This is a genomic window from Massilia sp. CT11-137 (assembly GCF_047302885.1).
GTDB classification, from domain to species: domain Bacteria; phylum Pseudomonadota; class Gammaproteobacteria; order Burkholderiales; family Burkholderiaceae_D; genus Telluria; species Telluria orientalis.
Map to the genome: position 1 here is coordinate 229,845 of NZ_JBKYMP010000001.1, position 54,886 is coordinate 284,730.

The window sequence follows — 54,886 nt, forward strand, 5'->3', positions numbered from 1 at the left end:
GTGCAATTGCGCGAGCAGCAGAGCAAAGAAGCGGCAACCCGTAAAAGCCTGATCGGCTCGGGCGACCGCAGCGAGCGTATCCGCACCTACAACTTCCCGCAGGGCCGCCTGACCGACCACCGCATCAACCTGACGCTCTATAAACTGGACATGATCATGGACGGCGACCTGGCCGAACTGACGAACGCCCTGTCGGCCGAGCACCAGGCCGAACAACTGGCGGCGCTGGGGGATTGATTAACAACAAACCGGGGTCAACAAACCGGGGTCAGAGCCCGTTTTTGGGAAATTTCCAAAAATCGGGCTCTGACCCCGGTGTTAAGACCGGTATAAGTTGCTAGACTGAAAATATCCTTTTCGACTTCAACCAGGAAGCCCATGTCCTCGTCCCGCAATCTCCTGCTCGCCATCGCCGCCGTCAGCATCGCCCTGATCGGCGCGGCCCTGTATCTCCAGCACGTGAAGGGCCTGCTGCCCTGCCCGCTGTGCGTGATCCAGCGCTACCTGTACCTCGGCATCGCGGTCTTCAGCCTGATCGGGGCCTTCGCCAACAAGATCAAGGCCGGCGCCGGGCTTGCACTGCTGTGCGCGCTGGGCGGCCTCGGCTATGTCGGCAAGCATCTGTACGTGCTGGCCCACCCGGGCTTTTCGTGCGGCATCGATCCGATGCAGACGACGCTCAACAAGATCCCGACCGCGACCCTGCTGCCCGGCCTGTTCCGGGCGGACGGCCTGTGCGAAGCGGCGCAGGAGACCGTGTTCGGCCTGAACGTGCCGCAGTGGTCGGCCGTGTGGTTCACGATCCTCACGCTGGCCCTCGTCTGGGTGCTGGTGCGGCGCGCGCGCTGATGACGATCCAGCCCGGCGCCACCATCGCGGCCGTGCAGGCAGGCCTGCCGCTCGACCCGCTGGAAAACCGCATCCTCCTGTGCGAGGCGACGGGTCTGTCGCGCGTCCAGTTGATCACGCAGGGCGACCGCGCCCTCACGCCGGACGAAGCGTCCCGCCTGGACGATCTCGTGGCGCGCCGGCTGCGCGGCGAACCGATCGCCTACATCGTCGGCCGGCGCGAATTCTTCGGCCTGGCGTTTCGGGTCGGCCCCGCCGTGCTGATTCCCCGCCCGGACACGGAACTGCTCGTCGACCTGTCACTCGAGCGCCTGCCGGACAACGCACCGCGCCTGCTCGACATGGGGACCGGAAGCGGCGCGATCGCCGTCGCCGTCGCGCACACGCGGCCGGATGCCGACGTCACCGCGCTGGACGTCAGCCCGGACGCATTGGCCGTCGCCCAGGCGAATGCGGCCGCCAACGGCGCGCGCGTGCGCTTCCTCGAGAGCAGCTGGTTCGACGCGCTCGCCGCCGGGGACACCTTCGACGTCATCGCCTCCAACCCGCCCTATATCGCGGCCGGCGACGAGCACCTGGTCCAGGGCGATCTGCGCTTCGAACCGGTCGGCGCGCTGACGGACCATGCCGACGGCTTGGCCGCGCTGCGCATCATCATCCAGGGCAGCCCGCGCCACCTCGCGCCGGGCGGCTGGCTGCTGCTCGAGCACGGCTATGACCAGGCGGCCGCCGTGCGCGCGCTGCTGGCGGACACCGGTTTCACGGATGTGCAGAGCTGGCGGGACCTGGCCGGGATCGAGCGCGTGAGCGGCGGCCGGTTCGGCTGAACGTCTCCCCGGCGCGCTCCGGACGCCCCGTTTGTTACAATTTCGGGTCCACCATCCGGAAGCCAACTCGATGCGTCGACTGTTCGCGACCCTCATCCTGCTGGGCCCCCTCGTTGCGTTCGCGGCGGATGCCGCCGATCCGGCGCAAGCGCTGTTCGAGCGCGACTGGCAATGGCGCCTCAAGCACCGGCCCGAATTCGCCACGAGCGTCGGCGACCACCGCTACGACGCGCTGCTGGCCGACACCTCGCTCGCGGAGCAGACGGCCACCATCGAGCACGCGCGCCGCATGCTCGACCTCGCGCGCGAGATCGACCGCGCGCAGCTGGCCGGCCAGGACCGCCTCTCATGGGACCTGTTCACGGGCGACCAGGAACGCATCCTCGCGCGCGCCGCATTCGTCGGGTTCGACCCGCAGCCGGTCAGCGCGCAGGACGGCCTGCAGATCCGCTTCCCGCAACTGGTCGCGCAGATGCCGTTCGTGACGGAAGACGACTACCGCAACTACATCGCGCGCCTGAATGCCCTGCCGCGCCACGTCGACGGCATCATCGAGCAGATGCGCGAGGGGATGCGCACCGGCTGGACGGCACCGAAGTCCATCATGGCCGGCCTGCCCGCGCAGTTGCGGGCCATGCGCGAGCACGTGCAGGATGGCGCCCTCGGCGCGCCGTTCCAGCGCCTGCCCGCGACCATCGCCGAGGAGACGCGCGTGCAACTCGCGGCGGACGGCGCGGCCGCCCTGCGCACGGCGGCGAGCGCGCTGCAAAAGCTGGAAGACTTCGTGCGCACCGACTACCTGCCGGCCGCGCGCACGACCATCGGCGCATCCGGCCTGCCCGGCGGCGCGGCGTGGTACGCGTATCTCGTGAAGACGGCGACCACCACCACGCTGGCGCCGGCCGAGATCCACGCGCTGGGTATCAAGGAAGTGGCACGCCTGCGCGCCGAGATGGAAGCGACGGCCGCGCGCACGGGCTTCAAGGGGAGTTATCCGCAATTCGTCGCGTTCGTGCGCAGCGATCCGCGCCTGTTCCCGACCAGTGCCGACGCGCTGCTGGACCGCTACCGCCGCACCATCGCGCGCGTTCAGGCCCAGTTATCCACGCAGTTCGGCACGATCCCGCAGGAAGAACTGGCCGTCAAACCGGTGCAGCAGGCGGGGGCCGACACGCAGGGCGGCGCGTATTACGAAGCGGGCACGCTGGACCGGGTCGCGGCCCTCGCCGTCAACACGAGCCGCCTGGACACGCGGCCGCTATGGGAAGTCGAGACGCTCGCCCTGCACGAGGGCATCCCCGGCCACCACCTGCAGGTCGCGCGCGCCCACGCCATCGACGGCCTGCCGGCATTCCGCCGCCACGCCTGGTATCCCGCGTTCGGCGAGGGCTGGGCGCTGTATGCCGAGGGCTTGGGGCCGGTACTGGGCCTGATGCGCGATCCGTTCTCGCAATTCGGCCGCCTGGCCGACGAGCAACTGCGCGCCGCGCGGCTCGTCGTCGACACGGGCATCCACGCGCTGGGCTGGCCGCGCCAGCAGGCCGTCGACTGGCTGAACGCGAACACGGCCAATCCGCCGTCCGACAACGAGGTCGAAGTCGACCGCATGATCGCCCAGCCGGGCCAGGCGCTGGCGTATAAAATCGGCCAGTTGCGCATCGCCGCGCTGCGCGCGCGGGCGCAGGCGGCGCTGGGCCCGCGCTTCGACGTCCGCGCCTTCCACGACGCCGTGCTGGACGACGGCGCCGTGCCGCTGGACGTGCTGGAGAAGCGCATCGACCGCTGGATCGCGGCGCAGAATGTCCCGGAACCTGACCTGGTGAATTAACTAAAATGTCATATTGAGGGCTGACCGGCGCGGTTGGCCGATTTCGGTTACTCTCTGCGTCTCATGGCAGTATAAGAAAGGAATCCTCGTGTCGAACCAACTGACCCGCCGCCTGGCCCTGCTGGACGACGATGCCCACCGCGGCCTGCTCCTGCAAGGCCTGCGCGGCATCGAACGCGAGACGCTGCGCGTCGACGGCCAGGGCCACCTGGCAAGGACTGCGCATCCGGTAAAACTCGGCTCGGCCCTGACCCATCCGCAGATCACGACGGATTACGCGGAAGCGCTGCTCGAATTCATCACACCGGCCGAACACGACATCGGCCTGGCCCTGCACCGCCTGGACGCGATCCACCGCTACGCCTATTCCAAGCTGGACGGCGAACTGCTGTGGAGCCAGTCGATGCCGTGCGAGCTGCCGGCCGAGGAAGACATCGAGATCGCCTGGTACGGCAAGTCGAACATCGGCATGCTCAAGCACGTGTACCGCCGCGGCCTGGCCCTGCGCTACGGCAAGGCCATGCAATGCATCGCGGGCATCCACTACAACTATTCGCTGCCGGAAGAACTGTGGCAGCTGCTGGCGGAACACGAGGGCATCACGGAAGAACGCCGCAACGCGCTGCGCGACTTCCAGTCCGAAAGCTATATCTCGACCATCCGCAACTTCCGCCGCTACAGCTGGCTGCTGATGTACCTGTTCGGCGCCTCGCCGACCCTGTCGAAGGGCTTCCTGCGCGGCCGCGAACACAATCTCGAGACGCTGTCGGACGACACCTTGTTCCTGCCGTACGCGACGAGCCTGCGCATGAGCGACCTGGGTTACCAGAACGACGCGCAATCCGGCCTGCGCCCGCACGAGAACAGCCTGGAAAGCTACGTCACCTCGCTGATGGACGCCGTCAAGCGTCCGTATCCGCCCTACGCGGAGATCGGCACGAAGAAGGATGGCGAATGGGTCCAGCTGTCGACCAACATCCTGCAGATCGAGAACGAATACTATTCGACGATCCGCCCGAAGCGCGTGATCCGCACGGGCGAGCGCCCGGTGCAGGCGCTGTGCGCGCGCGGCGTGCAATACATCGAGGTGCGCTGCCTGGACGTCGACCCGTTCGAACCGGTCGGCATCGCACTCGAGACCGGGCGCTTCCTCGACGCCTTCCTGCTGTTCTGCGCCCTCGAAGAAAGCCCGATGATCAACGCGATGGAAGGCCAGGTCCACGCGCGCAACTTCGCGCGCACCGTGAAGGAAGGCCGCCGTCCGGGCCTCACGCTCACACGCAACGACCACGAAGTGCTGCTGAAGGATTGGGCGGAAGAGCTGCTGGAACGCATCCGCCCCATCGCGGAACTGCTGGACCACGAGCACAATTACAAGGGCGCGCACATGGACGCGCTGAACGCGCAGAAGGCCAAGGTCGCGGATCCGGAAAAGACCCCGTCCGCGCGCGTGCTGCAGGAAGTGCGCGCGCTCGGCTCGTTCGCGCAGTTCGGCCTGCGCCAGAGCGAACTACACGCCGAGGCGTTCCGCACCGAACCGCTGATGCCGGCCGAGACGGGCCTGTTCGACGAGATGGCGCGGGCATCGCTGGCCGAGCAGGCGCAGATCGAGGCGACGGATACCGGCTCCTTCGACGACTTCGTGGCGGCGTATAACAGTAGTACACTGTGCCGTAACAGCTAACACGCGAGCTTGGACATTTACGCATGCACGTCGCCCCCGCGCAGGCGGGGGCCCAATTTGCACGCGTTACGGTAACGCAAGCAGAACTTGGGTTCCCGCCTGCGCGGGAACGACGTCTCACGCTGAATCGGGGCTCTTCTTGCTCACCTTTTTCAACGAACACCACGCCCAGCACGCCCCCGCATCGGAACCGCCCCAGCGCATCGACGTCGTGGCGAACGAGTTCACGCGGCGCGGCCTGGGCCGCATCGTCACCCCGCATGGCGTGCCCCTGACGTCGCTGGAACGCATCCACACGCCCCGCTACCTGCACTTCCTGCGCAGCGCGTGGAACGAATGGCTTTCACTCGACCCGCGCAACGCCGAGCGCGATCTCGTCCCCTCCGTGTGGCCAGGGCAAGGCATGCGCCGCGACGTCGAACCGGACAGTTTCACGGGCCGTCTCGGCCTGTACGCGTTCGACAGTACGACGCCGCTGGCGGCCGGCACATGGACCGCCGCGAAGACGGGCGCCGACTGCGCGATCAATGCGGCGCACGCGCTGCGCCTGGGCGAGCGGAGCACGTTCGCGCTCACGCGGCCGCCCGGCCATCACGCCGGCGCCGACTACTGCGGCGGCTTCTGCTTCCTGAACAATGCCGCGCTGGCGGCCCAGCACCTGCTCGACGACGGCCTGCAGCGCGTGGCCATCCTCGACCTCGACTACCACCATGGCAACGGCACGCAGGACATCTTTTATCGCCGCAAGGACGTGCTGGTCGCGTCGATCCACGCCGACCCGCGCACGGACTACCCGTACTATGCGGGCCACCCCGACGAGACGGGCGCCGGCGCAGGCCTCGGCTTCAACCTGAACGTGCCGCTGCCGCGCGGAACGGCGGCAGCGCAGTGGTTCCTCGCGCTGGAAACGGCCTGCGTCAGGATGGCGGGCTTTTCTCCGCAGGCGCTCGTCGTCTCGCTGGGCGTCGACGGTTTCAGCGGCGACCCGCGCTCGCACTTCGGCCTCGCCAGCGGCGACTTCCTGCGCATCGGCGAGCGCATCGGCTTTCTTGGCCTGCCGACCGTCTTCGTGTTCGAAGGCGGCTCGGTCGTGCCCGAACTCGGCATCAACGTGGTCAACGTGCTCGAAGGTTTCGAGACAGCGGCCTGACAAGGAAACGACAATGATCGAATGGCAGTGGAGCGGTTTCGCCCACCTGACGGCGGCCGAACTGTACGAGATGCTGGCACTGCGCCAGCAGGTGTTCGTGCTCGAGCAGGCGTGCCTGTACCCGGACATCGACGGCCTCGATCCGGGCGCGCATCACCTGCTCGGCTGGCGCACCCTCGACGGCAGGCGCGAACTGGCCGCCACCCTGCGCTGCCTGGCGCCGGGCGCGAAATACGAGGAGATGTCGCTGGGCCGCGTCGTCACCAGCCCGTCCACGCGCGGCACGGGCCTGGGCCGCGAACTGGTCGCGCAAGGCATCGCGTGCGCGGAACGGCTGCATCCCGGCCACGCGATCCGCATCGGCGCGCAGGCCCACCTGGAAGCGTTCTATGGGAGCTTCGGCTTCGTCACGGTGTCCGCGCCGTACGACGAGGACGGCATCATGCACATCGACATGGTGCGCCCCGCTTCCATCATTTGAGCAGGCCGGATTTCGTCGGATCCGGCATGCGGATCGCGACGAGGCAGGCCAGCGCGCACATGACGCTCACGTACCAGTAGAAATACGGCTCGTGGCCAGCCTGCTTGAACCACAGGGCCACGTATTCCGCCGAGCCGCCGAAGATCGCGTTGGCGACCGCATACGACAGGCCCACGCCCAGCGCGCGCACTTCGACGGGGAACATCTCGGCCTTGATCAGGCCACCGATCGACGTGTACAGGCTGATGATCGCCAGCGCGCACACGATCAGCGCGCCGGCAGTCAGCGGGCTCGAGACGTTACGCAATGCCATCATGATCGGCGTCGTGAACACGGCGGCGAGCGCGCCGAAGGCGATCATCGAGGTGCGCCGGCCGATGCGGTCGGACAGCGCGCCGAACGCCGGCTGCAGCAGCATGTAGACCAGCAGGCAGACGGTCATGATGCGGCTGGCCGTCTCCGTGCTCATGCCGGCCGTGTTGACGAGGTATTTCTGCATGTACGTCGTGAACGCGTAGAAGATCAGCGAGCCGCCCGCCGTAAAGCCCAGCACCGTGACGAACGCGCGCCGGTGGTGCTTCAGCAGCGATGCGACGCTGCCCGCGGCCTCGCTCTTGCGCTCGCTGGCGGTGGTGGTCTCGTGCAGCGAACGGCGCAGGTACAGCGACACGAGGGCGGCGCAGGCACCGACGACGAACGGGATGCGCCAGCCCCAGGCCTTCAGTTCGTCATGCGTGAGCAGCAATTGCAGGATGCCCAGCACGAGCAGCGCCGCGAGCTGGCCGCCGATCAGGGTCACGTACTGGAACGACGCGAAGAATCCCTTGCGCCCCGGCTCCGCCACCTCGCTCATGTAGGTGGCGCTGGTGCCATACTCTCCACCCACGGACAGGCCCTGGAACAGGCGCGCCACCAGCAGCAGCATGGGCGCCGCCGTGCCGATGCTGGCATAGGTCGGCAGCGCGGCGATCATCAGCGAGCCGCCGCACATCATGAGCACGGAAATCATCATCGCGTTGCGCCGGCCGTAGCGGTCGGCGATGCGGCCGAACAGCCAGCCGCCGATCGGGCGCATCAGGAAGCCCGCCGCGAAGATGCCGGCCGTGTTCAGCAGCTGGGTCGTCGGATTTCCTTTCGGGAAGAAGGCGGACGAGAAATACAGGGCGCAGAACGAATAGATGTAGAAGTCGAACCACTCCACCAGGTTGCCGGACGACGCGCCGACGATGGCGAACACGCGCTGGCGCGATGTGAGATGTTCGATGGCATGCGGGTCTGCTGTATCCGTCGTGGTCATTGCTATCCTCCGGGTCCGGACCCAGCATAGCAGTTCCTCAATTTTTACGGCGCCACAACAGCACCGGGATGCCTGCAAGCAGCAAAAACGCCGCTGCCGGCTCCGGCACGGGCGAGAGCAGGACCGGCGCGCAATACCCGAAGTCGTTGCAGCTGTTGGCCACGATCTGGCCGGCGTCGTTGATGCCGACGGCGTCCGTCAGCACCTGGATGCCGAGGCCGTCCGTCACGTTGTTCAGGTCGACCAGGCTGCCGTCGGCATACACGAACGCGTGCGAGAAACCATCCCCGACGAAGCTGGAATAACCGACCACCATGCCGGCCGCGTTGATGGCGTGGGCTTCGCCGAAGTCGCCGCCGAAGGAACCGAGGTCGTGCATCACGCCGTCGCTGTACAGGAACGGATGCCAGACGGCCGCGGCGCCGATGAGGCTGTAGCCCGCCACCTGGCCGGCATCGTTCACCGCCTCGGCCCAGCTGAAGCCGCCGCCCAGCGTGCCGAGGTCCTGCATGGTGCCGTCGTGGTACAGGAATGCGTGGGCGCCGTCGTCCGGGAATCCCGGGCCCGGCTGGGAGCCGCCGACGATCATGCCCGCGCCGTTGATACCCCGCGCCCGCGCATCCGCCCCGCCCAGCGTGCCGATGTCGGTCAGCGTGCCGCCGCTGTACAGGAACGCGCGGCTGTTGCCGGACGCATCCGTGGAATCGCCGACGACCTGGCCCGCGGCGTTGATGCCGTACGCGATGCTCTCGCCGCCGTACAGCGTGCCGGTGCTCCGAATGTCGCCGTTGCGGTAGATGAAGCCGCGCGTAAAGTCGCCGGACAGCGAGGCGCCGACCACGGCGCCGCCGTTGGTGGCGGTCGCCCAGGCGAACTGGCCGCCCAGCGTCGGCAGGAACGTCGTCGTGCCGTCCTGCCACACGAAGGCGCGTTGCTGGTTGTCGGGATTGATGCCGCTGCCGACGACGCTGCCGTCGTTGCCGATGCCGTAGGCCGTGAAGTTTTCGGGCAGGAAGGTCGCGGTATAGAGCGGGTCGGCCAGCACGGCCGGTGCCGCCACTGCCAGGGATACGCCGAGCATCAGCGCCGGCTTCACGCGGCGCCGGCGCGCGCGCCAGGCCAGCAGGCCGAGCCCGGCGACCAGCATTGCCCAGGTGGCCGGCTCGGGCACGGCCGACACGAGGTCCAGGCGCACGTCCGCGCACGTGCCGAGGCGGCAGGCACGGCCCAGGATCTGGCCCGCGTCGTTGATGTCGGTGGCGTCGATGATCTCCCAGCCGTTCGCGCCCGTCACGAGCGTGTTCAGGTCGACCATGTGCCCGTCGAGATAGATGAAGGCGTGGTAGCCCCAGCCGGCGTCCGTGATGAGGTCCGACGCGCCGACGATGACGCCCGCATTGTTCAGCGCCCGCGCATAGCCCCAGTCGCCGCCCAGCGAACCGAGGTCGACCATGTGTCCGTCACGGTACGCGAAGGGCCGCGTCAGCGCGCCGTTGTCCAGGACGACGTCCGTTTCCGACCAGCCCACCGCGAGCCCGGCGTCGTTGACGTCGTAGGCTTCGCTGCGCATGCCGCCCAGCGTGCCGAGGTCGAGCATCATGCCGCCCTGGTAGAGATAGGCGTGGCGGTCCGGGTCGAACGTGCTGGAGGGAAGCGTGGCCGTACCGGCCACCGTGCCGGACGCGTTGATGGCCGCGGCATAGCTCCAGTCGCCACCGAACGTGCCGATCAGGTGGACGCCCCCGCTGTCATACAGGAAACCGCGCTGTGCCTCGCCGATGTAGGGCTGGGCATTGCCCGCGACCATGCCGGCGTCGTTGATGCCTCTCGCGTTCGAATACGCGTACATGTCGGGCAGGCTCGCGGCCACCGGCACCACGCTGCCGCCCACATACGCGAACGCGCTGCCGTTGTACGGGCTATTGCGTGACCCGGCGATGTCGCCATGGTTATTGATCGCAAGACCGTAGCTGTCTGGCAGCACGCTGCCCAGGCTCGTGACGGTCCCGCCGGACAGGATGGCGGCCGCACCGCCGGACGTACCGACGATCTGGCCGGCGTTGTTGAGCGCGGACGGCGCGAAACCCGCCGGCAGGAAATCAAATGTATAGAGCGGATCGGCCCACGCGTGCGCGCTGGCGAAGAACGGCAACAACAGGGCGAACAGGCAACGGCGTATCGACATGGCAGGCTCCGGATGACATTCAGGCGTGCCAACGATACGGCCCGACGCGCCGCGCGGAACTGAGCCAGATCAGTCGTGCGCGGAACGCGTTCAGAACGTGATGACGAAGCGCGCGCCGCGGCTCACCGGGCGCGCGTAACGTACCGTGCCGCCATTGCCATGTACCAATTGACGCACCATCGCGAGACCAATGCCGCCGCCCTGTTTGCGCGTCGTGAAGAAGGGCGTGAAGATGTGCGCGGCCAGCGCGTCCGGCACGCCGGGACCGTCGTCGTCGACCTCGATGCGCAGGCGCGCGCCGCGCACCAGGCGGGCGGCAACGCGCGCGCGGCCGCCCGCACCCGTCGCCTCGAACGCGTTCTTGAGCAGGTTGATCAGCGCCTGCTCGAGCTGGCCCGGGTCGGCCATCAGTTCCAGCGACGCCGGCTCCACCGAGAACGCGACGTCGCCGCCGCGCTCCCGCCAGGCCGGCCCCACCAGCGCATCGAGCCGCGCGAACAGGGCGGCCAGCGGCACCCGCTCGGGCCGCGCATCCGGCACGTTGGACAGGCTGCGGTAGCTGGCGACGAAACCGGCCAGGCTGTCGGCGCGGCGGCCGATGGCGTCGAGCGCCGTGCCGAGGTCCGCCGCCACGTCGGGCAGCAGCGCGGGCCGTGCTTCCTCGACCAGGTCGCGCGCCGTGCGCGACAGCGACGCCACCGGCGTCAGCGAATTCATGATCTCGTGCGTGAGCACGTGCACCAGCCGGCGCCAGGCGTTCAAGGCTTCGGCTTCCAGTTCGCTTTCGACCGGCATCAGCGCGGCGAGACGCTGCGGACGGCCATGCAGGGTCAGCATCGACACCGTCGCCAGCGCGCGTTCGGTGCCGCGCTCGGTCTCGAACTGCAGCAAGGTGCGGTCGCCGTGCGGTTGCCGCGCCAGCTGGCGGTACAGGGCGGCGCCATCGGTGGCGCGGCCCGGCGCGACCAGCTTGCGCGCGTTCGCGTTCAGCGGCTGCACGTGCTCGTCCCCGTCGATGCCGAACAGCGCGACCGGCGCGTGTTCCAGGCGCGCTTCCAGGGCCAGCGCGTTGTCGACGAGGCTTTGCTGCTCGACGTTCATCACGGGGCGCGGTTCAGGCGCGGGCTGCCGGCGCAGCGCGGCCAGCGCGGCCAGGCTGCGCCACAGGACCAGCACCGCGACCACGGCCGCCAGGCCGCACAGCACGAGGACACGCGGCGCATCGCCCGCGCGGCCGGCGCCGAACGCCAGCGCCGCGAGGCCGGCCGCCGCCAGCAGCGCGGCCATCTTCGCGCGCGCTTCAGATGCCATGCTTGCCCAGCTTGCGGTACAACGCGGCGCGGCTGACGCCCAGCATGCGCGCGGCGAGGCTGATGTTGCCCCTGGCCTTGTCCAGCGCGGCGGCGATGGTGTCGCGTTCCAGTGCGCCCAGCCTGAAGTCCTGAGCCTTCTCCACCTGGACGGGCGCAGGCGGCGCGGCCGGCGCGAGGCCGAAATCCTCGTAGCGGTAGTCGGCGCCGCCACCCAGGATCACGGCGCGCTCGCACGCGTGGCGCAGCGCGCGCACGTTGCCGGGCCAGTCCCACGCGCACAGGCGGTCCAGCGCGGCCGGCGCCAGCTCGCGCACGGGCCGCTGGTACTGGCCCTCGTACAGCGACAGGTAGTGGTGCAGCAGCGCGGGAATGTCGTCGCGCCGGGCGCGCAGGGGCGGCACGCGGATCACGATGGTGTTCAGGCGGAACAGCAGGTCGGCGCGGAACACGGCCGGATCGAACAGGCGGTCTTCCGCCAGGTTGGTTGCGCTGACGATGCGCACGTCGACCGGTTCGGGGCGGTCGGCGCCGATCGGCGTCACCTCGCGCCGCTCGAGCGCCGTCAGCAGCCTGGCCTGCGCGGGCAGCGGCATGTTGCCGATCTCGTCGAGGAACAGCGTGCCGCCGCGCGCGGCCTGGAAGCGGCCGGCGCGGTCGCTCTTCGCGTCGGTGAACGCGCCCTTGCGGTGGCCGAACAACTCGCTCTCGCACGTCGCCTCGGGCAGCGCGCCCATGTCCACGGCGAGGAACGTCCCGGCGGCGCGGCGCGACGCCTGGTGGAGGGCGCGCGCGACGAGCTCCTTGCCGACGCCGTTCTCGCCCAGCACCATCACGTTCGCTTCGGTGGGCGCGACACCGGCGATCATCGCCTTCACCTCGCGCATCGGCGCGGAGTCTCCCATCAGGGCCGACGCGCCGGGCACGTTCGCGGCCGCGCGGCGCGCCAGCGCGGCATCGACGGCGGCGGCGAGGCGCGCGTTGTCCCAGGGCTTGGTGATGAAGTCGACGGCGCCGCGCTTCAGCGCTTCGACCGCGAGCGGCACGTCGGCATATGCGGTCAGCGCGATCACGGCGGGCGGCCGCGTCAGCGTGCGCAGGCGGTCGAGCACCGCGAGCCCCTCGGCGCCGTCGACGCGGCCCGGCGTGAAATTCAGGTCGAGCAGGACGACGTCCGGCACGCCGTCCGCCAGCAGCGCCTCCAGCCGCGCCGGGTCGTCGAGCGTGGCGACCGCGCCATGGCGGCGGCGCAGCAGCATCTGCGCGGCGCAGGCGACATCGCGGTCGTCGTCGAGGATCAGGAGGCGGGTGCGGGATTCAACCATCGGGCCATTCTAGCAGCGCGCATCGGGGCGTTGTACTGCCCGGCGGTCACCTGTCCGGAAGCGCACAGGGGTACCTGTCCGGATCCGGACAGTCGCGCGACAAAACCCCTTTCGGCAGGAGCAAAACGGTCGTGGCACGGGGCTTGCAAACAATGCCGGCATGACCCATCCATCTCCCCACCTCGTCACGGGCGCCGCCATGGACGTGCGCGTTCCGGTCCGGCGCGGCCGTTTCGTTCTGCGCGCCGGCGCGCTGCTGGCCGCCCTCTCTCTGGCCGCCTTCGGCGCGTGGCAGGCCTTGCCGCACGGGCTGCAGGTGGCAGCGCGCGACGTGCGCATCGCCCGCGTCGCGCCGGGCGTCTTCCGCGACGAGATCGTCGTGCGCGCCAGTGCCGAACCATTCAGCGCCATCGTGCTCGACTCGGTCGAATCCGGCCGCGTCGAGGAAGTGATCGCGCACGACGGCCAGCACGTGGCGAAAGGCGATTTGCTGTTCCGCCTGTCGAACCCGCAGCGCAACCTGGAACTGCTGGCGCGCCAGACCGAGTACGCGCAGCAGATCTCGAACCTCGCGACCCTGCGCGTGGCGCAGGAAGCCAGCCGCACCGACCACCAGCGCCGCCTGGCGGACCTGGAATTCGCGCTGGAGCAGGCGCGCAAGCAGCATGCGCGCAACGCCAGCCTGGCCGCGCGCGGCTTCCTGTCCACGGCCGCGCTGGAGGATGCCGCCGACAAGCTCGCGCAGCAGCGCCGCCTGCTGGACGACGAGCGGGCCAGCAGCGCCGCCGAGGAACAGGTGCGCGGTCGCGTGCTGCAGCAGATCGAAGGCGTGATCGCGGGCCTGCAGGCGGGCCTGAAGCTCGTGAACGCGACCGTCGACGCGCTGGCCGTGCGCGCGCCGGCCGCCGGCGTGCTGACCGATTTCCGCCTGCTCGTCGGCGAAACGGTGCGCCCCGACCAGCGCATCGGCCGCATCGACGATCCGCAGCGCTTCAAGCTCGTGGCACAGGTCGACGAGTTCTATCTCAGCCGCGTCACGACCGGACGCCCGGGCCTCGTGGTCCAGGACGGCGCCAGGTATCCGCTGCGCGTCGCCACGATCTACCCGCAGGTCAAGGACGGCCGCTTCACCGTCGAGATGGTGTTTACGGGCGCGCAGCCGCCCGTGATCAGTCCCGGCCAGGGCCTGGATGCGCGGCTGACGCTGGGCGAGCCGGCCCGGGCCCTGCTGCTGCCCCAAGGCACTTACGCCGGCGACGGCGGCGGCGCCTGGGTGTTCGTGGCGGCGCCGGACGGCCGCCATGCCGAACGGCGCACCGTGCGCCTGGGGCGCCGCAACGACACGCAGGTGGAAGTCCTGTCCGGACTGGCCGCCGGCGAGGACGTCATCGTGTCCGGCTACACGTCGTTCGGCAAGGCCGGGCGGCTGGAATTGACGAAGTGACCCGCACCCTCCAACATCACATCAACCACGAAAGAACGACATGCTCCGACTATCAGGCGTCAGCAAGATCCACACGGCGGGCGAAGTCCGCACCACGGCCCTCGACCGCATCGACCTCGAGATCGCCGCCGGCGAATACGTGGCCATCACGGGGCCGTCCGGCTGCGGCAAGTCCACGCTGCTGTCCGTCCTCGGGCTGCTCGACGTGCCGACGTCCGGAGAATACTGGTTCGAGGGCCGCAACGTGGCCGGCTGGAGCGAGACGAAGCTGAATGCGCTGCGGCGCGGGAAGATCGGGTTCATTTTCCAGAGCTTCAACCTGATCGAGGAATTGACCGTATTCGAGAACGTCGAACTCGCGCTCGAATACACGGGCACGCCCGCGGCCGAACGCCGGCGGCGCGTGCGCGACATGCTCGACCGGCTGGGCGTGGCGCACCGCGCCGGGCACCGGCCGTCGCAGTTGTCGGGCGGCCAGCAGCAGCGCGTGGCGATCGCGCGCGCCCTCGTGGCCGGGCCGGCCATGCTGCTGGCGGACGAACCGACCGGCAACCTCGACACCGCGCACGGCGACGACGTCATGCGCCTCCTACGGAACATCAACGCCGAGGGCACGACGGTCGTGATGGTCACGCACTCGCCGGCGCACGCGGCGCAGGCGTCGCGCACGCTGCGCCTGCTCGACGGCCGCATCGTCGTCGACGCGCTGCTGGCGGCATGAGGAGGCCACGATGAATTTGCGCGATTTCCGCATCGGCTGGCGCCTGCTCGTCAAGGAGCCGGCCTATTCCGCGGTGGTGGTGCTCGGCCTCGCGGTCGGTATCGCCGTGTGTTTTTTGCTGCTCGGCTACGTGCGCCACTCGTTTTCGTACGACGAGCACGTGCCCGAACGCGAGCGCGTGTTCCAGTTGCAGGAACGATGGAACCTGGCCCTGCTCGGCACCGGCTGGGGCAGCACCGCCAGCCTCCCCGCGCGCGACGCGGCGCTGGCCAGCGGCCAGCCGGTACTCGCCACCGCCTTCCTCGACCGCGGCGTCAACGTGCGCGTGGGCGGCCGGGCGCTTGCCTTCGGCGTCGCGCTGGTCGATCCCGACTTCGAGAAAATCTTCGCGCCGCGCGTGCTGGCCGGTGACCTGCACGCGGCCCTCACGCGGCCGGAGGCGCTGGCGCTGACGGCGGACACCGCCCTGAAGGTGTTCGGGCGCGTCGACGCGGTCGGGCGCACGCTGCAGGGCGACGGCCGGACCTATGTCGTGGCGGCCGTCGTCGCCAGCCCGCCGGCCGCCACCACGATGCCTTACGAGGCGCTGGCCGGCACGGGCAGCGTCATCATGCCGCCCGACCAGCGCGACTTCACGACCGGTGCCTGGGGGTTTTCGCCCGGCCGGGTCTACCTCAAGCTGTTGCCGGGGGCCGACGCCGGCGCGGTACTGGACGCGTTGCGGCGCGGCCTGCGCGCCTCGCCGCTCGTGCGGCGCAGCTACGCCCAGCAGGTGGCGGCGCTGGGCGGCCGCGACCTGATCGATTACCGGCTGCAACCGATCGCCGACGTGTACCTCGCGCCCGACCTGAACGACATCCTCGCCGTGCACGGCAACCGCCAGGGTGTGATCGGCCTGGCCGCCGTCGCGCTGCTGGTGCTGCTGCTGGCTGCGACCAACTATGTCAATTTGGCCACCGTGCGGACGCTGGCGCGCCAGCGCGAGATCGCCGTGCGCAAGGTGCTGGGCGCGTCGGCGCAGGCCGTTGCGCGCCAGTTCCTGGCCGAGTCGGTGCTGGTCTGCCTGATCGCGACGGTCCTCGGCCTGCTTCTGGCGTGGCTGCTGCTGCCGGTCTTTGCCGACCTCGTGCAGCGCAAGCTGGATGGGATGTTCAATGCCGCCACGGTGGCGGCGACCCTGGCGCTGGGCGTGTTGCTCGGCCTCGCGGCCGGCGCCTACCCAACCTGGTCGGCGCTGCGCGTACGCGCCACCGCCGCGCTGGCCGGGCGGGGCGCCGGCGAGACCGCGCGCGGCGTGTGGATCCGGCGCGCGCTGACGGCACTGCAATTCGGCGTCGCCATCGGCCTGACCGCCACCACGCTCGCCGTCGCGTGGCAGACGCGCTATGCCAGCACACTCGATCCCGGCTTCGATACGGCACCGCTGTTGATGTTCCCGGCCGCGAACGACATGCGCGATCCGCGCACGCGCGCCCTGCGCGACGCGGTCGCGCGCCTGCCTGGCGTGGCCGGCGTGACGGTCTCGCACCTGCCGTTCAGCGTCGGCCACAACATTGCGGTCCTGCGCCGCGCCGGCGGCACGGCCACCGACGTCAACCTGTATGCCGTCGGTCCGGATTTCTTCGACGTCTACGACATCAAACCCGTGGCCGGCCGCCTGTATTCGCCCGCGCTCGACAAATCCAGTGACAACGACCGCGTGGTACTCAATGCGGCGGCGGCGCGCCAGCTCGGCTTTCCCACACCGCGCGATGCGGTTGGACAGATGGTGACCGACAACATGGACGGCAAGCCGAAACAGGTCGTGGGCGTGGCGCCGGACCTGCGCCAGCGTTCGGCGCGCGACGGCCAGCAGCCCAGCGTGTTCTACCTGAACGACCGCGTGGGCGGATTCACGGTACGCTGCAGCGGCGACGTCGATGCGGTCAGGCGCGCGATCCTGGCCCTGTGGCCGCGTTACTTCCCCAACGAAGGGCTGGACGTCGTGCGCGTGGCTACGCTGATGTCCGACATCTTCTATGCCGACGACCTGCGTCTCGCCAAGCTGCTGGCGGCCGCCAGCGCGATCGCGACGGCGATCGCCGCCTTCGGCATCTATGTGCTGGCCGCGTACAGCGTGCGCCGGCGCGAAAAGGAAATCGTGCTGCGCAAGCTGTATGGGGCCGGCCACGCGGCGATCGCCAGACTGGTGGCGCGCGAGTTCGCCGCGCTGGTCGGTGCCGGCGCAGTGCTGGGATTACCGTTCGCGTGGGTGGCGATCCAGCGCTGGCTGGGCGGGTTCACCGAGCGTGCGCCGATCGGCGGCTGGACGCTCGCCGCCGCGCTGCTGGTGGCGGGCGTCGTGGCGCTGGTGTCGACCCTGCGCCACGCGCTGGCGGCGATGCGGATCCGCCCCGCCAGCGCGCTGCGCGAATGAATCAGCAGGCCGCGCTGCCGCAGACTTTTACCAGTTCGACTTCGAACACGAGGCCAGTGTTGCCCGGGATAGCGCCCGGCACGCCGCCCGCGCCGTAACCCAGGCTGCTCGGGATCAGGATCGTGCGCTTGCCGCCGACCTTCATGCCCTGCACGCCCTGGCCGAAGCCGGGAATCACGGATTCATTGGTGTTCACGGCGCCGATGACGAAGGTGAACGGCTTGCCGGGCAACGACGCGTCGAACTTGGCGCCCTTGAAGTCGGCCGCGGCGGCGCTGTACAGCCAGCCCGTGTAGTTGACCTGCACGCGCGCGCCGTTGACGGCTTCGGCACCGGTACCGATCGCGATGTCGGTCTTGGTCAGCGCGGCGGGATTGTTGACGACGGGAGGGGTGGTGCTGCCCGAATCGCCACCGCCGCCGCATGCGGACAGGCTCAGGATGGCGGCGAAGGCGGCGGCCAGTGGGAAGGACAGTTTCATGGGACTCCTACGGGACAGGTTGGTTATCGGATGGAAACCCGAACCTTACCAACCTGCCCTGCAAGCGTCTGTGGGGGATTTGTATGCCTTTGTAATCCGCTCAGATTTCGACCTGGGTGCCAAGTTCGATGACGCGGTTGCTCGGGATCTGATAATAATCCGCGGCCGTGCGGGCGTTGCGCTGCATCGCCACGTACAGGTGCTCCCTCCACGGCATCATGCCCTGCCCCGGCACCGAGATCACGGTCTGGCGCGCGATGAAGAACGACGTCTCCATCATCTCGAATTCGAGGCCGCAGGCGGCGCACAGGCGCAGGATGTCCGGGATGTCCGCTTCGTCCTTGAAGCCGTAGGTCACGTTCAGCTGGTAGCAGTTGTGGCCCAGCGGGACGACCTCGACCTGCTCGCTCTCGGGCACGTACGGCTCCTCGCGGATGCGCACCGTGAGGAACACGACGCGCTCGTGCAGCACCTTGTTGTGCAGGAGGTTGTGCAGCAGCGCGTGCGGCACGCCGTCGGTTTCGCCGCGCAGGAAGATGGCGGTGCCGGACACGCGGTCGGGCGGCGCGACGAACAGCGACTGCAGGAAGTCGTCGAGCGGGATCGCGTGCTTTTCCAGGTTCTCGAACACGAGTTCGCGGCCGCGCTTCCACGTCAGCATCGTCGTCAGCAGGATCGCGCCGAGCAGCAGCGGGAACCAGCCACCGTGCAGCAGTTTCAGGGTGCTGGCCGAAAACAGCATGATGTCCATCGCCATGAAGAAGCCGGTGGCGCCGAAGCACAGCCACAGCGGCAGGTGCCAGCGGTAGCGGATCACGAAGAACGTCAGGATCGTCGTCGCGAACATGGTGGCCGTCACCGCGATGCCGTAGGCGCCGGCCAGCTTGTCCGACGAACCGAAGCCGACGACCGCCAGCAGCACGACGATCAGCTGCAGCCAGTTCACGGCCGGGATGTAGATCTGGCCGATCTCACTTTCCGACGTGTGCATCACGCGCATGCGCGGCAGCAGGCCCAGTGCGATGGCCTGGCGCGTCATCGAGAACGTGCCGGAGATCGTGGCCTGCGACGCGATCACGGTCGCCATCGTCGACAGCAGCACGAGCGGCAGCACGCTCCAGCTGCCCAGCTGGTGGAAAAACGGGTTCTCGAGCGCTTCCGGATGCGTGATCAACAGGCCGCCCTGGCCCAGGTAGTTCACGGCGAGCGCGGGGAACACGACCATGAACCACGCGAATCGGATCGGCTTCTTGCCGAAGTGGCCCATGTCCGCGTACAGCGCCTCGGCGCCGGTGAACGCCAGCACGACGGCGCCCAGCGCGACGAACGCGATCATGCGCTCGCGCAGCATGAACTCGAACGCATGCAGCGGATTCAGCGCGTGCAGGATCACGGGGGCCTGCACGATATTGATGACGCCCATCACGGCCAGCGCGGCGAACCACACGACCATGACGGGGCCGAACCAGCGGCCGATGCCGGCCGTGCCGTGGCGCTGCACGCTGTACAACCCCACCAGCACGACGATCGTCAGCGGCACGACGTATTTTTCCAGGCCGGGCGTGGCCACTTCGAGACCTTCGATCGCGCCCAGCACGGAGATCGCCGGCGTGATCACGCTGTCGCCGTAGAACATGGTGGCGCCGAACACGCCCAGCACCATCAGCACGTAATGCCAGCGCGACGTGCGCGTGACGGAATTCAGCGCGAGCGCCATCAGGGCCATGATGCCGCCCTCGCCGCGGTTGTCCGCGCGCAGCACCAGCGTGACGTATTTGAGCGAGACGATCATCGTCAGGCCCCAGAAGATCAGGGACACGATGCCCAGCAGGTTCGGCGTGGTCAGGGCCAGGCCGTGGACGGGATCGAAGATGGTCTTGAGCGTGTACAGCGGACTGGTGCCGATGTCGCCGTAGACGATACCGACCGCCGCCAGCGTCAGCCCTGCCAGGCTGCTTTTCTTATGTTCTGCCGTCAAGGTTTCACCGTTTTGTTGTTCTGGTGCGTTGCACAATAGAATAATTGACAAGGAAAGACAAGAGCGCGTCCTTTTGCCCTGCCGCTATTTTCTCAAAGTCTGCATCAATGGAAGCGGGCCGAGCGCACGCCTCGGTTGCCGCACACGGCGGGCCCGCCAGCAAGGCTGCGTCCGTTCAAGGATAATGTCAGACCATTCACCCGTATCACGCCTCCCCATGAACACCGGCATCCTGTCCGCCGCCCTCGCCTTCCTGTGCTGGGGCCTGTTTCCGCTGTATTTCCACGCCATCGACGAAGTGCCGCCGCTGCAGATCCTCGCGCACCGCATGCTGTGGTCGCTGCTGTTCCTCGTGATCGTGCTCGCCTTGCGCCGCCAGTGGGCCTGGCTGAACCTCGTACGCCAGCCGCGCGTGTTCGGCAGCTTCGTCGCGTCCGCCCTGCTGCTCAGCGTCAACTGGCTCATCTACATTTGGGCCGTGAACAACGGCCACGTCATCGAGGCCAGCCTCGGCTATTTCATCAATCCGCTCGTCAACATCATGTTCGGTTCGATACTGCTGAAGGAACGCCTGCGGCGCACGCAATGGATGGCGATCGGCGTGGCGGCGCTGGGCGTCGCCTGGCTGACGTGGCAGGCCGGCAACGTGCCCTGGGTCGCGCTGGCGCTGGCCGTATCGTTCGGCGGCTACGGCCTGCTGCGCAAGACGGCCGCGCTGGGCGCGCTGGAGGGCCTGTCGTTCGAGACGATGGTGCTGTTCCCGCTCGCGGCCGCCTACGTCGTCTGGCTCAGCGTGCACGGCCAGAACACCTTCATCAACACGGACTCGAACACGACGCGCCTGCTGCTCGTCGCGGCCGGGCCGATCACGGCGATCCCGCTGCTGCTGTTCGCGGCGGGCGCGAGAAAAATCCCGCTGTCGATCGTCGGCTTGCTGCAATACATGTCGCCCACCCTGCAATTCCTGCTGGGCGTGTGGCTGTTCCACGAAGCATTTACTGCCGACCGCCTCGTCGGCTTCGTGCTGATCTGGCTTGCACTGGCCCTGTTCGCGGCCGAAGGCTTGCTGAATCGCCCACAGCGGGTGGCCAAAGAGGCTTGAGCTGGCGCAAACCGGGGTCAGAGCCCGAATTCTGGCAATTTCCTGAAATCGGGCTCTGACCCCGGTGTTTTACAGTATCCTGTCGTCCTTATTTTACGAGATAGAAGTACATTACTAATGGCCAATTACGTCTACACCATGAACCGCGTGGGCAAGATCGTCCCACCGAAACGTCAGATCCTGAAGGACATTTCGCTGTCGTTCTTCCCGGGCGCGAAGATCGGCGTGCTGGGCCTGAACGGCTCGGGCAAATCGACCCTGCTGAAGATCATGGCCGGCATCGACACCGACATCCAGGGCGAAGCGCGCCCGATGCCGGGCCTGAACATCGGCTACCTGCCGCAGGAACCGCAGCTCGATCCGGAAAAAACCGTGCGCCAGGAAGTGGAAAGCGGCCTGGGCGAAGCGTTCGAGGCACAGGCGAAACTGGAAGCCGTGTACGCGGCGTATGCCGAGGAAGACGCCGATTTCGACGCGCTGGCCAAGGAGCAGGAGCGCCTGGAATCGATCATCGCCGCCTCCGACGGCGGCAACCTGAACCTGCAGCTGGAAATGGCCGCCGACGCGCTGCGCCTGCCGCCGTGGGATGCGAAGATCGGCGTGCTGTCCGGCGGCGAGAAGCGCCGCGTGGCGCTGTGCAAGCTGCTGCTGTCCAAGCCCGACATGCTGCTGCTCGATGAACCGACCAACCACCTGGACGCCGAATCCGTCGAATGGCTGGAGCAGTTCCTGCTGCGCTTCCCCGGCACCGTCGTCGGCATCACCCACGACCGCTACTTCCTCGACAACGCCGCCGAATGGATCCTGGAACTGGACCGCGGCCACGGCATCCCCTGGAAGGGCAATTACTCGTCCTGGCTGGAGCAGAAGGAAGCCCGCCTGAAGCAGGAAGAAGCGACGGAATCCGCGCGCCAGAAAGCGCTGGCGAAAGAACTGGAATGGGCGCGCCAGAATCCGAAGGCACGCCAGGCCAAGTCGAAGGCGCGTCTCGCCCGCTTCAACGAACTGTCCGAATACGAATACCAGAAGCGCAACGAGACGCAGGAGATCTTCATCCCCGTCGCGGAACGCCTCGGTAACGAAGTCATCGAGTTCAAGAACGTCTCGAAAGCGTTCGGCGACCGCCTGCTGATCGACAACCTGTCGTTTACCGTGCCGCCGGGCGCGATCGTCGGCATCATCGGCCCGAACGGCGCCGGTAAGTCGACGCTGTTCCGCATGATCGCGGGCATCGAGCAGCCGGACAGCGGCGAAGTCGTCATCGGCAAGACCGCGAAGGTCTCGCTCGTCGACCAGTCGCGCGACAGCCTCGCCGCCAACAAGACCGTGTTCGAGGACGTGTCTGGCGGTGCCGACATGTTGTCCGTCGGCCGCTTCGAGATGCCGTCGCGCGCGTATCTCGGCCGCTTCAACTTCAAGGGCGCGGACCAGCAGAAGCTCGTCGGCAACCTGTCCGGCGGTGAACGCGGCCGCCTGCACCTGGCCAAGACGCTGCTCAAGGGCGGCAACGTGCTGCTGCTGGACGAACCGTCGAACGACCTGGACGTCGAAACCCTGCGTGCGCTGGAAGACGCGCTGCTGGAATTCGCGGGCAGCGTGATGGTCATCTCGCACGACCGCTGGTTCCTCGACCGCATCGCCACCCACATCCTCGCGTTCGAAGGCGAGTCGCAGGTCACCTTCTTCAACGGTAACTACCAGGAGTACGAAGCCGACAAGAAGAAGCGCCTCGGCGAAGAAGGCGCCAAGCCGAAGCGGATCCGCTACAAGCCGCTCACCAGCTAAGCTGCGTCACTCCTCCAGATAGCGCTGGGCATCCAGCGCCGCCATGCACCCGCTGGCGGCGCTGGTGATCGCCTGCCGGTAGACGTGGTCCTGCACGTCGCCGGCCGCGAACACGCCGGGCACGCTCGTGGCGGTCGCCAGGCCGTTGCGTCCCGCGCGCGTCACGATGTACCCGTTCTCCATCTCCAGCTGACCCGCGAAGAGGCCCGTATTCGGCTGGTGGCCGATGGCCACGAACACGCCGTGCACGGGCAGCACGCGGATGCCGCCGCGCTCGCCGCGCAGGCGCAGCGTGTGCACCCCGGCCGCATCGCCCAGCACCTCGTCCAGCGTGTGGTTCCACAGGACGTCCACCTTGCCCTCTTCCACGCGCGCCAGCAGGCGCTCGACGAGGATCGCTTCCGCGCGCAGGTGGTCGCGGCGGTGCACCACCGTCACCCTGGACGCGATGTTCGACAAATACAGCGCCTCTTCCACGGCCGTGTTGCCGCCGCCGATCACGGCGACCTCCTTCCCGCGATAAAAGAAGCCGTCGCAGGTGGCGCAGGCCGAGACGCCGCGCCCCATGAAGGCCTGCTCCGACGGCAGGCCCAGGTAGCGCGCGGACGCGCCGGTGGCGATGATCAGCGCGTCGCACGTGTACTCGCCCTGGTCGCCGGACAGGCGCAGCGGACGCTCGTGCAGGTGCGCCGTGTGGATGTGGTCGAAGACGATCTGCGTCTCGAAGCGCCGCGCGTGCAATTCGAAGCGGCGCATCAGATCGGGGCCCTGGACGCCGTCCGGGTCGGCGGGCCAGTTTTCGACGTCGGTCGTCGTCATCAGTTGTCCGCCCTGCGCGACGCCGGTGACGAGCAGCGGGTTCAGGTTGGCGCGCGCCGCGTACACGGCGGCGGAATAGCCTGCCGGGCCGGAACCCAGGATCAGGACCTTGGCATGTTTTTTCATGATGTCAGGAGGCGAGGTGGCGGGACAGGTGCTCGGCGAACCGTTCGGGCGCCATGAACCCGATGACGCGGCTCTCCGGCACTTCCTTGCCCTGCTTGAACAGGATGATGCCGGGTGGCCCGAACAGGCCGAATTTCTTCATCAGCGCGCGGTCTTCATCGTTGTTGGCGGTGACGTCGACCTGCAGCAGGCGCACCTGCTTCATCTGCGCTTCCACCTTCGGTTCGGAGAAAGTAAAACGCTCCATTTCCTTGCACGACACGCACCAGTCGGCATAAAAGTCCAGCATCACGGGCGTGGGGGACGACGCGAGCACCCGATCCAGTTCGGCCAGCGTGCGGATGCGCTCGAACTTCTGTTCCTTGCCCTCGGCCGCGGCGGCGACCTGCGTGCCGCGCAGGTGCGCCAGCGGCTGCAGCACGTCCTGGCCCGCGCTGGCGGCGCCCACCAGTTCGAACAGGCCGCCCGTCAGCAGCACGAGGCCCAGCGTCTTGCCGGCATAACGGCCCAGGCCCGCACCGGCGGCGATGGGTTCGAACACGCGCAGGAACACGGCGCACAGCACGGCGAACGCGCCCCACAGCAGCATCGCGACGGTGATCGGGAACACGGGCGTCACCATCCAGATCGCGACCGCAAGCAGCAGCAGGCCGAACACGCGCTTGACGTGGTTCATCCACGCGCCGGCCCGCGGCAGCAGGCTGCCCGCCGAGACGCCCGTCAGCAGCAGCGGCACGCTCATCCCGGCCGCCATCGAGAACAGCGCCCAGCCGCCCGTCCACACGTTTTTCGTCTGGCTGATGTACAGCAGCGCGCCCGCCAGCGGACCGGCCACGCATGGCCCCACGATCAGTGCGGACAAGGCGCCCATCACGAACACGCCGGCGAACCGTCCGCCGCTCATGCTGCCGCTCGTCGTGCTCAAGCGGCTTTGCAGGCTGCTGGGCAGCTGCAGCTGGTAGACGTCGAACATCGACAGCGCCAGCAGCACGAGCAGCGCGCCGAACGTCAGCAGCACCCACGGCTTCTGCAGCGCGCCGGCGAGACCTTCACCGGCCAGGCCCGCCGCGACACCGAGCGCCGTGTAGACGAGCGCCATGCCCAGGCTGTACGCCAGCGCGAGGATAAAACCTTTACTGCGCGAGACGTTGCCCTCGCCGACGATGATCGACGACAGGATCGGCACCATCGGCAGCACGCACGGCGTGAACGACAGCAGCAGGCCGAACGCGAGGAACGCGAGGCCGATGCGCCAGGCGCTGCCCGATTGCAGCGTGCGCTGGGCCAGCGAGCTGTCGTCTTCGTGCGCGGGCGGTGGAGCGATCACGGCGTCGGCTGCGGCAGGCTTCAATGCGCCCGGCGCCGCCGGGTCCACCGCGAACGCGACTTCGGCGGGCGGATAGCACAGGCCCGCATCCGCGCAGCCCTGGTAGCCCACGCGCAGCACGAACGGTGCTTTCGCATCCGCTTTCACCGGCAGGTCCGCTGCAAGCTGCCCCGCATACGTCTCCATCTCCTTGTTGAAATTGCTGTCGAACTTGCGCACGCCGTCCGGCAGCGCGGGTTGGCCGACCTGCGGCGCCGTGAACACGAGGCGGTCGCGGTACAGGTGGTAGCCGGGCGCGATGGCCCAGGTGACGTGCACGATGCCGCCTGCGCGCAGTTCGGCGCTCGGCTTGAACGCCTGTTCGGGCGGCAGGAAGTCGTCGGCGGCAAGCGCCGGTCGGCCCAGCGTACTGGCCAGCAGGACCAGCGCGGCCATCCATCGAAAGAGCTGCTTCATGATGCGTAATCTCCTGAAATACTGTGGTGATGCGCTTGTCCCGTGCCGTCGATGGCGAAGTACGCGAGCCCGCTGGCGGCGAGGAAGGACAGGCCGTCGTCCTCTTTCAGCATGGCGATGGTCGACACGCTGCCGCCCAGGACGGCCAGCGGCGCCAGCACGCTCACCGAGCGCCAATGCGACACGGGCATCCCGGTGCGCGGGTTCAATACGTGGCAATAGCGCTTGCCGTCGACGTCGAAAAACCGTTCATAGTCGCCGCTCGTCGTCAGCGCACCATGGCTCACGGCGATGCTGGCGATGGTGCCATCTACCTTGCGCGGGTCCTGGATACCGATGCTCCACAGGCGTCCATCGGGTTGCGGGCCGATGAAGCGCATGTCGCCGCCGAGGTTCACGTAGCCGTGCCGCACGCCCCGTTCCTGCAGCAGCGCGCAGGCGCGGTCGGCCGCGTATTCCTTGCCGAAGCCGCCGAAGTCGATCTCCATGCCGGCGCGCGGCAGGAAGACGGCGCCGTCTTCACGCTGCACGGCCGGCCAGTCCACCAGCGCCAGCAGCGGCGCCAGTTCGCGGGCGTGCGGCACGCGCGGCTGGCGGAAGTCCCAGGCGCGGCGCAGCACGCCGGACGTGATGTCGAACAGTCCGTCGCTCGCGCGGTGCAGGTGATCGGCGTAGTCGAGCAGCTGCGCCGTCTCTGCGTCGCACTCCACGCGGTAGCGGCCCGCCGCGGCGTTGATGCGGCTGACGATACTGTCGGTGCGGTAGCGCGAGTACGTGCGCTCGATGCGCCGCACCTCGGCGATCGCCGCCAGCGCCAGTTCTTCCGCCCCATGTCCGTCCGGCGCGGCCAGCCTGATTTCACAACGGCTGGCCATCGCATCGAACGGAAAGCGGACCACCGCGTCTACCATCGCCGCGTCAATCCGACCTGGAAGATGCGGGCGTGCAGCGGCGCGAGGCCCGGACTACCGTCGTGGAACAAACGCCAGTTGCCGCGCTGCTCATAGCCTTCGACCTTGACGTCGACCGTCCACAGCTTGCCGATCTCGCGCTGGACCTTCAGCCCCGCCGTGACGGCGCCGAACCCGGACAGGCGCTGGTCCGGCGACGACAGGCGGCCCGGATCCGCACTCGCAAAGCCGGGCGGGAACGGCGGGCCGAGCGTGCCGTCGTACACGGGGTCGTAGTAGAAGTAAGCTGCGCTCTGCGTGTAGAGGCGCAGTTCCGGCACGATGCTCCAGCCGCCGCCGAGCGGCTGCACGTATTCTCCGGACAGCGTGTGCGCGCGGATGCGGAACGAGTCGCTGTAGTAGCGGTAGGACAGGCGCGACGTGCCACCCGTGCTGTCGACGTAGTGGTTCCAGCGCAGCAGCGCCGTGTTCTGGCGGCGCGAACGGGGCCGGTTATCGAACAATTTATACGGATCGTTGAAGTAACCGTCACCGTTCGTGCGGGTGAGCGTGATCTGTCCGATGTCGTTCGGCGTCAGCACGCGCGTCACGCCCGCGAGGATGCTGACCGTGCGCTTGTGCTCATCGACGACGACGTGATTCACCGGATCGATGCGGTCGCGACTGCCCGCGACGCCGAACGCCCACGTCGTGTTGTTGTCCTCGCTGGACACGGTGCCGTTCAGCGACAGCGCGCGCGACACGTAATCGTGCTCCGTCGAATACGCGGCGCCGGCCGTCAGCGTACCGCGCCGGAAGTAGCGCGTGACGGCGACATCGCCCGCCTTTCTCTCGTCCTGCATGTGCGAAGCGCCGGAGACGGCCGTGTGGTAGCGCGGCGAGGCGCCGGACACGTCGTCGGCCGTCAGCGTGCCTTCGATGGACCAGTCGCTCGCAACGGGCGCCGTCACCGCGATCGACGGCGAATGAGCACGGATGCGATCGAGGCCGCTCTGGCGGTCGGCGTAGTCGAGATAGCGCAGGCTGATGCTGCCGCCCTGCGGCGGCTCGTCGGCCAGCGCCTGCACGCCGGGCAGCAGCAGCGCGGCGGCGAGCAGCGAGGCCGCCAGGTCCTGGGGAGCTTGCTTGGATGTCGTCATGGAGTCTCCTCAGTTACAGCCGCAGCCGCCGCCACCCACGCCCGCGCCGCCGGCTGCGGCTTCGCGGCTCGTGTAAACGTGATCGGCATACCGCGCTTCGAGCTTGTCGCCGCCGAACGTCATCTCCGGCTTGGCCAGTTTTCCTTTTTCCCAGGGTTGCACGGTGGCGCATCCGGTCAGCGCCAGCAGCGCCGGCGCGATCAGCAAATAGAAAAAGCGCGCCTTCATTGCGCACCTCCCAGGGCTTTCTTGATCACCTGTTCGAGCGCCGCGCGGTCGGCCTCCTTGAAGCCCGCGTGCTCATATAAAACCTTGCCGTCCGGTCCGATCAGGACGCTGCTCGGCATGCCCTTGATGCCGTAGGCGCGCGGCGTGGCGCCGGCCGGATCGAACGCGATCGCGAAGCGGGCCGGCGTCTCGGCGAGGAAGCGGCGCGCGTCGTCCGTCTTCGCGTCGAGGTTCACGCCGACGACCTGCAGCCCGCGCGCGCCGTACTTCGCCTGCATCTCGTTCATCCACGGGAAGGACTGGCGGCACGGGCCGCACCACGAGGCCCAGAAATCCACGTACACGAGCTTGCCCTGGTACTTCGCCAGCTGCACCGTGCCGTCCTTGCCCGGCAGCTCGAACGCCGGCGCCGCGGCGCCCTTGTCGAGTGCGGAGGCGGTCGACGCCTCCAGTGCGGCGGCCAGCACGACCGCCATGCGCAATACGCGCGTCGTCCGGATGCCCATCATTTCACCTCCTTCTTGCCGAAACGACGCCATCCCAGCACGCCGAACGACAGCACGACCAGCAGCGCCAGCACCGGATCGTTGCCATCCTTGATCGAGGAGCAGCCGCCGCCACCGGCGTTCTGCGGCGCCTGCACGGTCTGCACGTTGCCCTTGCCGGTCAGCGCGACGTTCCACGCGCCGCCGCCGTCGGCCGTCACCGCGAGGCTGCCGGCGGCATCGCCCGCACCCACTGGCGTGAAGCGCACGACGAGGTCGCAGCTCGCGCCCGGCTGCAGGGTGAACGGCACGGCCGCGCAGGCGCCCGTATCCGCCTGCAGCGCATACGGGCCGGTGAACGTGGCGGCCGTCACGGTGGCCGCGTTGGCGCCGGTATTGGCCAGCGTGATGCGGTGCGTGGGCGAGGTGCCGTTGACGTCGGCCGCGCCGAAATCGAAGGATTGCGGGTTCACGGTCAGCATCGGCACGGGCACGGCGACGCCGGTGCCACCGAGTGCGACCGTGAACTGGTTGCCCGCGTCCGTCATCAGGACGAGGGTCGCGGCGCGCTGGCCGGCGGCCGTCGGTTTGAAGCCGACGTCGATCGTGCAGCTGGCCGACGCCGCAACCGACACGTTGGTGGCGCAGGTGCCGCCGAGGACGAAGTCGGACGCCTGCGCGCCATCCAGCACGAGCGATGCGACCTTCAGCGCGGCCGTGCCGCCGTTCGACAGGGTGATCGTGTGGGTCGCGGCGCTCTTGCCGACCTGCGTATCCGCGAAGGCGACGGGGCCCGCTTCCGACAGCGCCGGTTTCGCCGCCGGCGCCGTGGTGCCGGTACCGCTGATCGACACCTGCAGCGGCGCCGCATTCGACGTCACGGCCAGCGTGGCCGCGGCGGTGCCGGATGCCGTCGGCGCGAAGGCCAGGGTCACGGTGCAGTTGGCGCCGACGTTCAGGGTCGTGCCGCACGTTTTGCTCGCGATGGTGACGGTGGACGCGCCCGAGACGGCGATGCCGTTCAAGGTAAGCGCCACGTTGCCCGTGTTGGCGAGGGTGACGGTCTGCGTCGCGGCCGGCGCCCCGATCGTCTGTGTGCCGAACGCCACAGCCGATGGATTGGCCTTGACGGCCGGTGCGGGCGCGGCGACGGTGCCGGACAATGCCACGGTCACGGCGCCGTTCGACGCGTTCGAGCCCAGCGACAGGTTGCCGCTGAACGCGCCGTTCGTCGACGAATTCGCGGTCACGGTCACGGTGCAGCTGCCGCCGGCCGGGACGGCCGTGCCGGTCGCGCACGTGCCGCCCAGCGTGAACACGCCCGCGTTGGCGCCGCCGACGGCGATGCTGGAGAAGGTCAGCGCGGCCTGGCCCGTGTTGTTGACGGTGATGCTCTTCGCGGGCGACGCGACGCCGGCGACGAGGGCGCCGAAGTCGATCGCGTTGGCCGACAGCGCGACGGTCGCCTGCGCGACGGCGTTGCCGGTACCGGAGAGGGCCACGGTGCTGGAGCCGCCCGTCGCGTTGTGCGCGATGACGAGCGATGCGCCGCGTGCGCCGGAGGCGGTGGGTTTGAAGGTGACCTGCACGGTGCAGTTGGCGCCCGCCGCCAGCGACGTGCCGTTGGCGCAGGTGCCGCCGCTGATGGCGTAGTCGCCCGCGGCCGCGCCGGACAGGGTCAACGTACCCACGTTCAGGGCTGCGTTGCCCGTGTTGGACAAGGTGGTGGCGAGCGGCGATGCCGACTGCCCGATGGTGCTGGCCGCAAAGCTCAGCGAGGCCGGATTGACGGCAGCCGCCGGTGCGGCGGTCACGGTCGGGTTGCCGATGAAGGCGGCGAGGTCCGCGATTTCCGCCGTCGTGAATTTGCCGTTGAACAGCGTGCCCATGCCGCCCTTGTTGGCGCTGAAGGCGCTGCTGATCACGCTTGGGTTGTTCGCCGCGGCGAGGATGCCGTTGACGTTGACGGCGGGCGACGGCCCGTGGCACGACGCGCAGGACGTGCCGCCGCTGGTTGGCCCGTTCAGGTACAGGTTCTTGCCGTTCAGTGCATCGGCCGCGTGCACGGCCGGGACGAACGCGAGGACGGCGAGAACGGTATAAACACTTCTTTGCAGCCCGGTCATAGTGACTCCCAGATTCGTTCAAAGGGCACAGCCACCAAGGGCCAGTGCATTCATCCCGCAGTGCGCCAGCGCGCACCAGCGCCAGTCGCGGACGCGCTGGTAGAGCAGCGCCAGCGCCAGTCCCGGTGGCAGCACGAGTGCCGCCGCGTGCCAGCCGGCGCCCACATGCAGCAGCGCGAACGCGGCCGCCGACAAAGCTACCGGTATCGGTACCGGTGCAAACGCCGCGCGCCGGATCAGCCACTCCTGCAAGCCGGCACGCACCACCCACTCCTCCAGCACGGGCGCCAGCAACAGCAGTCGCGCCAGGGCGGCGGCGTCGGGCGCAACGAGCTGGCCGGTGCAGACCAGGTGCTGGGACAGCAGGGCAATAGGTGGCATGTCAGGTTGTTACTGCGGAAATCGTCCGGTTAATACCGGCCGTTGTGAAAAGGTTCAGTCCGTTTGAAAAAAAATTCGCTGGACGAACCAATGAGCACCATTGCGGTGTCAAAACGCCATGTTTGCCACTTCCGCCACACGGTTTAATGCGCGGAAATGGATCGTCGTCAAAGAGACATCGTGGGTAGAATCGTTGTGGTTGAGGCTCTTCAACTCGTGCGCGTTTGCGCCAGATCGACACGGCATGGCTGCGCCGCTTGGCAGACTACGTTCATGACACATTACCGCGACAACCGGGTCCCGGGCGGGACCTTTTTCTTTACGGTGCGTTTGTTGGATCGAGACAGCACCTTACTTACGGACCATTTCTCGGCTTTCGGCGAAGCGATGCGCCAGGCGCGCATCCGCAAACCGTTCCACGTCGATGCCTGGGTCGTGCTGCCGAACCACGCGCACGCCATCTGGACCCTGCCGCCGGGCGACCACGACTGCGCGTCGCGCTGGCGCGCCGTCAAGATCGCCTTTTCCAAGGCCTTGCATAAAGCCTGCCTGCCGGGCGGCGCCAAGGGCAAGGGCGATGGCGGCACGGGCGACGGCACCATCTGGGAACGTCACTATCGCGACTACCGCGTGGGCGACGACGAGGAATACGCCAGCCTCGTCGACTACGTGCACGGCAACCCGATGCGACACGGCCTCTGCCAACACCCATCGGAATGGCCGTGGTCGTCGCTGCACCGTTTTATTTCGGCCGGATTCACGCCGCCCGCGCTGCCGCTGGCGCTGCCGCCGTGGATGCGGCCGGCAGGCCAGCCCGGACACATCGCGCGTCCGTAGCGGGCGAAAAAAAGGCCTGCATGTGCAGGCCGTTCTACCTTGGGAGTAAAGCTGGGGACGCTTAGAAGCTGTAGCGCGCACCCACGGTCCAAGCGTCGGCCTTGGCGCCGAAATCCTTGCTCTTGCCGTAGCGCTCGTACTCTGCGGTCAGGGCAACCTGCTGGTTCAGGTTGTACTGCACGCCGACCGCGCCGTAGGCACCGGTGTCGGTGTTCTTCATGTTCAGCGCGGCGGTTTCCAGCTTGCGCTCGCTGTGCTGCAGGCCCAGCTTGCCGTACACGGAGAACTGGTCGTTGACCGGGTAGTTGTACTTGCCGGCGACATAGTAGCTGTTGCCCTTGGTGCGGCCGCTGCCATTGACGCCGTTGGCGGTGTAGTTGAAATCCGAGTTGCGGAAGTCGGTGTAGCCGGCTTCGACGCCCCAGTTCTGGTCGAATTCATAGCCGCCGAAGATCTTGCCCGATGCCTTGTAGCCGTCGCTGTCGAAATTCGTCAGGCCGCCGACCGACGAATTCACGTGGTCCGCCGTGGCGATGCCGACGCCGACGTAGGCGCGCGGTTGGGTCTGGGTGGTCTGGGCTTGGGCCGCGCCGACGGCGGCAGTGGTGGCGATCAGTGCAACGATGAGCTTTTTCATGTTACGGATTCCCTTTGCGTTGTTTGACTGGTTCGCGATTCGAGCGTGAATCGTGATGTGGTCAAGATAGCACCGCGAATTGGTGAAGTCCGTGCAGAACTCGTAAGACTTGTAATCGAATGTAACTTAATGACCCTAAATTCAGTAGTGCTTTAACGAAAATTGGACAGAGATAATAACGATTTAGCTCACGTAACGAAAAGTTAGATTGATGCGTGGTCCAACCAGTTTGGCCGTCTTGTTGATGCCGTGCTGCCAGTTCGCCTGCAGGTTCCCCGCCATCAACAGCAGGCTGCCATCCGTCAGGTCCAGTTTGACGGTGCGTTTGCTGCGCTTGTGGCGCAGGATGAATGTGCGGGAGGCGCCGTAGCTGAGCGAGGCGATGACCGGCTGCGGTCCCAGTTCCGGCTCGTCGTCGCTGTGCATGCCCATGCTGTCCGCGCCGTCGCGGTAGTGATTCAGCAGGACGCTGTTGTAGCGCCGTCCCGTCGCCTGCTCGACTGCGGCGCGCAGCGTTTCCAGCAGCGGCGTCAGCGGCAGCGGATGCAGAGTCAGGCCCGAATAGGTATAGCTGGCTTCGCCATACCAGGCCGTCAGGCGGGGTTGCAGATAGCGCTTGCCATACACGACGACGGTGTCGGCACGCCATGATGTCTCGGCAAGCAGGCGCGCCAGGATCTCGGCATTGCCGATCGGCATAGGAAGCTGGGCCAGCATGGACAACTCGCCATCCTCGATCGGGATCGGGATCAAATCCATGCTTGTGGAAAACAAATCCATTCGACAATATTGCTATGATGAGAGGATCTCATCGACCAGGCATTTTCTCATGAACAAACGCCAGTTCCTCGGCGCCGCGGCGGTCGCGGGCGCCCTTCCGATCGCCGGCCACGCGGCGCAACCGTCCGGCCGCGGCCCTGCCCTGCTGACAGTCACTGGAGACATTTCGCACAGCAATCGCGGGCCGCTCGACCCGGCGCTGGACCAGATGATGCACAAGCACCAGGTCACGTTCGCGAAAGCCTGGGCGTTCGATTACGCCAGCCTGCTGGCCCTGCCGCCCGTGACGATCCGCCCGACCCTGGAGTACGACGGCAAACCGCACACGCTGCGCGGCCCGCTACTGACGGACGTGCTGGCGCGCGCCGGCGCAACGGTGGGCGACAGGACGATCCTGATCTTGCGCGCGGTGGATGGCTACAACGTGGAACTGCCGGTCGCGCAGGCGCGTGCGCGGCGCTTCATCGTGGCCACGCACATCGATGGCACTCCGATGCCGCTGGGAGGACTTGGGCCGCTATGGGCCGTGTACGACGCCGACCGGGTGGCCGAGATGGCGGCACTGCCGCTGCCGCAGCGCTTTGCCGCCTGCCCGTGGGCGCTGTACCACGTGGAGGTGAAAGCCTGATCAGGCGTAGGCTTCGGCCAGGCTCATCACGCGCGGCGTGACCTTGATGCCGACGTTGCCGAACAGGGTGTCGAGCGCGGCCAGGTTGGCCGTGCATTCCTCGGTCTTCCAACCGTTGAACAGGTCGGTGCCGTTCTTCTGGAAATGCAGGTCGAGGACTTTGCCCTTGTCCTTGTGGACATAGGTCTGTTGGTAAGTGCTCTCGAAGCCGAGCTCGGCCAGGGCCGTCAGCACGGCCCGCGGCGGATTGTCCGGATCGGTGGCCATGAATACGCCGAATGTCTTACCCGGCGGCTTCGCTGCCACGTCGACTTCATAAATGCCCGGTGCCTTGGTGACACTCGTACTTTTCAGGAACAGCATGCTGTCGTCCTCCACGCATGACGGCGGCGCCGTCATCCAATAAATTAAAATCAGACACAGCTTATTGCAGTATGGGAACTTTGTCGACGAATGGTTTTCGAGATTTTGCTCTAGTGCAACAGGTCAGGCGGACAATAGTCCGATGACACTGCCCGCAACGAGGGCACCGCATGCCAGCATGCCGACGATGAAGCCGATCTCGCGCTTGGCCGGATCGCGGTAATAGCCGAGCGCATACAGAATCCGTCCGACGCACCACAGCAGCCCGCCCGCGGCCGCCCAGCGGTCGCCCAGATAGTGGCCGCACAGCCATAGCGGCGCCAGCACCAGCGGCAATTGTTCCAGCGTGTTCGCCTGCACCCGCTGCGCGCTCTGGAACGGCAGCGGCCCTTCCATCATTGGGGCGGGCACGTCGTACTTGTTCCTGGCCCAGCCGGCCATGACGCCGGTCCAGAAATACACGCCCAGTGCGGCCAGCGTGGCCCATGCGGTCAACATCATGTGGTCTCCAACAAAAAAGCCCATCTGTTTGGGCAGACAGGCTTTTTACAACATGACGCACGACGGCGCAATCACGCCGGTCCAGGTTTTCAGCTTCGGCGGCGGCGCACACCCAGCGCCAGCATGCCGGCACCGACCAATGCAAGCGATGCGGGCTCCGGTACGTAGGCGCCATTGACCCGGATCGCCGGCACGTTATAGTAACTTTCGAAACGTCCCAGTGCTTCACCGTCGAGTGAACGGTAGATCCCCTGATCCCAGGATTCGTCACGGTTGTAATAATAAAAATTCTGGTTGGATTCACCGTCGAACGAGAACTCGATCAGGTAATTCCAGTATTCGTTGATCACGACGTCGGGAACGTTGAAGTCGATCCACGCGAGCCCGTTGGTGGTGACCACCGAACTGCCGGATGCGAGCGTGTCGAGCTTCGAGATGTCGTTGCCCAACGAGTCGATCGTATATATGCCCCAATGCAATTCGGTGTTGGCCAGGTCCACATAGACGCCGACGCTCGATATCGTTTCCTGGGTCGTCACCCGGAAACCGATACCGCGCCCCATGGACCACCCGTCGTTCGAATGCGTCGAACCGATGTACCCCGTCGGGTCGTTAGGCGGGATAAAAGTGATCGGCGCAGCCGCCGCCAGACTGCTCGCCACAAACATCGTGTTCGCTACACCGGCTTTCCAGAATTTGTTAAACATGGATTTGCCCTCCCCTCGTGTTTTAGCGCGAGAGGAGACGCAAAAACAATGCCCGAATTTTTTCTTTCGAAAATACAGGGCGTTACGCCATCAAGGGAAAATCCCGACAGTAAATTGTAAATTCCGTCGACAAAATACGTGACATGGCGTCACATACGGCGAGGCTTGCGCCGCGCCAGATCCCACGTCGCGGAGGCGAGGGCGTCGTACAGTGCGCCCGTCGGACCGTCCCAGGCCGCGACGGCCGCGTGCTGGCGCGCCACGGTCGCCGCATCGCCGCGCGCGATGGGTCCGGACAGCGCCGCTTCCGGCCCCAGCCGCAGCACATTCGACAGCGTTTCGGTCGCGAGCGGCCGCGCCAGTTCGCGTGCCACGTCGGCCGGGATGCCGGCGGCCTCGTAGGCGCGCAGCGCGGCATCCATCACGGTCACCAGGTAGTTCGACGCGAACACGGCGGCCGCGTGATACACGGTCTTGGCGGCGGGGTCGATCCGCACGGGCCGCGCACCGATCGCCTCGAAGGCGGGCAGCAGGACCGCCAGCGCGGCGGCATCGCCTTCCACACCGCAGAACGTGCCGTCGAACGCCGCCGCGACCGCGGCCGGATCGGCGAAGCTGCGCACCGGATGCACGCTGGCGACGAGCGCCCCCGCCTGGCGCAGCGCCTCCAGCGCCGTGGACGCCTTGGCGCCGCTGCAATGAAACACGACGGCGCCCGCCATTGGCGCGGATTGCGCCAGCGCGGCGGCGACACCGGCGATGGCATCGTCCGCCACGGCCAGCATCCACACGTCGGCCGGCCGCAACGTGCCATCGCCATCGGCCGGCGTACCGGCGCCGATGAATGCGACGGCGTCGCGCGCGCTGTCAGGGCCGCGCGTTTTGACGTCCTGCACGGCGAACACGCCGCGCGCAACAAACAGGCGGCCGAGGGCGCGGCCCACGTGGCCGGCGCCGACGATGTTCAGGGTCGTCATCATTGACTGGACTCAGAAACGGGAGCCCGGCTGGCGCAGGAATTCGACTTCTTCCGGCGTCGACGCGCGCCCGAGGATCTCGTTACGGTGCGGGAAGCGGCCGAAGCGCGCGATCACGCCGCGGTGGCGGTGCGCGTAATCGAGCATCTCGTCGAAGCCCGGATGTTCGGCCGCCAGCACGCCGAACAGTTCGACGGCGCGCTCCTGCATGTAAGCGTCCTCGGCGTGCTCGAACGGCATGTAGGCGAAGGCGCGCTGCAGCGGGGTCAGCTCGCGGTCGGCGCCGCTGTCGACGAGAGATTTCGCGGCTGCCAGCGCCAGGGCATCGCCGGCGAAGGACAGGGGCGTGTTGCGATGGGCGTTGCGGGTGAACTGGTCGAGCACGAGGATGCGTGCGAGGGTGCCCCTCGGTCCCTGCGCATCCCATTCGCGCAGGCCGCCGGCCAGCGCCTGTTCGATGGCGGCGCCGAAGCGGTCGCGGATGACGGCATCGAATTCGTCCTTCTTGACGAACCATTCGCGGCGCGGTTTTCCGGCGTCAAGGCTGCCCGGTGCGCCGAACCAGAAATCGAGAACGTCCTGGGGTGTCATTCATGTCCCTTCATATCAATTGCGTGCGTGCGAAAGCTGGAAGCCGTCCACGCCTTCGAACGTGCACAGCTCGCTGGCCAGCAGCGACAGCGGCGCGCCCGGCTTGCCGGGCAATTCCAGCGCGACGAAATGCCACTCCTGGCAGCCCTTCTCGCTGGAGATCGTGAGCGAGCCGCCGGCGATCTCGTAGCCGCGCTCCAGCGCCGCCTGGCGCAGCGTCTCTTCCTGCGGATAGACGCCGGGCTTGAAGTGCAGCGTGACGGCCACCGCATGGCGCGACGGCAGCAGGCCCACGGCCTTGTTCAGGTAGATCATGATCATCGCGGAGAAGAACGCGAGACCCATCGCGGCCATGTAGAACCCGAGGCCCACGAGGATGCCGATCACGGACGACGACCAGATCGACGCCGCCGTCGTCAGGCCGCTGATGTTGAAGCCCGAACGCATGATGACGCCGGCGCCGAGGAAACCGATGCCCGTCACGACGCCCTGGATCACGCGCGTGGGATCCACCAGTGCCACGGACGACCCGTGCCCGCCGAACCAGTGGCTCGGATAGCCGGCGACGATCGTCAGCGCGCACGACGCCATGCACACGAGGCCATACGTGCGCATGCCGGCCGCGCGGCCGTGGTACGAACGCTCGTAGCCGACCATGAGGCCCAGCAGCAGCGCGCCCGCCAGGTTCAGGAGGATCAGCGCGTTCGTGGCCAGTTCGGCCTGCGACCAGTACGCGCCGACCAGCTCCGGCAGCGTGAGGGCCAGGTCGTTCGATGCGGGAGCCGTCAAGGCTTTTTCCTGACCAGCTGTTTTTCGAATTCGACGTCGTGCTTGCTGATGCGCTTGACCTCTTGCGGACCGAGGCCGTTGACGAACGCCACGAACTCGTCGAGCTCGAGCGGCGCGCACAGCGGCGGCGCGCCCGGCTTTTCGGACAGGAAGAACAGGCCGTCGCCGGTGCGCGCCATCGAATACGACGTCACGCCGGTGCGCCGCTTGAGCCGGTCGACGGCGGCACTGGCGCGGGTGGAACGTGCTCCTGCCATGTCAGATCTCCTTGGTACGCAGTTCGAGCCAGTCGCGCGCGGCGCCGGTCACGTGCGGCAGCAGGCGCGCGCGCACGCTGCGGTGGTAGTCGTTGAGCCACGCGACCTCGTCGCCGCGCATCAGCGCCAGGTCGATGCAGCGCGTGTCGATGGGGCACAGGGTCAAGGTCTCGAAGCCGAGGAATTCGCCTTGAGGATCAATGGCTCCATCGCCCACCACGCGCGTCAGCACGAGGTTCTCGATGCGGATGCCCCACTGGCCGGGGCGGTAGATGCCCGGCTCGTTCGACGTGATCATGCCCGGTTCCATGGCCGTATGCGGCTCCGGCGGCGCCGACGGCGAGATCACCTGCGGCCCCTCGTGCACGTTGAGGAAGTAGCCGACGCCATGGCCGGTGCCGTGGCCGTAATCGATTCCAGCCGCCCAGATCGGGGCGCGCGCGAGCGCATCGAGCATCGGCCCTTTCGTCCCGCGCGGGAAGCGCGCGACGGACAGCGCGATCATCCCTTTCAGCACCAGCGTGAAGTCGCGCTTTTGCGCGGCGGACGGCGTGCCGACGGGGACGACGCGCGTGATGTCCGTCGTGCCGCCCAGGTACTGGCCACCGGAGTCGATCAGCAGCAGGCCGTCGCCCTCGATCACGGCGCAGTCGTCTTCGGACGCACGGTAGTGCATGATCGCGCCGTTCGCATTGAAGCCGGCGATGGTGCCGAAGCTGGGGCTGACGAAGTGCGGACGGCGGGCGCGGGCCGCCGTGATCTGCTCGTCGATGTGGACTTCGTTCAGCGGCGTGCGGTTCGGATCGGCCAGCGTCTGCTCGAGCCATGCGAAGAATTCGCACAGGGCGGCGCCGTCCTGTTCCATCGTGTCGCGCACGTGGTCCATCTCGGCATCGAGCTTGCGCGATTTCGCCAGGGTCGTCGGGTTGATGGCTTCCACCACGCGCACGTGCGCCGGCACGGCGGCGCGCATGCCGGCCGTGATGCGGCGCGGGTCGACCAGCAGCGTGCTGTCGGGCGGCAGCGCCGCCAGCGCCTGCCGCGCCCCCTCGTACGGCGCCACGCGCACACCATCCTGTTCCAGGCGCGCACGCAGGCTTCCATCGATCTTGCCGTCGGCGACGAACAACGTGGCGCCCATCGCTTCCACGAGCGTGTGCGCGAGAAACACGGGATTGAAGCTGACGTCGGCGCCGCGCAGGTTGAACAGGTAGGCGATGTCGTCGAGCGTGGAAATGAAGTGACGTTCGGCGCCCAGCCTCGCCATCGCGTTGCGCGTCGCATGCAGTTTATCGGCGCGATCGAGCACCGCGAAGGGCGCCACATGTTCGTAGACCGGCTCGGGCGGCAGGCCCGGGCGGTCATCCCAGATCTCGTCCAGCAGGTCGAGGTCCGTGCGCAGTTTCACACCGCGGGCGGCCAGCGCATCGCCCAGCAGGCGCGCGACGGCGAGGCCCAGCACGCGCGCATCGACGGCCACGGTCTGGCCTGCGTCGAGGTTGTCGGCCAGCCAGTCGATGTGCAGCAGGCTCGCGCCGGACGGGATCTTCATCAGCCGGATGGCCGTGCCGGCCAGTTCGTTCTCGGCCTGCGTGTAGTAGCGGCCGTCCGTCCACACGCCGGCGAAGTCGTGCGTGGCGATGAACGTGCCGACGGACCCGGTGAACCCGGACAGCCATTCGCGGCCCTTCCAGCGGCCGGGCAGGTATTCGGACAGGTGCGGATCGGCGGACGGTACGATGAAGGCATCGACCTGGTGGCGCGCCATCGCGGCGCGCAGCTTCTCGAGGCGCTCGGCGCGCACACGGGTGGAGTCAGGTGCTGGCATGGTGGCTCGGTTGTCGGGTGATGTGTTTATCAAGCCGGTATGATACGCCCTCTGAAGCATACCGCCGACCCGCGCCGCCGGAAATCGCGCGCAAGCGCAAACTGACGGATAATCGCACACCCAGGGATCAATCCGATCCTGCAACCGACCCTGAAATATCATGCAAGACTTTCACTACAACCGCGCCCGCGCGCTGCTGGCCAATGCCGAGGAAATCGTCAGCGCGGACACCGTCCAGGCGGCCGTACGCAACGTCGCCGAAGTGCTGAACCAGCGTTTCGACAATGACGACACGGGGGAATTTCCCCTGGTGCTGGGCGTCATGGGCGGCGCGGTGGTGTTCACCGGCAACCTGCTCCCGCAACTCACGTTCCCGCTCGAATTCGACTACATCCACGTCACCCGTTACGGCGACCTGGACCGTGGCGGCGAAGTCGTGTGGAAAGTCATCCCGCGCCAGGACGTCAAGGACCGCACGATCATCATCGTCGACGACATCCTCGACGAAGGCGAGACGCTGGCCCACGTGAAGCAGCGCCTGCTGGACATGGGCGCGGCCGAGGTGATCCTGGCCGTGTTTGCGGACAAGGAACTCGGTAAAGTGAAACCGGTGCAGGCGGACATCGTCGGCCTGACGGTGCCGAACCAGTTCGTCGTCGGCTTCGGCATGGACGCGCACGGGTATTGGCGCAATTTGCCGGGGTTGTGGGTGATTCGCGACGCGGATAAAGTGCTGGGATAAGCACCAACGTACCCTCAATCAGCGTCGTCCCCGCGCAGGCGGGGATCCAATTTTGCATGCGTACCGGTAGCGCGTAAAACTTGGGCCCCTGCCTTCGCAGGGGCGACGTTTATACGCTAACTCAGGCCTTCAGGCCCAGCCTTTCCCTTGCCGCCTGATACTGCTGCGTCAGGCGCTCCACCATCTCGGCGACCGTCGGCACGTCGTCCATCAGCCCGACGCCCTGCCCCGCGCCCCAGATATCGCGCCACGCCTTGGCGCTGCCGGAACCAAAACTCATCTTGCTCTTGTCCGACACCGGCAGGTTGTCCGGATCCAGCCCGGCCGCCACGATCGATTTTTTCAGGTAGTTGCCGTGCACGCCCGTGAACAGATTCGTGTAGACGACGTCGGCCGCCGTCGATTCCACGATCGCGCTGCGGTAGGCGTCGGTGACGTTCGATTCGCGCGTGGCCAGCCAGCGCGAGCCGATGTAGGCGAAGTCGGCGCCCATCGCCTGCGCGGCGAGGATGGCGTCGCCCGTCGCGATGGAACCCGACAGCGCGATCGGGCCGTCGAAGAATTTGCGCACTTCGCCGACCAGCGCGAACGGCGACAGCGCGCCCGCATGGCCGCCGGCGCCGGCCGCGACGAGGATCAGGCCGTCGACGCCCGCTTCCAGCGCCTTTTCCGCGTGGCGGATCGAAACCACGTCGTGCATGACGATGCCGCCATAGGCGTGCACGGCGTCCAGCATCTCTTTCGGCGGCGCGCGCAGCGACGAGATGATGATCGGCACCTGGTGCTTCACGCACACGGCCACGTCGTGTTCCAGGCGGTCGTTCGACTGGTGCACGATCTGGTTGACGGCGATCGGGCCCACCTTCCGGTCCGGGTGCAGTTCCTGGTAATCCGCCAGCTCGCGCTGCAGGTCCGTCAGCCACGTGTCGAGCAGCTCGGCCGGACGCGCGTTCAGCGCGGGAAAGGAACCGACGATGCCCGCCTTGCACTGCGCGGCCACCAGCGCGGGACCGCTGGCGATGAACATCGGCGACGCGATGACGGGGAGGGACAGGTTTTGCAGGACGGGAGGCAGCGCCATGGGTTTCTCGCGATAGTTGATCGGACCCGTCGATTATGGATTAGAAAAGCACGATCGTGCTAGATTCCGGGCTCTAAATTTGCGGCGCCTGCATCAATCGAACGGAATCTGTTCTTCGCGCCGGCGGATCGCCGCCCACACGGCGCGCTTGGTGTCGTCGTCGGCGCGGCTCCACGCGACGATCTCGTCGATGGTGCGCAGGCAGCCCTCGCACAGGCCCGTCACGGGCGACATCTTGCACACATTGATGCATGGGGACGGCACGGGCGTCTGTTGTTCCGGCAAAAGACGTGTCTCGTTCATGCTGCGGCCTGTGCAACTGTCGGTATTGTGTCGCGCCACTTGGAGCGCCGACTGGTCTGGGATATAGGACACATGGTGCGCAGATTAACCTACCGGGACGAATCGCGCTTGACCGACGAGCCCACCCGCGTAGACTGGGGCTCTTCCGTTGCGCGTTGCGCTTACCCCATCTGTAAGGTTCGCGCAAGCTTTGCCATCAAGACTGAACCCTCGATCGATGCCTCAGCCACGCGCCGGCGCATTGCCGACACACCCCACAAGGAGTGCCGATGTCCCTGAATCACAAGTTCCTGGCGCAAATGCGCGCTGCAACCCGATCCCTGATGCGCCGCGGCCCGTCCGTTGCCCGCACCGTCATCCGGGAATCCGTCAAGAATGCCACCGCCGTGCAGACCGCGGCGGTCAACAGCGTGGAATCCATCACGCCGCCGGCCTCGAATTATCCGACCTACGACGCCTTTTCCGACATGCTGGCCGACCTGTCGCGCCTGGGCCAGAGTGCGAATCCGTTCAATGTGCCCCCGCTGTCGACCGGCGCGGCCGCGATCGGCCTGCCCGGCCATTTCATCGACGCCAGTTATTCGAACGACGCGGGCACCCGCGACTACAAACTGTATATCCCGAGCACGTATGCCGGACAGCCGGCGCCGCTGCTCGTGATGCTGCACGGCTGCTCGCAGCATCCCGACGACTTCGCGCTCGGCACGGGCATGAACGCCCTCGCCGAGGAATATGGCTGCCTCGTCGCCTATCCGGCCCAGTCGCAGCAGGCCAACGCGACACGCTGCTGGAACTGGTTCAGCGCCGCGGACCAGCAGCGCGGCCAGGGCGAGCCATCCATCATCGCCGGGCTCACGCAGGACATCATGGCGCGCTACGTGATCGATCCGAAACACGTCTACGTCGCGGGCCTGTCCGCGGGCGGCGCGATGGCGGCCATCATGGGCACGCTGTATCCGGACCTGTACGCGGCCGTCGGTGTCCACTCCGGCCTGCCGTTCGCGGCGGCGCACGACCTGCCGTCGGCGATGGCCGCGATGAAGGGCGATTTCCGCACCGGCCACAAGCCGGGTAAATCGTTGCCGATCATCGTGTTCCACGGCGACCGTGACACGACCGTGCATCCGGCCAACGGCCACGAACTGATCAACCAGCGCCGGCGCCATCCATCGGAAGACGTCGTCGTCGAACCGGGCAACGTGCCAGATGGCCACGCCTATACGCGCACCGTGCACCGCCGGCCCGACGGCAGCATCCACGCGGAACACTGGGAGATCCACGGTTCCGGCCACGCCTGGTCGGGCGGCGATACGCGCGGCAGCTATACGGATGGCAAAGGCCCGAACGCGAGCCGCGAAATGATGCGGTTCTTCCGGACGGCGCGCTGACGCTTATTGACCCGGTGTACCCGGCGCCTTGTCGGTTCGTTGCGCGATATGCTGTTCGAGGCAGGCCGAACACCAGCACCCGGCCGCTGCGCCGGGCACCGGCAGCGGGACCACGGGCGGCAGCTTCGTGCACCAGCACGGTGCGCCAGCGGTACCATCCGCCATCGCGCAACCGAATTCGGCGCCGCATTGTGAACAAGTGCTCATGCAAAGGTGACATCGTGTATCCAGATGTAATGCACCTTAACGGCCGGTGCCGGAAAATACAACATAGAACTTCTATAATGGCCACTGCGGTAGGCTATTGCCTGTAAAATCTCGCAAATTCTTTTCCGGACCCCCAATGAACGCAACGCTGAGCAATCTGACGGGCGACGACCAGAACAACGACCTGACTGCGGTCTCGCCGCAGATCAAGGCACAGATCCTGGCCGAAGCGCTCCCCTACATCCGCAATTTCCACGGCAAGACCATCGTCATCAAGTACGGCGGCAACGCGATGACCGACGAGCGCCTGAAGCACGGCTTCGCGCGCGACGTGATCCTGCTGAAGCTGGTCGGCATGAATCCGGTCGTGGTGCACGGCGGCGGTCCGCAGATCGACAACGCCCTGAAGAAAATCGGCAAGCAGGGCACCTTCGTGCAAGGCATGCGCATCACCGACGAAGAAACCATGGAAGTGGTGGAGTGGGTGCTCGGCGGCGAAGTCCAGCAGGACATCGTCATGCTGATCAACCACTACGGCGGCCAGGCCGTGGGCCTGACCGGCAAGGACGGCGGCCTGATCCGCGCACGCAGGATGGCCATGCCGGACAAGGAAAAGCCGGGCGAGTTCCTCGACATCGGTTTCGTCGGCGAAATCGAAGCGATCAATCCGGCCGTCGTGAAAGCGCTGCAGGACGACGCCTTCATCCCGATCATCTCGCCGATCGGTTTCGGCCAGGACGGCCAGGCCTACAACATCAACGCCGACGTCGTCGCCGGCAAGATCGCGGAAATCCTGAAAGCCGAAAAGCTGATCATGATGACCAATATCGCCGGCGTGCAGGACAAGAGCGGCAACCTGGTCACCGACCTGTCGGCACGCGAGATCGACGAGATGTTCGCGGACGGCACGATTTCCGGCGGCATGCTGCCGAAAATCTCGTCGGCGCTGGACGCCGCCAAGTCGGGCGTGAACACCGTGCACATCATCGATGGCCGCATCGAGCACTCTTTGTTGCTGGAAGTCTTGACCGAACAGGCTTTTGGCACTATGATCCGCTCGCACTGAATTTCTGTGGCGTCTGAATGGCGCCACAAGAATCACTGCCCTTGTAGCTCAGTGGTAGAGCACTCCCTTGGTAAGGGAGAGGCCACGTGTTCAATCCACGTCAAGGGCACCAGGATTTGTCCAGATTCCCGCCTGTTTTGGTATCCCCGATGCCTGACGTAACGGATAAGACAAGCATCTTGTCCACGCTGCGCGTTTGCGCGGCAGGAATGCAGGACACTCGCGGCGCGATGACAAGCGTCAGGATGCGAGAGAGCAGTAAAAGCTGGAGCGGTAGTTCAGTTGGTTAGAATACCGGCCTGTCACGCCGGGGGTCGCGGGTTCGAGCCCCGTCCGCTCCGCCAGAATTAAGAAAAAGGGTCCGATTTTTCGGACCCTTTTTCGTTCTATCAGAGTGCCTCCCCTGCGGGAGGCACGGTTTGGGGCTCGAAGGGTTTCGCCTGCAAGCGAAACCGCGGCCCGCGGAACGTGGGCGAGCCCCGTCCGCTCCGCCAGAATTAAGAAAAAGGGTCCGATTTTTCGGACCCTTTTTTGTTTCGCATCCGTCGTTCCCGCGTGCGCGGGAAGTCATTTCCGGCAATGCCGGGAAGTCATTTCCAGCAATGCTGGGAATGACAGCTCAGTAGATCCGTTCGATCGTCACCCCGCTTTGTTCAAGCAAAGCCGGCACACTCCCCGTCCCCAATAAATGCAGCACGCCGATCGCGGCCACGGTCCGGTCTTCCGCACGCAGCAATTGCAGCAGGCGCTCGGCCAGCCCGACGTTCCTCTCCTTCAGCAGCACCTGGGTCACGAAGCGGCCTGACACGCTCCGGTCCATCTCGCACCGCTCCGCCATCCGGTCGAGCGCCTGCCGGTCCGCGGTACTCCAGGCCCGCACGACTTCCCGGGCCTCCGTGCGCTGGGCGCCGGATTCGATCGTGTCCATCATTTCTTCCAGAAACCGCCAGCGGTCCGGCATCGGCAGGCGGTCCAGCTGCGCCAATTGGCCGCCCAGCGATTCCAGCGCCAGCACCCGGACGTGGTGCCGGCGCGCCTGGCGGGCCAGCCACGCATCGCTCGACAGGTCGGCCCGGTACCCCTGGCGCGTGTATTCGGCCAGAGTCAGCATCGTCGCCAGCAGCACCGGTTTGAAGCTCAACATCGACGACGCGTCGAGGCCCCCCTGCTGCAACAGCCTGTCGAGACGCCGCCTCTGCCCGGGCGGCAGGCTGTCGTAGGCGGCATTGCCGGGCGCGAGCATGCCGTACGTGCGCAGCGCGTCCTGCAGGTCGGCACGCGGCTGGTCGGGATCGATCTCGAGCGCCAGCGTCGATGCCTCGGCCAGCGCGCCCGTGAGGCGGTCTTCGAGTGGATAGAAGTCCGGCAGGCCGACGTGCAAGGTGCCGAACAGATGCATCACGTGGCCGTCCAGCGTGAGCCGGAACAGCGCACCGCGGTCGGTCGCATGGGCCAGCGGCGTGGCCAGCAGGCATACCAGAATCAGGTGGAAGAAGCGGCGCATACGCATCCTCGCGGAAGTCATCCTTGACCCATTCTGGATCGGCCCGACAGCCGGGCATGCGATCTGGATCAGAGGAAGAAACGCGCTGCGTCATGCCGATATAATCTGAACTCCCTTGTCCGTTCCATTCCCACCGTGTCCAAGCTCCCCTCGCCTGTCTGGCTGTTCGACCTCGACAACACGCTGCACGACGCATCGCACGCGATCTTTCCGGCGATCAGCGCCAACATGAACACGTACATCGCGCGCGTGCTCGGCGACGGCGTCACGCCCGCGAGCCAGGAAGCCGTCGACGCGGCCCGCGTCGGCTACTGGAAACGCTACGGCGCGACGCTGCTGGGCATGATCCGCCACCACCGCGTCGACGCGGCCGACTTCCTGCGCCAGACGCACGACATCGGCGCCCTGCACGAGCTGGTGCGCTACGAGCGCGGCCTGGAGCGCCTGCTGCGCCGCCTGCCGGGACGCAAGATCCTGCTGACGAACGCGCCGACCGCGTATTCGACGGGCGTCGTGCGCCACATCGGCCTGCAGCGCCAGTTCGCCCACCACGTCTCGATCGAGGACATGCGCGTGCACGGCCGGCTGCATCCCAAGCCGTCGAAGCTGATGCTGCGCCGCCTGCTGCGGCGCCACGGCGTGTCGGCGGGGCGCTGCATCCTCGTCGAGGACACGCTCATCAACCTCAAGCGCGCCAAGCAGCTCGGCCTGCGCACGGCCTGGGTCACGCAATACCTGCGCTACAGCGATCCGATCGGCAAAGCCCCCCTGCCGAAGATGGTCAAACGCCCCGGTTACGTCGATGTCAAAGTAAAATCCGTTCTTCGGCTGCCCGCGCACCTGCGCCGGCTCGCCCCCAGACATCACACGGAGAACCTCTAACAACATGGCAAGCACCAAGCCGGGCCAACGCAAGCAGCAGATCCTCCAGGCCCTGGCGGCCATGCTCGAACACCCGAAAGGCGAGAAGATCACCACGGCGGCGCTGGCCGCCCGGCTGTCGGTGTCGGAAGCGGCCCTGTACCGCCATTTCGCCAGCAAGGCGCAGATGTTCGAGGGCCTGATCGAATTCATCGAGGGCACCGTGTTCACCCTGTTCAACCAGGTCGCGGAACGCGAGGACAACGGCGTCGCGCAGGCACATGCGATGCTGCAGATCCTGCTGTCGTTCTCCGCCAATAATCCGGGCATGACGCGCGTGCTGATCGGCGATGCCCTCGTCGGCGAGGACGACCGCCTGGTCCTGCGCATGAACCAGTTCTACGACAAGGTCGAGCTGGCGTTCAAGCAGGCGCTGCGCGTGGCCAGCACGCAGGGCCACGGCCGCGAGGAAGACGTGATCGCGCGCGCCGGGATGCTCGTCGCGTACGTGACGGGACGCTGGCACCGCTACGCCAAGAGCGGTTTCAAGCAGCACCCTGTCGAGAACAGCCCGCTGCAGCTGGCCCTCCTCCTCGCCGCCTGATATCGATCGCCATGAGCGCCATGGACGCCACCGTGTTCGCCCTGCTCGACGACGCGAGCCCCGAAGGCCATGCGCAGGCGCGCTCGCGCCTGTACGAGGGCTATGCGGGCGTGCTGGCATGCCAGCACGTGGAAGACTGGCCGCGCCTGCTGGACGGCGTGCAGGACGCCCTCGCGCGCGGCCTGCACGCCGTGCCGGTGCTGACCTATGAACTGGGCGAGCAGTTGCTCGGCATCGCGGCACCGCGCGAGCTGCACGCGCCGCTGGCCCAGGTGCTGCTGTTCGAACGCTACACGATGCTGGACGCGGCCCAGGTCGACGCCTGGCTCGCCGCAGACGAAGCCAGTGGCCCGGCCGGCATCGGCGCCGTGCGCGCCAACGTCGACGAGGCCACGTTCGCCCAGGCCATCGACCGCATCCGCGACTACATCGCGGCCGGCGACACCTACCAGGTCAACTACACGTACCGTCTCCGCTTCGACGCCTTCGGCGACATCAAACAGCTGTACGCGCGCCTGCGCGCACGCCAGCCGGTGCCCTACGGCGCCCTCGTCTCCCTGCCGGATGGCCGCGCGGTGCTGTCGCTGTCGCCGGAACTGTTCGTGCGCCATGACGCGGGCCGCCTGCTGGCGCGTCCGATGAAGGGCACGGCGCCCGCGGACCTGCACGACGATGTCGTGAACGCCGTGCGCGCCCAGCAGCTGGCCGCGGATCCAAAGAACCGCGCCGAGAACCTCATGATCGTCGACCTGCTGCGCAACGACCTGGGACGCATCGCGCGCACCGGCAGCGTGGGCGTGCCCGCGCTGTTCGAGGTGAAGCGCTACAGCAGCGTGCTGCAGATGACGTCCACCGTGCAGGCCCAGCTCGCGCCGGGCACCACGTTGCAGGACATCTTCACGGCCCTGTATCCGTGCGGCTCGATCACGGGCGCGCCCAAGCGCCGCACGATGGAAATCATCCGCGAACTGGAGCCGGCCGCGCGCGGCATCTACACGGGCGCGATCGGCTGGATCGACCCGCCCGCGGGCAGCGGGTTCGGGACGCCGCAGCATGCGCGGTTCGGCGATTTCTGTTTATCCGTCCCGATCCGCACGCTGACCCTGCTGCCGGAACAGAACGGCGTGCGGCACGGAGAGCTCGGTGTGGGCGCGGGCATCGTGTACGACAGCGACGCGGGCGCCGAGTTTGCCGAATGCCGGCTCAAGGCCGGCTTCCTCACGGGCCTGCCGAACGACTTCGAGATCTTCGAGACCATCCACGCCACGCGCGCGGACGGGTGTCGTCACCTGGAACGCCACCTTGCGCGCCTGGGTGCGTCGGCCGCGTATTTCGGCCATCCGTTCAAGCCGGACCTGGCGCGTGCAGCCGCGGTGGAAGCCTGTGCCGCGCAGCCGGACGACGCCCCGCATCGCGTGCGGCTCGCGCTGCGTCCCGACGGCGAGATCGTCGTGCAGACCGGGGCGCTGGCGCCCTTGCAGGAACCGGTCGCCGTGCTGCTGGCGGACGCGCCCACGCGCGCGCACGACGTCTTCCTGCGCCATAAAACGAGCATCCGCAGCCGCTACGACGCCGCCTGGCGCGCGGCGGAAAGCGCGGGCGCCTTCGACACGCTGTTCTTCAACGAACGCGGCGAACTGACGGAGGGCGGCCGCAGCAACGTGTTCGTGAAGATCGGCGGCCGCTGGTACACACCGCCGCTGTCGTCCGGCGTGCTGCCCGGCGTGATGCGCGGCGTGCTGCTGGACGATCCGGCCTGGGGCGCGATCGAATGCCCGCTCACGCGCGAAAGCCTCGCGCGTGCGCAGGAAATCGTCGTCTGCAATGCGCTGCGCGGGCCGCTGCGCGCCGTATTACGCAAGTAAAAAGGGCCAGCACGAGGCCGGCCAAAACCGGCCAGTTACGGCCGGCACGCTTTTGGAGGAAGCGGGGATTCGGTGCTGCCGGCGTTCAGGCGGGGAGGTGCATCGTGGGACTCTTCTTCATTTGGATTTGATGAAGACAGTCTATTGAGCCACCTCAACAAAATCGTTGATGTGCATCAAAATGCCCACGATGGGATGATTGGCGGGCTCAGCCTTTGAGTGCCTGCTCGATCTTGCCGACGAGGGTAGGATCTTCCGGCGTCACCTTGCTCGGGAAGTAATCGATAACTTTGCCGTTGCGGTCGATCAGGTATTTGTTGAAGTTCCACTTGGGCTGGTTGCCCGTCGCCTTGATCAGCTCCGAATACAGCGGATTGGCTTTATCTCCGGAGACGACGGTGCTGGTGAACATCGGGAACTTCACGCCGTACGTGTTGTAGCAAAGGTCGGCGATCTTCTTCGCGTCCGCGTCTTCCTGTTTAAAGTCGTTCGACGGGAAGCCCAACACGACGAGGCCGCGCGGCGCGTACTTCGCGTACAGCTTTTCCAGGCCTTCGTACTGCTTGGTGAAACCGCAGTAGCTGGCCGTGTTCACCACCAGCACGACCTTGCCGCTGTACTGGCACAGGTCCTGCGGCGCTTCGTCCTGCAGGCGGTTGAAGGTGTGCTTCAGCACGGCGGGGCAGCTGGCCGGATGGGCCGCCGGCTGGGCGGCCGGGGTCTGCGCCAGCGCGGGTGCCGCCGTCATCGTGGAGAACACTGCGGCGGCGCCGAGGGAAAGCAGCAAAGCGGTGGACTTGAGCATGGTCGGAAATCGCACGGGTTGGTGGATCTTCATTCTATGCCAATCGGCGCGGACCGGCAGGCTCAGGGGTCGATCTTCACCTTGGACATGTCCGCCTTCGGCTGAGGCCATTCGAGCTTCATGCCCTGCATCGTTTCCAGCATCAGGTGCGCGATGATCAGGTTGCGGTGCGTCTTCGAATCGGCCGGCACGATGTACCACGGCGCGTGGTCGCAGTCCGTCGCGTTGATCGCGTCGGCGTAGGCGCCCTGGTAGACGTCCCATTTCTCGCGCGCGATGAGGTCGGCCGGGTCGAACTTCCAGTGTTTCTCCGGGTCGTCCAGGCGCGCCTGCAGGCGCTCGCGCTGCTCGTCTTTCGAGATGTGCAGGAAGACCTTCATGACCGTCGTCCCCGTCTCCGCCAGCATGCGTTCGAAGTCGCGGATGTGGGCGTAGCGGCGCTCGAGGTCCTTCCCGTCCAGCGTGCCGAGAATGCGCGGCACGAGCACGTCCTCGTAATGGCTGCGGTTGAAGATCCCGATTTCTCCCTTGGCCGGCACGCGCGCGTGCACGCGCCAGAGGAAATCGTGGGCTTTTTCCTTCTCGGTCGGGGCCACGAAGCCGGTGGCGTGCAGGCCCATCGGATTGATCTGCGAGAACAGCGCACGCACGGTGCCATCCTTGCCGGAGGTATCCATGCCCTGCAGGATCAGCAGCAGCTTCTGGTCGCGCGCGGCGTACAGCTTTTCCTGCAGCTTGGCGATCTCGTCGGTCAGCTCGACAGTAAGCGCTCGCTCGCGTTCCTTGAGCTCGCCATTCTTGAGCTTGCCCTTCTTGTCGTCGCGCAGCGGGGTGGCGCCGGCATCCTTGTCACGCAGTTCCAGGTTTTTCGGCGCGCGGAAGCGTTCCAGCATGCTCATGCGGCCTGTTCTCCCAGCTTGCGGTGTTCGATCAGCATGCAGTGGTTCATGACCACGTCGAGGCCGGCGGCACGGGCCAGGTCGGCGGCGACCTGGTTCTCGATGCCGAGCTGCATCCACAAGCAGCTGGCGCGCACGTCGATGGCGTCCTTGGCGATCGGCGGAATCTCTTCCGACTTGCGGAAGCAATCGACGATGTCGATGCGCGTGCCGGACGACGCCAGCGCGTCGGCCGCCTCCTGCAAGGTGGCATAGACGGTCTCGCCGAGGATCTCCTGGCCGGCGTAGGCGGGATTGACGGGGATGATGCGGTAGCCCTGCTCCTGCAGGTAGCTGGCGACTTCCAGGCTGGCGCGTTCGGGCTTGTTCGAGAGCCCGACGACGGCCACGGTCCGGGCGGCGCGGAGGATTTGTTCGATGGTTCGCATGCTAAGCCTGAGTTTGTCTTGTCGTTGACACTAGCTTATCAGGTTTGCATCATCAGACGGCGCCGCTTACACCGGGGTCAGAGCCCGATTTTGGGCAACAGCCTGGGAGCAATTTCCCAAAACCGGGCTCTGACCCCGGTTTTGGGCAATAAAAAAGGCAGCCGGGGCTGCCTTTCTTTTGAGCGCTCGAAAGACGAGCGATCAGCGTCCTTTATGACGCAGCTTGGCGATGGCCGCCAGCTGGGCGACCGCCGCCGCCAGTTCGGCTTGCGCCTTGGCGTAGTCGATCGCCGAGTCCTTGTTGACCATCAGCTCTTCGGCCTTGCGCTTGGCTTCCTGGGCTTTCGCTTCGTCCAGGTCGGCACCGCGGATCGCGGTGTCGGCGAGGACGGTCACGCCTTTCGGCTGGACTTCCAGGATGCCGCCGGCAACGAACACGAACTCTTCGTCGCTGCGGCCCGCCACCTTGATGCGCACGGCACCCGGGCGGATGCGCGTGATCAAGGGGGTGTGCATCGGGTAGATACCCAGCTCACCCGCTTCACCCGGCAACGCGACGAATTCCGCTTCGCCCGAAAAGATCTGCTCTTCGGCCGAGACGACGTCAACGTGAATGGTATTTGCCATAAGTGTCCTTTGAAGAGGCTAGCTCTTAAGCAGCCAGCTTCTTGGCCTTTTCGATCGCTTCTTCGATGGTGCCGACCATGTAGAACGCCTGCTCCGGCAGGTGGTCCAGCTCGCCCGACGCGATCATCTTGAAGCCCTTGATCGTGTCTTTCAGCGAGACGTACTTGCCCGGTGCGCCGGTGAACACTTCGGCGACGTGGAACGGCTGCGACAGGAAACGCTGCATCTTGCGCGCGCGTGCGACGACCAGCTTGTCTTCCGGTGCCAGTTCGTCCATGCCCAGAATCGCGATGATGTCACGCAGTTCCTTGTAGCGCTGCAGGGTGCCCTGCACGGCGCGCGCGGTCGTGTAGTGCTCTTCGCCGACGACCAGCGGATCCAGCTGGCGCGAGGTCGAGTCCAGCGGGTCGACTGCCGGGTAGATACCCAGCGAGGCGATGTCACGCGACAGAACGACGGTCGAGTCCAGGTGGGCGAAGGTCGTTGCAGGCGACGGGTCGGTCAAGTCGTCCGCAGGGACGTACACGGCCTGGATCGACGTGATCGAACCGGTCTTGGTCGACGTGATGCGCTCTTGCAGGCGGCCCATTTCTTCCGCCAGCGTCGGCTGATAGCCCACGGCGGACGGCATACGGCCCAGCAGTGCCGACACTTCGGTACCGGCCAGCGTGTAACGGTAGATGTTGTCGACGAAGAACAGAACGTCCTTGCCTTCGTCACGGAACGCTTCCGCCATCGTCAGGCCGGTCAGCGCGACGCGCAGACGGTTGCCCGGCGGTTCGTTCATCTGGCCGTAGACCATCGCGACCTTCGAGTTGCCCAGGTTGTCCAGATCGACGACCTTGGCATCGGCCATTTCGTGGTAGAAGTCGTTACCTTCACGGGTACGCTCGCCCACGCCGGCGAACACGGACAGACCCGAGTGCGCCTTGGCGATGTTGTTGATCAGTTCCATCATGTTCACGGTCTTGCCGACGCCGGCGCCGCCGAACAGGCCGACTTTACCGCCTTTGGCGAACGGGCAGACCAGGTCGATCACCTTGATGCCGGTTTCCAGCAGGTCTTGCGACGGCGACAGCTCGTCGTAGGCCGGGGCGGTGCGGTGGATCGACGCGGTGCGTTCCTGGCTGACCGGACCGCGCTCGTCGATCGGGTTGCCCAGCACGTCCATGATGCGGCCCAGCGTGGCCGGACCAACCGGGACCATGATCGGGTTGCCGGTGTTCTGGATGGTCATGCCGCGACGCAGGCCTTCCGAGCTGCCCAGCGCGATGGTGCGGACGATGCCGTCGCCCAGCTGCTGCTGCACTTCCAGCGTCAGTTCGGAGCCTTCCATTTTCAGTGCGTCATACACCTTCGGCATGGCGTCGCGCGGGAATTCCACGTCAACCACCGCGCCGATACACTGAACGATTTTGCCATCAGCCATTTTCGTTCCTTCAGATATAGTTTTAATGTCGTTTCGTGAGGTCGCTACGTCGCTCAGCTGCTGATCGCAGCTGCGCCCGACACGATCTCGGAGAGTTCTTTGGTAATCGCCGCCTGGCGGGTCTTGTTGTAGACCAGCTTCAGCTCGCCGATGACGTTACCCGCGTTGTCGGTCGCGGCCTTCATTGCCACCATACGCGCCGATTGCTCGGACGCCAGGTTCTCGGCCACCGCCTGGTAGATCAGCGCTTCCACGTAACGGACCAGCAGCTCGTCGATCACGACTTGCGCGTCCGGCTCGTAGATGTAGTCCCACGAGTGGGCGCCGCTGTCCGCTTCCAGGTGACCGGCCGGCAGCGGGAGCAGCTGCTCGATGACCGGTTCCTGGCGCATGGTGTTGATGAACTTGGTGTAGCACAGGTACACCGCGTCCAGCTGACCATCCTGGTAAGCGTCGAGCATGACCTTGATCGGGCCGATCAGCTTTTCCAGGTGCGGGGTGTCGCCGATCTGGGTGACGCTCGACACGACTTTCACGCCGACACGGTTCAGGAAACCCAGACCTTTATTGCCGATTGCAACGGCTTCAATGCGCTTGCCCGCGCTTTCCAGCTCGCGGGACTTCTGCGTCACCTGGCGCAGCACGTTGGTGTTCATGCCGCCGCACAGACCCTTGTCGGTCGTGACGACGATGAAGCCGACGGCTTTCGCCTCGACGTCCTTGGCTTGCGCCATGAACGCGTGGGTGTACTCCGGGTTCGCAGTGGCGAGGTTGGCCGTGATGTTACGGACCTTCTCGCTGTAGGGACGGGCGGCGCGCATCCGGTCCTGCGCCTTGCGCATCTTGGACGCGGCGACCATTTCCATCGCCTTGGTGATCTTCTTCGTATTTTCTACGCTCTTGATCTTGCCTCGTATCTCTTTGCCTGCTGCCATGAGCCCTTACTCCTTAAGGGGACGGGGGGAGAGCCCCCGTCCCGAGATCCATCAATTAGCCGGTCTTAGAACGACTTCTTGAAATCGGCGACGGCGGCGGCCAGCGCTGCTTCGCTGTCCTTGTCCAGTGCCTTGGTCTCTTCGATCTTCGACAGCAGCGCGCCGTGGCTCGACTTCAGGAAGCCGTGCAGGCCCGCTTCGAAATCCAGCACGCGCTTGACGTCGATGCTGTCGAAGTAGCCCTTGTTCACTGCGAACAGCGAGGCGGCCATCAGCGAGATCGGCAGCGGCGAGTACTGCTTCTGCTTCAGCAGTTCGGTCACGCGCGCACCGCGGTCCAGCTGCTTGCGGGTCGACTCGTCCAGGTCCGATGCGAACTGTGCGAA

The 54,886-nt window shown here is 66.8% G+C and carries 55 protein-coding genes and 2 tRNA genes (2 of these 57 only partly in view); 22 read left to right on the forward strand and 35 right to left on the reverse strand.

All coding sequences use genetic code 11. The annotated features are described in order from the left end of the window. From prfA to ACEN98_RS01050, 7 genes are all read left to right on the forward strand, one after another. Positions 1-237, forward strand: partial view of a peptide chain release factor 1 gene (gene prfA, locus ACEN98_RS01020; protein WP_056133989.1) — the 3' portion only. It extends 840 nt beyond the left edge of the window; the window shows 237 of its 1,077 coding nt (coding positions 841-1,077); the start codon falls outside the window, past its left edge; it ends in the stop codon at positions 235-237. A 141-nt stretch (positions 238-378) separates the two neighbouring features. Beyond that, positions 379-849, forward strand: a complete 471-nt coding sequence (locus ACEN98_RS01025; protein ID WP_413380728.1) for a disulfide bond formation protein B — start codon at positions 379-381, stop codon at positions 847-849. Then, complete coding sequence (prmC, locus tag ACEN98_RS01030) at positions 849-1,676, forward strand: peptide chain release factor N(5)-glutamine methyltransferase (protein ID WP_413380730.1); 828 nt, start codon at positions 849-851, stop codon at positions 1,674-1,676. Before ACEN98_RS01025 ends, prmC begins: the two co-directional genes overlap by 1 nt. A 70-nt stretch (positions 1,677-1,746) precedes the next feature. Further along, a complete protein-coding gene (locus ACEN98_RS01035) occupies positions 1,747-3,504 on the forward strand; it encodes a DUF885 domain-containing protein (protein ID WP_413380732.1) in 1,758 nt (585 codons plus the stop codon). A gap of 88 nt (positions 3,505-3,592) precedes the next feature. Continuing rightward, a complete protein-coding gene (gshA, locus tag ACEN98_RS01040; RefSeq protein WP_413380734.1) occupies positions 3,593-5,188 on the forward strand; it encodes a glutamate--cysteine ligase in 1,596 nt (531 codons plus the stop codon). A 139-nt stretch (positions 5,189-5,327) separates the two neighbouring features. Next, on the forward strand, positions 5,328-6,338 hold the full coding sequence (locus tag ACEN98_RS01045) for a histone deacetylase family protein (RefSeq protein ID WP_413380736.1): 1,011 nt from the start codon (positions 5,328-5,330) through the stop codon (positions 6,336-6,338). Positions 6,339-6,351: 13 nt separating this feature from the next. Then, positions 6,352-6,819 (forward strand): GNAT family N-acetyltransferase, encoded by a 468-nt coding sequence (locus tag ACEN98_RS01050; protein ID WP_413380738.1) that lies wholly within the window; start codon positions 6,352-6,354, stop codon positions 6,817-6,819. Here the strand turns inward: ACEN98_RS01050 and ACEN98_RS01055 are convergent. The 4 genes from ACEN98_RS01055 to ACEN98_RS01070 all read right to left on the reverse strand — a co-directional run bounded on the left by ACEN98_RS01055 (position 6,812) and on the right by ACEN98_RS01070 (position 12,936). Then, positions 6,812-8,116, reverse strand: coding sequence for an MFS family transporter (locus ACEN98_RS01055; protein ID WP_413340918.1), 1,305 nt, complete (start codon positions 8,114-8,116; stop codon positions 6,812-6,814). The two genes, ACEN98_RS01050 and ACEN98_RS01055, sit on opposite strands and share 8 nt — an antisense overlap. Positions 8,117-8,153: 37 nt before the next feature. After that, a complete protein-coding gene (locus ACEN98_RS01060) occupies positions 8,154-10,301 on the reverse strand; it encodes a PEP-CTERM sorting domain-containing protein (RefSeq protein ID WP_413380740.1) in 2,148 nt (715 codons plus the stop codon). A gap of 90 nt (positions 10,302-10,391) precedes the next feature. Then, complete coding sequence (locus ACEN98_RS01065) at positions 10,392-11,612, reverse strand: sensor histidine kinase (protein ID WP_413380742.1); 1,221 nt, start codon at positions 11,610-11,612, stop codon at positions 10,392-10,394. Further along, positions 11,602-12,936: a sigma-54-dependent transcriptional regulator gene (locus ACEN98_RS01070; protein WP_413380744.1), complete on the reverse strand. Its 1,335-nt coding sequence runs from the start codon at positions 12,934-12,936 to the stop codon at positions 11,602-11,604. The genes ACEN98_RS01065 and ACEN98_RS01070 overlap by 11 nt, the downstream gene beginning before the upstream one ends. Positions 12,937-13,096: 160 nt before the next feature. Here ACEN98_RS01070 and ACEN98_RS01075 point away from each other — a divergent pair, with 160 nt between their 5' ends. Genes ACEN98_RS01075 through ACEN98_RS01085 form a run of 3 tightly spaced genes read left to right on the forward strand, consistent with a single transcriptional unit; the run spans position 13,097 to position 17,517 of the window. After that, positions 13,097-14,380 carry an efflux RND transporter periplasmic adaptor subunit gene (locus ACEN98_RS01075; RefSeq protein WP_413380746.1) on the forward strand — a complete coding sequence of 428 codons (1,284 nt, stop codon included), beginning with the start codon at positions 13,097-13,099 and terminating at the stop codon, positions 14,378-14,380. Between the two features lie 40 nt (positions 14,381-14,420). Continuing rightward, positions 14,421-15,101: an ABC transporter ATP-binding protein gene (locus ACEN98_RS01080; RefSeq protein WP_413380748.1), complete on the forward strand. Its 681-nt coding sequence runs from the start codon at positions 14,421-14,423 to the stop codon at positions 15,099-15,101. 10 nt (positions 15,102-15,111) lie between these two features. Then, positions 15,112-17,517, forward strand: coding sequence for an ABC transporter permease (locus ACEN98_RS01085; RefSeq protein WP_413380750.1), 2,406 nt, complete (start codon positions 15,112-15,114; stop codon positions 17,515-17,517). Between the two features lies 1 nt (position 17,518). On the opposite strand, the gene ACEN98_RS01090 is transcribed toward ACEN98_RS01085, so the two are convergent. Both ACEN98_RS01090 and ACEN98_RS01095 read right to left on the reverse strand, forming a co-directional pair. Next, complete coding sequence (locus tag ACEN98_RS01090; RefSeq protein ID WP_413340273.1) at positions 17,519-17,998, reverse strand: FKBP-type peptidyl-prolyl cis-trans isomerase; 480 nt, start codon at positions 17,996-17,998, stop codon at positions 17,519-17,521. 100 nt (positions 17,999-18,098) lie between these two features. Beyond that, positions 18,099-19,976 (reverse strand): potassium transporter Kup, encoded by a 1,878-nt coding sequence (locus tag ACEN98_RS01095; RefSeq protein ID WP_413340275.1) that lies wholly within the window; start codon positions 19,974-19,976, stop codon positions 18,099-18,101. Positions 19,977-20,193: 217 nt separating this feature from the next. Here ACEN98_RS01095 and rarD point away from each other — a divergent pair, with 217 nt between their 5' ends. Further along, positions 20,194-21,078, forward strand: coding sequence for an EamA family transporter RarD (gene rarD, locus ACEN98_RS01100; protein ID WP_413380752.1), 885 nt, complete (start codon positions 20,194-20,196; stop codon positions 21,076-21,078). A gap of 117 nt (positions 21,079-21,195) precedes the next feature. Further along, positions 21,196-22,863, forward strand: a complete 1,668-nt coding sequence (ettA, locus tag ACEN98_RS01105; RefSeq protein ID WP_056133951.1) for an energy-dependent translational throttle protein EttA — start codon at positions 21,196-21,198, stop codon at positions 22,861-22,863. Between the two features lie 6 nt (positions 22,864-22,869). On the opposite strand, the gene trxB is transcribed toward ettA, so the two are convergent. Genes trxB through mrtJ form a run of 8 tightly spaced genes read right to left on the reverse strand, consistent with a single transcriptional unit; the run spans position 22,870 to position 30,861 of the window. Beyond that, a complete protein-coding gene (gene trxB, locus ACEN98_RS01110; RefSeq protein ID WP_413380754.1) occupies positions 22,870-23,808 on the reverse strand; it encodes a thioredoxin-disulfide reductase in 939 nt (312 codons plus the stop codon). 4 nt (positions 23,809-23,812) lie between these two features. Beyond that, complete coding sequence (gene dsbD, locus ACEN98_RS01115) at positions 23,813-25,591, reverse strand: protein-disulfide reductase DsbD (protein WP_413380756.1); 1,779 nt, start codon at positions 25,589-25,591, stop codon at positions 23,813-23,815. Continuing rightward, the gene (locus ACEN98_RS01120; RefSeq protein ID WP_413380758.1) at positions 25,588-26,502 is read right to left on the reverse strand and encodes an FAD:protein FMN transferase; all 915 of its coding nucleotides are present in this window, start codon (positions 26,500-26,502) and stop codon (positions 25,588-25,590) included. Before ACEN98_RS01120 ends, dsbD begins: the two co-directional genes overlap by 4 nt. After that, positions 26,496-27,641 carry a DUF3570 domain-containing protein gene (locus ACEN98_RS01125; RefSeq protein WP_413380760.1) on the reverse strand — a complete coding sequence of 382 codons (1,146 nt, stop codon included), beginning with the start codon at positions 27,639-27,641 and terminating at the stop codon, positions 26,496-26,498. The genes ACEN98_RS01120 and ACEN98_RS01125 overlap by 7 nt, the downstream gene beginning before the upstream one ends. A gap of 9 nt (positions 27,642-27,650) precedes the next feature. Next, positions 27,651-27,869, reverse strand: a complete 219-nt coding sequence (locus ACEN98_RS01130; RefSeq protein ID WP_413380762.1) for a DUF4266 domain-containing protein — start codon at positions 27,867-27,869, stop codon at positions 27,651-27,653. Further along, positions 27,866-28,378: a TlpA family protein disulfide reductase gene (locus ACEN98_RS01135; protein ID WP_413380764.1), complete on the reverse strand. Its 513-nt coding sequence runs from the start codon at positions 28,376-28,378 to the stop codon at positions 27,866-27,868. The genes ACEN98_RS01130 and ACEN98_RS01135 overlap by 4 nt, the downstream gene beginning before the upstream one ends. Then, positions 28,375-30,480, reverse strand: coding sequence for a choice-of-anchor D domain-containing protein (locus ACEN98_RS01140; protein ID WP_413380766.1), 2,106 nt, complete (start codon positions 30,478-30,480; stop codon positions 28,375-28,377). The genes ACEN98_RS01135 and ACEN98_RS01140 overlap by 4 nt, the downstream gene beginning before the upstream one ends. Before the next feature lie 18 nt (positions 30,481-30,498). Then, positions 30,499-30,861: a JDVT-CTERM system glutamic-type intramembrane protease MrtJ gene (gene mrtJ, locus ACEN98_RS01145; protein WP_413380768.1), complete on the reverse strand. Its 363-nt coding sequence runs from the start codon at positions 30,859-30,861 to the stop codon at positions 30,499-30,501. A gap of 273 nt (positions 30,862-31,134) precedes the next feature. On the opposite strand from mrtJ, the gene ACEN98_RS01150 reads away from it, so the two are divergent. Further along, positions 31,135-31,698 (forward strand): REP-associated tyrosine transposase, encoded by a 564-nt coding sequence (locus ACEN98_RS01150; RefSeq protein WP_413380770.1) that lies wholly within the window; start codon positions 31,135-31,137, stop codon positions 31,696-31,698. A 61-nt stretch (positions 31,699-31,759) separates the two neighbouring features. Here the strand turns inward: ACEN98_RS01150 and ACEN98_RS01155 are convergent, their stop codons facing one another. Both ACEN98_RS01155 and ACEN98_RS01160 read right to left on the reverse strand, forming a co-directional pair. Beyond that, positions 31,760-32,335 carry a porin family protein gene (locus ACEN98_RS01155; protein ID WP_413337009.1) on the reverse strand — a complete coding sequence of 192 codons (576 nt, stop codon included), beginning with the start codon at positions 32,333-32,335 and terminating at the stop codon, positions 31,760-31,762. 183 nt (positions 32,336-32,518) lie between these two features. Next, entirely contained in the window at positions 32,519-33,094 is a 576-nt protein-coding gene (locus ACEN98_RS01160) for an alpha-ketoglutarate-dependent dioxygenase AlkB family protein (RefSeq protein ID WP_413380772.1), read from the reverse strand. A 70-nt stretch (positions 33,095-33,164) separates the two neighbouring features. On the opposite strand from ACEN98_RS01160, the gene ACEN98_RS01165 reads away from it, so the two are divergent. Continuing rightward, positions 33,165-33,743, forward strand: a complete 579-nt coding sequence (locus ACEN98_RS01165; RefSeq protein WP_413380774.1) for a molybdopterin-dependent oxidoreductase — start codon at positions 33,165-33,167, stop codon at positions 33,741-33,743. Here ACEN98_RS01165 and ACEN98_RS01170 read toward each other — a convergent pair whose 3' ends face one another. From ACEN98_RS01170 to ACEN98_RS01205, 8 genes are all read right to left on the reverse strand, one after another. Further along, a complete protein-coding gene (locus ACEN98_RS01170) occupies positions 33,744-34,106 on the reverse strand; it encodes a hypothetical protein (protein WP_413337006.1) in 363 nt (120 codons plus the stop codon). Positions 34,107-34,229: 123 nt separating this feature from the next. After that, positions 34,230-34,607 (reverse strand): MAPEG family protein, encoded by a 378-nt coding sequence (locus tag ACEN98_RS01175; RefSeq protein WP_413380776.1) that lies wholly within the window; start codon positions 34,605-34,607, stop codon positions 34,230-34,232. 89 nt (positions 34,608-34,696) lie between these two features. Continuing rightward, positions 34,697-35,314 (reverse strand): PEP-CTERM sorting domain-containing protein, encoded by a 618-nt coding sequence (locus ACEN98_RS01180; RefSeq protein WP_413380778.1) that lies wholly within the window; start codon positions 35,312-35,314, stop codon positions 34,697-34,699. A gap of 149 nt (positions 35,315-35,463) precedes the next feature. Then, positions 35,464-36,294, reverse strand: a complete 831-nt coding sequence (locus ACEN98_RS01185; protein WP_413380780.1) for a Rossmann-like and DUF2520 domain-containing protein — start codon at positions 36,292-36,294, stop codon at positions 35,464-35,466. 9 nt (positions 36,295-36,303) lie between these two features. After that, positions 36,304-36,882: a DUF924 family protein gene (locus tag ACEN98_RS01190; RefSeq protein WP_413380782.1), complete on the reverse strand. Its 579-nt coding sequence runs from the start codon at positions 36,880-36,882 to the stop codon at positions 36,304-36,306. A 15-nt stretch (positions 36,883-36,897) separates the two neighbouring features. After that, complete coding sequence (locus ACEN98_RS01195) at positions 36,898-37,671, reverse strand: MgtC/SapB family protein (protein ID WP_413337001.1); 774 nt, start codon at positions 37,669-37,671, stop codon at positions 36,898-36,900. Beyond that, positions 37,668-37,928: a hypothetical protein gene (locus ACEN98_RS01200; protein ID WP_258817532.1), complete on the reverse strand. Its 261-nt coding sequence runs from the start codon at positions 37,926-37,928 to the stop codon at positions 37,668-37,670. Before ACEN98_RS01200 ends, ACEN98_RS01195 begins: the two co-directional genes overlap by 4 nt. Position 37,929: 1 nt before the next feature. Continuing rightward, positions 37,930-39,756, reverse strand: coding sequence for an aminopeptidase P family protein (locus tag ACEN98_RS01205; protein WP_413380784.1), 1,827 nt, complete (start codon positions 39,754-39,756; stop codon positions 37,930-37,932). Positions 39,757-39,916: 160 nt separating this feature from the next. On the opposite strand from ACEN98_RS01205, the gene ACEN98_RS01210 reads away from it, so the two are divergent. After that, complete coding sequence (locus ACEN98_RS01210; protein WP_413380786.1) at positions 39,917-40,498, forward strand: hypoxanthine-guanine phosphoribosyltransferase; 582 nt, start codon at positions 39,917-39,919, stop codon at positions 40,496-40,498. A 121-nt stretch (positions 40,499-40,619) separates the two neighbouring features. Here ACEN98_RS01210 and ACEN98_RS01215 read toward each other — a convergent pair whose 3' ends face one another. Beyond that, positions 40,620-41,579: an NAD(P)H-dependent flavin oxidoreductase gene (locus ACEN98_RS01215; RefSeq protein WP_413336998.1), complete on the reverse strand. Its 960-nt coding sequence runs from the start codon at positions 41,577-41,579 to the stop codon at positions 40,620-40,622. 93 nt (positions 41,580-41,672) lie between these two features. Next, positions 41,673-41,882 (reverse strand): DUF1289 domain-containing protein, encoded by a 210-nt coding sequence (locus ACEN98_RS01220; RefSeq protein ID WP_413380788.1) that lies wholly within the window; start codon positions 41,880-41,882, stop codon positions 41,673-41,675. A gap of 269 nt (positions 41,883-42,151) precedes the next feature. On the opposite strand from ACEN98_RS01220, the gene ACEN98_RS01225 reads away from it, so the two are divergent. Further along, entirely contained in the window at positions 42,152-43,270 is a 1,119-nt protein-coding gene (locus ACEN98_RS01225; RefSeq protein ID WP_413380790.1) for an alpha/beta hydrolase family esterase, read from the forward strand. A gap of 3 nt (positions 43,271-43,273) precedes the next feature. Here ACEN98_RS01225 and ACEN98_RS01230 read toward each other — a convergent pair whose 3' ends face one another. Continuing rightward, positions 43,274-43,477, reverse strand: a complete 204-nt coding sequence (locus ACEN98_RS01230; protein ID WP_413380792.1) for a cysteine-rich CWC family protein — start codon at positions 43,475-43,477, stop codon at positions 43,274-43,276. A 136-nt stretch (positions 43,478-43,613) separates the two neighbouring features. On the opposite strand from ACEN98_RS01230, the gene argB reads away from it, so the two are divergent. The 3 genes from argB to ACEN98_RS01245 all read left to right on the forward strand — a co-directional run bounded on the left by argB (position 43,614) and on the right by ACEN98_RS01245 (position 44,887). Next, a complete protein-coding gene (argB, locus tag ACEN98_RS01235) occupies positions 43,614-44,543 on the forward strand; it encodes an acetylglutamate kinase (RefSeq protein WP_413336994.1) in 930 nt (309 codons plus the stop codon). Between the two features lie 37 nt (positions 44,544-44,580). After that, positions 44,581-44,655, forward strand: a tRNA-Thr gene (locus ACEN98_RS01240). A gap of 155 nt (positions 44,656-44,810) precedes the next feature. Then, positions 44,811-44,887, forward strand: a tRNA-Asp gene (locus ACEN98_RS01245). Between the two features lie 275 nt (positions 44,888-45,162). Here ACEN98_RS01245 and ACEN98_RS01250 read toward each other — a convergent pair. After that, positions 45,163-46,047, reverse strand: a complete 885-nt coding sequence (locus ACEN98_RS01250) for a TraB/GumN family protein (protein WP_413380794.1) — start codon at positions 46,045-46,047, stop codon at positions 45,163-45,165. A gap of 126 nt (positions 46,048-46,173) precedes the next feature. Between ACEN98_RS01250 and ACEN98_RS01255 the strand changes: the two genes are divergently transcribed. From ACEN98_RS01255 to ACEN98_RS01265, 3 genes are read left to right on the forward strand one after another with little or no spacing between them, the layout of a single operon-like run. Then, entirely contained in the window at positions 46,174-46,929 is a 756-nt protein-coding gene (locus tag ACEN98_RS01255; protein ID WP_413385932.1) for an HAD-IA family hydrolase, read from the forward strand. Between the two features lie 4 nt (positions 46,930-46,933). After that, complete coding sequence (gene slmA, locus ACEN98_RS01260; protein WP_413380796.1) at positions 46,934-47,512, forward strand: nucleoid occlusion factor SlmA; 579 nt, start codon at positions 46,934-46,936, stop codon at positions 47,510-47,512. Positions 47,513-47,532: 20 nt separating this feature from the next. Further along, positions 47,533-49,377 carry a chorismate-binding protein gene (locus ACEN98_RS01265; RefSeq protein WP_413385933.1) on the forward strand — a complete coding sequence of 615 codons (1,845 nt, stop codon included), beginning with the start codon at positions 47,533-47,535 and terminating at the stop codon, positions 49,375-49,377. Positions 49,378-49,585: 208 nt separating this feature from the next. On the opposite strand, the gene ACEN98_RS01270 is transcribed toward ACEN98_RS01265, so the two are convergent. The 7 genes from ACEN98_RS01270 to atpA all read right to left on the reverse strand — a co-directional run. After that, positions 49,586-50,182, reverse strand: a complete 597-nt coding sequence (locus ACEN98_RS01270; RefSeq protein WP_413380798.1) for a glutathione peroxidase — start codon at positions 50,180-50,182, stop codon at positions 49,586-49,588. A 62-nt stretch (positions 50,183-50,244) separates the two neighbouring features. After that, positions 50,245-51,081 carry a PPK2 family polyphosphate kinase gene (locus tag ACEN98_RS01275; protein WP_413380800.1) on the reverse strand — a complete coding sequence of 279 codons (837 nt, stop codon included), beginning with the start codon at positions 51,079-51,081 and terminating at the stop codon, positions 50,245-50,247. After that, the gene (locus ACEN98_RS01280) at positions 51,078-51,509 is read right to left on the reverse strand and encodes a CoA-binding protein (protein WP_413380802.1); all 432 of its coding nucleotides are present in this window, start codon (positions 51,507-51,509) and stop codon (positions 51,078-51,080) included. The genes ACEN98_RS01275 and ACEN98_RS01280 overlap by 4 nt, the downstream gene beginning before the upstream one ends. A gap of 201 nt (positions 51,510-51,710) precedes the next feature. Then, positions 51,711-52,136 carry a F0F1 ATP synthase subunit epsilon gene (locus ACEN98_RS01285; RefSeq protein ID WP_036237213.1) on the reverse strand — a complete coding sequence of 142 codons (426 nt, stop codon included), beginning with the start codon at positions 52,134-52,136 and terminating at the stop codon, positions 51,711-51,713. A gap of 25 nt (positions 52,137-52,161) precedes the next feature. Next, positions 52,162-53,565, reverse strand: coding sequence for a F0F1 ATP synthase subunit beta (gene atpD / locus ACEN98_RS01290; protein ID WP_105378643.1), 1,404 nt, complete (start codon positions 53,563-53,565; stop codon positions 52,162-52,164). Between the two features lie 53 nt (positions 53,566-53,618). Then, positions 53,619-54,500 (reverse strand): F0F1 ATP synthase subunit gamma, encoded by an 882-nt coding sequence (atpG, locus tag ACEN98_RS01295; protein ID WP_056133854.1) that lies wholly within the window; start codon positions 54,498-54,500, stop codon positions 53,619-53,621. A 65-nt stretch (positions 54,501-54,565) separates the two neighbouring features. After that, positions 54,566-54,886, reverse strand: partial view of a F0F1 ATP synthase subunit alpha gene (atpA, locus tag ACEN98_RS01300; RefSeq protein ID WP_413336987.1) — the final stretch only. 1,215 nt of this gene lie beyond the right edge of the window; 321 of the gene's 1,536 nt are visible here — the last part of the coding sequence; the start codon falls outside the window, past its right edge; its stop codon occupies positions 54,566-54,568.

Bases quoted from the DNA above. Each gene is read 5' to 3' on its own strand.
- ACEN98_RS01025 (WP_413380728.1), top strand. From the start codon at position 379: ATGTCCTCGTCCCGCAATCTCCTGCTCGCCATCGCCGCCGTCAGCATC.
- prmC (WP_413380730.1), top strand. From the start codon at position 849: ATGACGATCCAGCCCGGCGCCACCATCGCGGCCGTGCAGGCAGGCCTG.
- ACEN98_RS01035 (WP_413380732.1), top strand. From the start codon at position 1,747: ATGCGTCGACTGTTCGCGACCCTCATCCTGCTGGGCCCCCTCGTTGCG.
- ACEN98_RS01050 (WP_413380738.1), top strand. From the start codon at position 6,352: ATGATCGAATGGCAGTGGAGCGGTTTCGCCCACCTGACGGCGGCCGAA.
- ACEN98_RS01055 (WP_413340918.1), bottom strand. From the start codon at position 8,116: ATGACCACGACGGATACAGCAGACCCGCATGCCATCGAACATCTCACA.
- ACEN98_RS01060 (WP_413380740.1), bottom strand. From the start codon at position 10,301: ATGTCGATACGCCGTTGCCTGTTCGCCCTGTTGTTGCCGTTCTTCGCC.
- ACEN98_RS01065 (WP_413380742.1), bottom strand. From the start codon at position 11,612: ATGGCATCTGAAGCGCGCGCGAAGATGGCCGCGCTGCTGGCGGCGGCC.
- ACEN98_RS01070 (WP_413380744.1), bottom strand. From the start codon at position 12,936: ATGGTTGAATCCCGCACCCGCCTCCTGATCCTCGACGACGACCGCGAT.
- ACEN98_RS01075 (WP_413380746.1), top strand. From the start codon at position 13,097: ATGACCCATCCATCTCCCCACCTCGTCACGGGCGCCGCCATGGACGTG.
- ACEN98_RS01080 (WP_413380748.1), top strand. From the start codon at position 14,421: ATGCTCCGACTATCAGGCGTCAGCAAGATCCACACGGCGGGCGAAGTC.
- ACEN98_RS01085 (WP_413380750.1), top strand. From the start codon at position 15,112: ATGAATTTGCGCGATTTCCGCATCGGCTGGCGCCTGCTCGTCAAGGAG.
- ACEN98_RS01090 (WP_413340273.1), bottom strand. From the start codon at position 17,998: ATGAAACTGTCCTTCCCACTGGCCGCCGCCTTCGCCGCCATCCTGAGC.
- rarD (WP_413380752.1), top strand. From the start codon at position 20,194: ATGAACACCGGCATCCTGTCCGCCGCCCTCGCCTTCCTGTGCTGGGGC.
- ettA (WP_056133951.1), top strand. From the start codon at position 21,196: ATGGCCAATTACGTCTACACCATGAACCGCGTGGGCAAGATCGTCCCA.
- trxB (WP_413380754.1), bottom strand. From the start codon at position 23,808: ATGAAAAAACATGCCAAGGTCCTGATCCTGGGTTCCGGCCCGGCAGGC.
- dsbD (WP_413380756.1), bottom strand. From the start codon at position 25,591: ATGAAGCAGCTCTTTCGATGGATGGCCGCGCTGGTCCTGCTGGCCAGT.
- ACEN98_RS01120 (WP_413380758.1), bottom strand. From the start codon at position 26,502: ATGGTAGACGCGGTGGTCCGCTTTCCGTTCGATGCGATGGCCAGCCGT.
- ACEN98_RS01125 (WP_413380760.1), bottom strand. From the start codon at position 27,641: ATGACGACATCCAAGCAAGCTCCCCAGGACCTGGCGGCCTCGCTGCTC.
- ACEN98_RS01130 (WP_413380762.1), bottom strand. From the start codon at position 27,869: ATGAAGGCGCGCTTTTTCTATTTGCTGATCGCGCCGGCGCTGCTGGCG.
- ACEN98_RS01135 (WP_413380764.1), bottom strand. From the start codon at position 28,378: ATGATGGGCATCCGGACGACGCGCGTATTGCGCATGGCGGTCGTGCTG.
- ACEN98_RS01140 (WP_413380766.1), bottom strand. From the start codon at position 30,480: ATGACCGGGCTGCAAAGAAGTGTTTATACCGTTCTCGCCGTCCTCGCG.
- mrtJ (WP_413380768.1), bottom strand. From the start codon at position 30,861: ATGCCACCTATTGCCCTGCTGTCCCAGCACCTGGTCTGCACCGGCCAG.
- ACEN98_RS01150 (WP_413380770.1), top strand. From the start codon at position 31,135: ATGACACATTACCGCGACAACCGGGTCCCGGGCGGGACCTTTTTCTTT.
- ACEN98_RS01155 (WP_413337009.1), bottom strand. From the start codon at position 32,335: ATGAAAAAGCTCATCGTTGCACTGATCGCCACCACTGCCGCCGTCGGC.
- ACEN98_RS01160 (WP_413380772.1), bottom strand. From the start codon at position 33,094: ATGGATTTGATCCCGATCCCGATCGAGGATGGCGAGTTGTCCATGCTG.
- ACEN98_RS01165 (WP_413380774.1), top strand. From the start codon at position 33,165: ATGAACAAACGCCAGTTCCTCGGCGCCGCGGCGGTCGCGGGCGCCCTT.
- ACEN98_RS01170 (WP_413337006.1), bottom strand. From the start codon at position 34,106: ATGCTGTTCCTGAAAAGTACGAGTGTCACCAAGGCACCGGGCATTTAT.
- ACEN98_RS01175 (WP_413380776.1), bottom strand. From the start codon at position 34,607: ATGATGTTGACCGCATGGGCCACGCTGGCCGCACTGGGCGTGTATTTC.
- ACEN98_RS01180 (WP_413380778.1), bottom strand. From the start codon at position 35,314: ATGTTTAACAAATTCTGGAAAGCCGGTGTAGCGAACACGATGTTTGTG.
- ACEN98_RS01185 (WP_413380780.1), bottom strand. From the start codon at position 36,294: ATGATGACGACCCTGAACATCGTCGGCGCCGGCCACGTGGGCCGCGCC.
- ACEN98_RS01190 (WP_413380782.1), bottom strand. From the start codon at position 36,882: ATGACACCCCAGGACGTTCTCGATTTCTGGTTCGGCGCACCGGGCAGC.
- ACEN98_RS01200 (WP_258817532.1), bottom strand. From the start codon at position 37,928: ATGGCAGGAGCACGTTCCACCCGCGCCAGTGCCGCCGTCGACCGGCTC.
- ACEN98_RS01205 (WP_413380784.1), bottom strand. From the start codon at position 39,756: ATGCCAGCACCTGACTCCACCCGTGTGCGCGCCGAGCGCCTCGAGAAG.
- ACEN98_RS01210 (WP_413380786.1), top strand. From the start codon at position 39,917: ATGCAAGACTTTCACTACAACCGCGCCCGCGCGCTGCTGGCCAATGCC.
- ACEN98_RS01215 (WP_413336998.1), bottom strand. From the start codon at position 41,579: ATGGCGCTGCCTCCCGTCCTGCAAAACCTGTCCCTCCCCGTCATCGCG.
- ACEN98_RS01220 (WP_413380788.1), bottom strand. From the start codon at position 41,882: ATGAACGAGACACGTCTTTTGCCGGAACAACAGACGCCCGTGCCGTCC.
- ACEN98_RS01225 (WP_413380790.1), top strand. From the start codon at position 42,152: ATGTCCCTGAATCACAAGTTCCTGGCGCAAATGCGCGCTGCAACCCGA.
- ACEN98_RS01230 (WP_413380792.1), bottom strand. From the start codon at position 43,477: ATGAGCACTTGTTCACAATGCGGCGCCGAATTCGGTTGCGCGATGGCG.
- argB (WP_413336994.1), top strand. From the start codon at position 43,614: ATGAACGCAACGCTGAGCAATCTGACGGGCGACGACCAGAACAACGAC.
- ACEN98_RS01250 (WP_413380794.1), bottom strand. From the start codon at position 46,047: ATGCGCCGCTTCTTCCACCTGATTCTGGTATGCCTGCTGGCCACGCCG.
- slmA (WP_413380796.1), top strand. From the start codon at position 46,934: ATGGCAAGCACCAAGCCGGGCCAACGCAAGCAGCAGATCCTCCAGGCC.
- ACEN98_RS01265 (WP_413385933.1), top strand. From the start codon at position 47,533: ATGGACGCCACCGTGTTCGCCCTGCTCGACGACGCGAGCCCCGAAGGC.
- ACEN98_RS01270 (WP_413380798.1), bottom strand. From the start codon at position 50,182: ATGCTCAAGTCCACCGCTTTGCTGCTTTCCCTCGGCGCCGCCGCAGTG.
- ACEN98_RS01275 (WP_413380800.1), bottom strand. From the start codon at position 51,081: ATGAGCATGCTGGAACGCTTCCGCGCGCCGAAAAACCTGGAACTGCGT.
- ACEN98_RS01280 (WP_413380802.1), bottom strand. From the start codon at position 51,509: ATGCGAACCATCGAACAAATCCTCCGCGCCGCCCGGACCGTGGCCGTC.
- ACEN98_RS01285 (WP_036237213.1), bottom strand. From the start codon at position 52,136: ATGGCAAATACCATTCACGTTGACGTCGTCTCGGCCGAAGAGCAGATC.
- atpD (WP_105378643.1), bottom strand. From the start codon at position 53,565: ATGGCTGATGGCAAAATCGTTCAGTGTATCGGCGCGGTGGTTGACGTG.
- atpG (WP_056133854.1), bottom strand. From the start codon at position 54,500: ATGGCAGCAGGCAAAGAGATACGAGGCAAGATCAAGAGCGTAGAAAAT.